This window comes from Pseudomonas sp. GM50 (assembly GCF_000282375.1).
GTDB lineage: Bacteria > Pseudomonadota > Gammaproteobacteria > Pseudomonadales > Pseudomonadaceae > Aquipseudomonas.
Genome location: NZ_AKJK01000021.1, coordinates 1 through 57,671, shown reverse-complemented (window position 1 = coordinate 57,671; position 57,671 = coordinate 1). Strand labels below are relative to the sequence as shown.

The 57,671-nt window shown below is 60.9% G+C and carries 40 protein-coding genes and 1 tRNA gene (1 of these 41 running past the window's edge); 24 read left to right on the top strand and 17 right to left on the bottom strand.

What is annotated here, in order from left to right; genetic code table 11:
- From PMI30_RS24665 to PMI30_RS24685, 5 genes are all read right to left on the bottom strand, one after another.
- On the bottom strand, positions 1-8,823 hold part of the coding region annotated (locus tag PMI30_RS24665) for a non-ribosomal peptide synthetase (RefSeq protein WP_008006589.1) (this coding region is incomplete at its 3' end). Its footprint begins 2,074 nt before the window's first position; 8,823 of 10,897 annotated nt are visible.
- A 58-nt stretch (positions 8,824-8,881) separates the two neighbouring features.
- Positions 8,882-11,944 (bottom strand): non-ribosomal peptide synthetase, encoded by a 3,063-nt coding sequence (locus PMI30_RS24670; RefSeq protein ID WP_008006588.1) that lies wholly within the window; start codon positions 11,942-11,944, stop codon positions 8,882-8,884.
- Between the two features lie 110 nt (positions 11,945-12,054).
- Complete coding sequence (locus tag PMI30_RS24675) at positions 12,055-13,101, bottom strand: TauD/TfdA family dioxygenase (protein WP_008006586.1); 1,047 nt, start codon at positions 13,099-13,101, stop codon at positions 12,055-12,057.
- A gap of 17 nt (positions 13,102-13,118) precedes the next feature.
- Complete coding sequence (locus PMI30_RS24680; RefSeq protein WP_008006584.1) at positions 13,119-16,547, bottom strand: condensation domain-containing protein; 3,429 nt, start codon at positions 16,545-16,547, stop codon at positions 13,119-13,121.
- Positions 16,548-16,555: 8 nt separating this feature from the next.
- Positions 16,556-17,533: a TauD/TfdA family dioxygenase gene (locus tag PMI30_RS24685; protein WP_008006582.1), complete on the bottom strand. Its 978-nt coding sequence runs from the start codon at positions 17,531-17,533 to the stop codon at positions 16,556-16,558.
- Between the two features lie 259 nt (positions 17,534-17,792).
- On the opposite strand from PMI30_RS24685, the gene PMI30_RS24690 reads away from it, so the two are divergent.
- The 5 genes from PMI30_RS24690 to PMI30_RS24710 all read left to right on the top strand — a co-directional run bounded on the left by PMI30_RS24690 (position 17,793) and on the right by PMI30_RS24710 (position 26,318).
- Complete coding sequence (locus tag PMI30_RS24690) at positions 17,793-19,853, top strand: TonB-dependent receptor (RefSeq protein ID WP_008006580.1); 2,061 nt, start codon at positions 17,793-17,795, stop codon at positions 19,851-19,853.
- A gap of 117 nt (positions 19,854-19,970) precedes the next feature.
- Complete coding sequence (locus tag PMI30_RS24695; RefSeq protein WP_008006578.1) at positions 19,971-21,392, top strand: diaminobutyrate--2-oxoglutarate transaminase; 1,422 nt, start codon at positions 19,971-19,973, stop codon at positions 21,390-21,392.
- A 69-nt stretch (positions 21,393-21,461) separates the two neighbouring features.
- Positions 21,462-22,616 carry an efflux RND transporter periplasmic adaptor subunit gene (locus PMI30_RS24700; protein WP_008006575.1) on the top strand — a complete coding sequence of 385 codons (1,155 nt, stop codon included), beginning with the start codon at positions 21,462-21,464 and terminating at the stop codon, positions 22,614-22,616.
- A gap of 44 nt (positions 22,617-22,660) precedes the next feature.
- A complete protein-coding gene (locus PMI30_RS24705; RefSeq protein ID WP_008006573.1) occupies positions 22,661-25,801 on the top strand; it encodes a multidrug efflux RND transporter permease subunit in 3,141 nt (1,046 codons plus the stop codon).
- Between the two features lie 145 nt (positions 25,802-25,946).
- Complete coding sequence (locus tag PMI30_RS24710) at positions 25,947-26,318, top strand: hypothetical protein (RefSeq protein ID WP_008006572.1); 372 nt, start codon at positions 25,947-25,949, stop codon at positions 26,316-26,318.
- 376 nt (positions 26,319-26,694) lie between these two features.
- Here the strand turns inward: PMI30_RS24710 and PMI30_RS31655 are convergent, their stop codons facing one another.
- The 5 genes from PMI30_RS31655 to PMI30_RS24735 form a co-directional block, all read right to left on the bottom strand.
- Positions 26,695-26,970, bottom strand: a complete 276-nt coding sequence (locus tag PMI30_RS31655; RefSeq protein WP_238541971.1) for a hypothetical protein — start codon at positions 26,968-26,970, stop codon at positions 26,695-26,697.
- A 236-nt stretch (positions 26,971-27,206) separates the two neighbouring features.
- A complete protein-coding gene (locus PMI30_RS24720; protein ID WP_008006568.1) occupies positions 27,207-27,941 on the bottom strand; it encodes a hypothetical protein in 735 nt (244 codons plus the stop codon).
- A gap of 2 nt (positions 27,942-27,943) precedes the next feature.
- Positions 27,944-28,441 carry a PAAR domain-containing protein gene (locus PMI30_RS24725; protein WP_008006565.1) on the bottom strand — a complete coding sequence of 166 codons (498 nt, stop codon included), beginning with the start codon at positions 28,439-28,441 and terminating at the stop codon, positions 27,944-27,946.
- Positions 28,442-28,462: 21 nt separating this feature from the next.
- The gene (locus tag PMI30_RS24730; protein ID WP_081501237.1) at positions 28,463-29,125 is read right to left on the bottom strand and encodes a hypothetical protein; all 663 of its coding nucleotides are present in this window, start codon (positions 29,123-29,125) and stop codon (positions 28,463-28,465) included.
- A gap of 384 nt (positions 29,126-29,509) precedes the next feature.
- Positions 29,510-29,597: transfer RNA gene (locus tag PMI30_RS24735), tRNA-Ser, on the bottom strand.
- Positions 29,598-29,721: 124 nt separating this feature from the next.
- Between PMI30_RS24735 and PMI30_RS24740 the strand changes: the two genes are divergently transcribed.
- Entirely contained in the window at positions 29,722-30,393 is a 672-nt protein-coding gene (locus PMI30_RS24740; protein WP_008006561.1) for a Bax inhibitor-1/YccA family protein, read from the top strand.
- An 87-nt stretch (positions 30,394-30,480) separates the two neighbouring features.
- On the opposite strand, the gene PMI30_RS24745 is transcribed toward PMI30_RS24740, so the two are convergent.
- Complete coding sequence (locus PMI30_RS24745) at positions 30,481-30,918, bottom strand: Lrp/AsnC family transcriptional regulator (RefSeq protein WP_008006559.1); 438 nt, start codon at positions 30,916-30,918, stop codon at positions 30,481-30,483.
- Positions 30,919-31,053: 135 nt separating this feature from the next.
- On the opposite strand from PMI30_RS24745, the gene PMI30_RS24750 reads away from it, so the two are divergent.
- Entirely contained in the window at positions 31,054-31,947 is an 894-nt protein-coding gene (locus tag PMI30_RS24750; protein WP_008006557.1) for a DMT family transporter, read from the top strand.
- A gap of 8 nt (positions 31,948-31,955) precedes the next feature.
- Here PMI30_RS24750 and PMI30_RS24755 read toward each other — a convergent pair whose 3' ends face one another.
- On the bottom strand, positions 31,956-32,999 hold the full coding sequence (locus tag PMI30_RS24755) for an FUSC family protein (protein WP_032834906.1): 1,044 nt from the start codon (positions 32,997-32,999) through the stop codon (positions 31,956-31,958).
- A 44-nt stretch (positions 33,000-33,043) separates the two neighbouring features.
- Complete coding sequence (locus tag PMI30_RS24760; RefSeq protein WP_008006555.1) at positions 33,044-34,669, bottom strand: NADP-dependent glyceraldehyde-3-phosphate dehydrogenase; 1,626 nt, start codon at positions 34,667-34,669, stop codon at positions 33,044-33,046.
- Between the two features lie 203 nt (positions 34,670-34,872).
- Between PMI30_RS24760 and PMI30_RS24765 the strand changes: the two genes are divergently transcribed.
- The 15 genes from PMI30_RS24765 (at position 34,873) to PMI30_RS24835 (ending at position 52,619) form a co-directional block, all read left to right on the top strand.
- Entirely contained in the window at positions 34,873-35,760 is an 888-nt protein-coding gene (locus PMI30_RS24765; RefSeq protein WP_008006553.1) for a Dyp-type peroxidase, read from the top strand.
- A gap of 16 nt (positions 35,761-35,776) precedes the next feature.
- A complete protein-coding gene (locus PMI30_RS24770; protein ID WP_008006551.1) occupies positions 35,777-36,745 on the top strand; it encodes a Gfo/Idh/MocA family protein in 969 nt (322 codons plus the stop codon).
- A 332-nt stretch (positions 36,746-37,077) separates the two neighbouring features.
- The gene (locus PMI30_RS24775; protein ID WP_007898187.1) at positions 37,078-37,830 is read left to right on the top strand and encodes a GntR family transcriptional regulator; all 753 of its coding nucleotides are present in this window, start codon (positions 37,078-37,080) and stop codon (positions 37,828-37,830) included.
- The gene (locus PMI30_RS24780; protein ID WP_008006549.1) at positions 37,827-39,578 is read left to right on the top strand and encodes a fumarate reductase/succinate dehydrogenase flavoprotein subunit; all 1,752 of its coding nucleotides are present in this window, start codon (positions 37,827-37,829) and stop codon (positions 39,576-39,578) included. Before PMI30_RS24775 ends, PMI30_RS24780 begins: the two co-directional genes overlap by 4 nt.
- Positions 39,579-39,603: 25 nt before the next feature.
- The gene (locus PMI30_RS24785; RefSeq protein WP_008006547.1) at positions 39,604-39,849 is read left to right on the top strand and encodes a 4Fe-4S dicluster domain-containing protein; all 246 of its coding nucleotides are present in this window, start codon (positions 39,604-39,606) and stop codon (positions 39,847-39,849) included.
- A 236-nt stretch (positions 39,850-40,085) separates the two neighbouring features.
- On the top strand, positions 40,086-41,489 hold the full coding sequence (locus PMI30_RS24790; protein ID WP_008006546.1) for an ABC transporter substrate-binding protein: 1,404 nt from the start codon (positions 40,086-40,088) through the stop codon (positions 41,487-41,489).
- Positions 41,490-41,671: 182 nt separating this feature from the next.
- Positions 41,672-42,454, top strand: a complete 783-nt coding sequence (locus PMI30_RS24795) for an ABC transporter permease (protein WP_008006544.1) — start codon at positions 41,672-41,674, stop codon at positions 42,452-42,454.
- The gene (locus tag PMI30_RS24800; RefSeq protein WP_008006542.1) at positions 42,454-43,302 is read left to right on the top strand and encodes an ABC transporter ATP-binding protein; all 849 of its coding nucleotides are present in this window, start codon (positions 42,454-42,456) and stop codon (positions 43,300-43,302) included. The genes PMI30_RS24795 and PMI30_RS24800 overlap by 1 nt, the downstream gene beginning before the upstream one ends.
- Positions 43,299-44,261 (top strand): HEAT repeat domain-containing protein, encoded by a 963-nt coding sequence (locus PMI30_RS24805; protein WP_008006539.1) that lies wholly within the window; start codon positions 43,299-43,301, stop codon positions 44,259-44,261. The genes PMI30_RS24800 and PMI30_RS24805 overlap by 4 nt, the downstream gene beginning before the upstream one ends.
- Entirely contained in the window at positions 44,258-44,542 is a 285-nt protein-coding gene (locus PMI30_RS24810; protein ID WP_008006536.1) for a DUF971 domain-containing protein, read from the top strand. Before PMI30_RS24805 ends, PMI30_RS24810 begins: the two co-directional genes overlap by 4 nt.
- 101 nt (positions 44,543-44,643) lie before the next feature.
- Complete coding sequence (lexA, locus tag PMI30_RS24815; RefSeq protein ID WP_008006533.1) at positions 44,644-45,261, top strand: transcriptional repressor LexA; 618 nt, start codon at positions 44,644-44,646, stop codon at positions 45,259-45,261.
- Positions 45,261-45,878: a translesion DNA synthesis-associated protein ImuA gene (imuA, locus tag PMI30_RS24820; protein WP_008006531.1), complete on the top strand. Its 618-nt coding sequence runs from the start codon at positions 45,261-45,263 to the stop codon at positions 45,876-45,878. Before lexA ends, imuA begins: the two co-directional genes overlap by 1 nt.
- Positions 45,879-45,885: 7 nt before the next feature.
- The gene (locus PMI30_RS24825; protein ID WP_008006529.1) at positions 45,886-47,301 is read left to right on the top strand and encodes a Y-family DNA polymerase; all 1,416 of its coding nucleotides are present in this window, start codon (positions 45,886-45,888) and stop codon (positions 47,299-47,301) included.
- Positions 47,277-50,375, top strand: coding sequence for an error-prone DNA polymerase (locus PMI30_RS24830; RefSeq protein ID WP_443216283.1), 3,099 nt, complete (start codon positions 47,277-47,279; stop codon positions 50,373-50,375). The genes PMI30_RS24825 and PMI30_RS24830 overlap by 25 nt, the downstream gene beginning before the upstream one ends.
- A gap of 132 nt (positions 50,376-50,507) precedes the next feature.
- Positions 50,508-52,619, top strand: coding sequence for a hybrid sensor histidine kinase/response regulator (locus PMI30_RS24835; RefSeq protein WP_032834901.1), 2,112 nt, complete (start codon positions 50,508-50,510; stop codon positions 52,617-52,619).
- A 185-nt stretch (positions 52,620-52,804) separates the two neighbouring features.
- On the opposite strand, the gene PMI30_RS24840 is transcribed toward PMI30_RS24835, so the two are convergent.
- A complete protein-coding gene (locus tag PMI30_RS24840; protein WP_008006523.1) occupies positions 52,805-53,326 on the bottom strand; it encodes a DUF4142 domain-containing protein in 522 nt (173 codons plus the stop codon).
- 218 nt (positions 53,327-53,544) lie between these two features.
- Between PMI30_RS24840 and PMI30_RS24845 the strand changes: the two genes are divergently transcribed.
- Together PMI30_RS24845 and PMI30_RS24850 are read left to right on the top strand one after the other, a co-directional pair.
- Positions 53,545-53,787 (top strand): hypothetical protein, encoded by a 243-nt coding sequence (locus PMI30_RS24845; RefSeq protein WP_008006522.1) that lies wholly within the window; start codon positions 53,545-53,547, stop codon positions 53,785-53,787.
- A 109-nt stretch (positions 53,788-53,896) separates the two neighbouring features.
- Positions 53,897-54,157 carry a hypothetical protein gene (locus PMI30_RS24850; RefSeq protein ID WP_008006520.1) on the top strand — a complete coding sequence of 87 codons (261 nt, stop codon included), beginning with the start codon at positions 53,897-53,899 and terminating at the stop codon, positions 54,155-54,157.
- A 146-nt stretch (positions 54,158-54,303) separates the two neighbouring features.
- Here PMI30_RS24850 and PMI30_RS24855 read toward each other — a convergent pair whose 3' ends face one another.
- The 3 genes from PMI30_RS24855 to PMI30_RS24865 form a co-directional block, all read right to left on the bottom strand.
- Positions 54,304-55,392 (bottom strand): SMP-30/gluconolactonase/LRE family protein, encoded by a 1,089-nt coding sequence (locus PMI30_RS24855; protein ID WP_008006518.1) that lies wholly within the window; start codon positions 55,390-55,392, stop codon positions 54,304-54,306.
- Entirely contained in the window at positions 55,389-56,531 is a 1,143-nt protein-coding gene (locus PMI30_RS24860; protein WP_008006515.1) for a sterol desaturase/SRPBCC family protein, read from the bottom strand. Before PMI30_RS24860 ends, PMI30_RS24855 begins: the two co-directional genes overlap by 4 nt.
- A gap of 110 nt (positions 56,532-56,641) precedes the next feature.
- Entirely contained in the window at positions 56,642-57,505 is an 864-nt protein-coding gene (locus tag PMI30_RS24865) for a LysR family transcriptional regulator (RefSeq protein ID WP_007898206.1), read from the bottom strand.
- Positions 57,506-57,671: the final 166 nt, after the last annotated feature.

The following is a 57,671-nucleotide window of genomic DNA, read 5'->3' as shown; positions in this document are numbered from 1 at the left end:
GATGTACAACTCGCCGATGCTGCCGATGGGCAATGGCTGCATGGCTTCGTCGAGGATGTACAGGCGCAGGTTGGCGATCGGTTTACCGATCGGCACGATCAGATCGTCCACCGAGCAACGCCATACCGAGACATCAATCGCCGCTTCGGTCGGGCCATAGAGGTTGACCAGTGCCGCCGGGTGCTGGCTCATGAAGCGCCGCACCAGATCCACCGGCAGCGCTTCACCGCTGGCAAACACCTGGCGCAGGCTGCGGCAGTCGACCAGGCTTGGCTCTTCGACAAACGCGCGCAGCATCGACGGCACGAAGTGCAGGGTGGTGACCTGCTCTTGCTGGATCAATTGGCTGAGATAGGCCGGGTCGCGATGGCCGTCCGGGCGAGCGACCACCAGCGTGGCGCCGGTGATCAGCGGCCAGAAGAATTCCCACACCGACACGTCGAAGCTGTACGGGGTTTTTTGCAACACGCGGTCATTCGGGCCAATCGGGAAGGCGTCCTGCATCCAGTGCAGACGGTTCATCAAGGCGCCGTGTTCGTTCATCACGCCTTTCGGTTGGCCGGTGGAACCGGAGGTGTAGAGCACGTAGGCCAGGTCGCTCGGGCTGACGCTGATCGGTTCACCGCTTTCTGCTTTTGGCAACGCATCCAGCGTCCAGGCGTTGTGCCCGGTCGGCAAACGCGCCAGCCACTGCGCTTGAGTCAGGGTGACCTGGGCGTCAGCGTCTTCAATCAGAAACGCCAAACGCGCCGCCGGCAGTTCCGGATCCAGCGGCAACCACGCCGCGCCGGCATGCACGATACCGAGCAAGGCCACGACCATTTCCACGGAGCGCTCCATGCACACCGGGACGATGGCGCCGCTGCCAATACCGGCCGCACGCAAGGCGCGGGCGACGGTTTGCGCACGCTGATCCAGTTCGGCATAACTCAGGCGCTGGCCTTCGAACACCAGTGCCGGGGCGTTGGGGCTGAGGGCCGCTTGTTGAGTCAGGGCCGTGTGCAGATTGGTCGGGCCGCTGTAATGACGTTCGGTCGCGTTCCACTCGACCAATTGGCGTTGACGCTCCGGCACCGTCAACGGTGACCAGTCGCCAAGGCGGGCCTGGGGAGCATCGAGCATGGTTTCGAGCAATTGTTGCCATTGCGCCAACCAACGGCGGGCCGTGGTTTCGCTGAACAGCGCGCTACGGTATTCGAGCAACACCGACAGCACCTCGCCGTCATGCACTTCCCAGTTCAGATCGAACTTGGTCGCCTGAGCGGTTACCGCTCGTTCGCGGACCTGCAATTGCGGCCAGTGACTGGCTGAAGTGTCGGCGTTCTGCATCACGAACAACACCTGGAACAACGGTGTCTGAGCGAGGCTGCGTTCCGGCGCCAGGTGTTCGACGACCTGATCGAACGGCACGTCCTGATGCTGCTGGGCGTCCAGCACGTTATTGCGCACCTGGCTCAGCAGGCTTTCGAAACTCAGCGCTGGGTCGAGGTCTGCGCGCATCACCAGTGTGTTAACGAAGCAACCGATCAGTGGCTGCAGTTCGGCCAGCGGACGCTGGGCAACCGGGCTGCCAAATCGCACGTCGCGCTGGTTGGCATAACGTCCCAACAACAGCTGCGCCGCACTGAGCATCAGCATGTACAGGGTGGCGCCGCGTTGCTGGGCGAACTGCCGCAAGCGTCCTGCCAGTTCTGGCGGCAGTTGCAGTTGTACCGCGCCGGCAACCGGGTCGAGCTGGTTTGGCCGTCCCTGTTCGGTGGGCAGGTCCAACAGGTAATTGCCGTCTTCCAGTTGCGAGCGCCAGTACTCCAGTTGACTGCGGAACAACGCCTGCTGCCCTGATTCACGCTGCCACAGCGCATAATCCGGGTATTGCAACGTCAGGTTCGGCAGTGTGGCGACGGAGCCTTGGCATTGCGCGGCGTAGAACTGCGCGAGTTCATCCAGCAGGTTCTGGCTGGAGGCATCGTCGGTGGCGCAGTGATGCACGGTCAGCAACAGCAACGCTTGGGCGCGGCCGCTGCGTTGAATCAGCGTGGCGCGGATCGGCGCTTGGCTGGCAAGGTCGAAACGCTGCCCGGTTTCGGCGTGGATGGCCTCATCGGTCAGCTGTTGCCAGCTGTCGTCGGTGGCCGCGTCCAGTGCCGTCACGTGCAAGGTGAGGTTGACCTGCGGTTCGATGATCAGCGCCAACTCGCCATCGGTCTCACGCACAATGCGGCTGCGCAGGATTTCGTGGCGTTGAACCACGCTGTTCAAGGCGGATTGCAAGGCGTGGGTGTTCAGCTCGCCGTCGAACTGCACGGCGCTGACCACGTTGTATTCGCCACCGCCGGCGCTCAATTGTTCGAGGAACCACAAGCGTTGCTGTTCGAACGACAACGGCAAACGGGCCGGACGCGCCCCCGGGACGAAGGTCGCCTCGGGGGCTTGCAGCGGCTCACCCAACAGGGCCGCCAGCGCGTCGAGCGTCGAGTGTTCGAACACTGCACGCAGCGGTGGAACCGTGGCGAACTGTTGACGCAAACGAGCAAACAGCACCGCCGCCAGCAGCGAATGACCGCCGAGGTAGAAGAAGTGACTGTCACGACCGATCTGGGTCAGCGGCACGTTCAGCAGCTCGGACCACAGGGCGGCGAGTTGCTGTTCGGCGAGGGTGCGCGGTGGATCCTGGGCATCGGGTTCAGCCTGGATATCCGGGGCAGGCAGGGCCTTGCGGTTGAGTTTGCCGTTGTCGGTCAGCGGCAACTCATCGAGCAGCACAAACGCTGACGGCACCATGTAGTCGGGCAGGGCGGCGCCGATGGTTTTGCGCCAGGCGTTGATGTCGGCCTGCTGGTCGCAGGTGACGTAAGCCACCAGACGCTTGTCGCCGGGCACGTCTTCACGGGCCAGCACGACCGCCTGACGCACACCCGGTTGGGCGCCGATCAAGGCCTCGATTTCACCCAGCTCGACGCGGAAACCACGGATCTTCACCTGATGGTCCATGCGCCCCAGGTATTCGAGTTGGCCGTCAGGGAGCCAGCGCACCAGGTCGCCGGATTTGTACATCCGTGCACCTGCCAGCAGCGAGAACGGGTCTTCGATGAACACCTTCGCGGTCTGTTCGGCTCGGTTGAGGTAGCCTTGGGTCACGCCGGCACCGCCGATGTGCAGTTCCCCCGGCACGCCGACCGGCATCGGATTGAGGAAGGCATCGAGTACGTACGTGCGCACGTTGGCGATTGGCCGCCCGATGATCGGACGCTGCGGGAAGTCATCGACGGCGCAACCGGTCGCATCCACCGTGCATTCGGTCGGGCCGTACGTGTTGAAGAAGCGGCTGCCGGCAATCGACGGCAGGCGCTGCCAAAGCTGCGCATCCACCGCATCGCCACCAAACAGCACAAAGCGCGGCAAATACACTTCGCCGCGGCGCACGCCGTCACTTTCGAGCAGGGCCTTGAGCTGCGCCGGGGTGCATTCGAAAGCATCCAGGCGGGTTTCACGGAAAAACTGCGCCAGGGCCTCAGGGGCGTAGCGCACGTCTTCCGGCGTCAGGTACAGGCTGTGACCGTCGAGCAGCAAGATGAGCTCGGCCACTGAACTGTCGAAAGCAAACGAATAGTTGAAACTGGTGCGCATCGGCTGATCGGTATAGCGGCGATACAAGCCATGGATGCGCGCCCACGCCAGGTTGACCACCGAGCCGTTGGTCACCAGCGTGCCCTTGGGCTTACCGGTCGAGCCGGAGGTGTACATGATGTAGGCCAGGTCATCGGGACCGGCCAGTGGCGTGAGGTTGTTATCCGGCTGATCGGCGAACAAGGCCGCGTCACTGTCCAGCCGCAGGCGCGGCAGTTCGGCGCCCAACTGTTCCAGCAAGCCTTGCTGGCCGAGGAACAACGCCGGTTGCGCGTCTTCGAGCATGTACGCCAGACGATCCACCGGGTAGGTCGGGTCCAGCGGCACATAGGCGCCACCTGCTTTGAGGATGCCGAGCAATCCGATCAACAACTCCAGCGAACGCTCGACACACAGCGCCACCGGACGATTGGCGACCACACCGCGACTGCGCAGGTAATGCGCCACCTGGTTGGCCCGGCGGTTCAGTTCGGCGTAGCTCAGGCTGCGACCTTCGAAACACAGCGCGTCGCGCTCCGGGGTGCGCTCGGCCTGCTGTTCAAACAGTTGGGCGAAGGTCAGGTGCTGTGGCACCTCCATTTCGGTGCGGTTCCACTCAACCACGGTACGCTGCCATTCCGCGGCCATCAGCAGTGGCAGGGCAGCCACCGGGCGTTGCGGCTCGGCGAGCATTTGTTCGAGCAAGTGCTCCAGGCGAGCGAGGGTCTGGCGGGCGCTGTCGGCGGCGAACAGGTCCAGGGCGAACATCAACTCCAGTTGAATCGGCGCATTGGCCGGGCACAGCACATGCAAATCCAGATCGCATTCGGAATGCTTGAGCGGTGTGTCGAGGGCTTCGAACTCCAGCCCCGGGAAGCGCAAGCGCGATTCCATGGCCAATTGCTGCGCGACCATCACTTGATACAGCGGCGCATGGCTGAGGCTGCGTGGCAGTTGCAGGCTGTCGACCAATTGCTCGAATGGCAGGTCTTGATGCTGCAAGCCTTCGCGCAAACGCTTGGCCACCTGACCCACCAGCGCGGTGAAATCGGCTTGCGGTTCAAAGTCGGCGCGGATCGCCAGGTTGTTCAGCAAAATGCCGAGCAGGCCTTCGGTGCCCGGTTGTTCACGGTGGGTGACCGGGGTGCCGATCAGCACCGTGGCATCGCCACTCAAACGGTGCATCAACACCGCGAAACCGGCGAACAACACGGTGAACGGTGTGGTGCCCAGGCGACTGGCGAAGGCTTGCACCCGGCCACTGAGGTCGGCACTGAGTTCTCGCTGTACGATCCCGGCACGGTAAGTTTGCATCGACGGCCGTGGATGGTCGGTCGGCAGTGCCAGCAACGGGCTGCCTTCGCTGTTGCGACGATCCAGCGTGGTGGTCCAGTAATCGAGCTGGCGCTTGAGCTCGGCACCTTGCAGGTGTTCGCGCTGCCACAGCGCGAAGTCAGCGTATTGCACCGGCAAGGCCGGCAGTTGGGCGGGGCCGCCGTTGCAACGGGCTTCGTAACCCAGGGCCAGTTCGCGCAGGGCGATGGTCGCCGACCACGCGTCAGAGACCAGGTGATGCAGGGCGATACCCAGCACGTGTTCACCCGGCGCCACACGTAGCAGACGCGCCCGCAGCAGCGGCGGTGAAGTCAGGTCGAACGGTTGCTCAAAGGTTTCTTGCAGGGCATTGAACTGCGCACCTTCACGAGCCGTCGCGCCCAGGCCTGACAAATCATCGAACGGCAATGCAATGTTCAGCGAATCACTGATGTGCTGGCTGGGCACGCCGTCGGTGCTGCGGATGCCGGTACGCAGGATTTCATGACGCACCAGCAAGTCATTCAAACTCGCATGCAGCGCTGCGACGTTGAGTTCACCTTTGAGGTGCAGGGCGAAGGGGATGTTGAACAGCGTCGTGCCCGGCGTCAGTTGCTCGATGAACCACAGGCGCTGTTGCGAGAACGACAACGGTAGCAGCGCTGGACGGACCTGGGCCTTTGGCACGCTGATCGCGGTGGCTTGTGGTGCGGCGGCGTCAGCCTGGCGCGCGGCGATGGCGACGGCCAGCAGCGCTACTGTCGGTTGTTCGAACAGCACCCGCAACGGCAGGTCGAGTTTGAAATGGCCGCGCAGGCGCGCAACGATTTGAGTGGCCAGCAACGAGTGACCGCCAAGGGTAAAGAAGTTGTCTTCCACGCCAACGGTATCGCGACCCAGCACCTCAGCCCAGATTTTCGCCACGGCGGCTTCCAGCTCGTTGCGTGGCGCGATGCTTTCCTGAGTGTCGGCTTGCCAGCTCAATTCCTGGGCGGCCAGGGCCTTGCGATCGACCTTGCCGTTGTTGTTCAGCGGCAAGCGCTCCAGGCACACGAACGCGGCCGGCACCATGTACGGCGGCAATTGTGCGCGCAGGTGTTCGGTTAGCCCGTCGTTGCCCAAAGTCTCGTCATGGGCCGACCAGTAGGCCACCAGCCAGGCTTCGCCCACGTTGTTTTCGCGCAGCAGCACGGCGGCTTCGCGCACGTTCGGGTGCTGGGCCAGACGGTGTTCGATTTCCGTCAGTTCGATCCGGTGGCCACGCAATTTCACCTGCTGGTCGCGGCGGCCGAGGTATTCGATCACGCCATCGGCACGCCAGCGCCCGAGGTCGCCGGTGCGGTACAGGCGACCTTCCAGCTGAGGATGGTCGATGAACGCATCAGCTGTGCGCTGCGGATCGTGCAGGTAGCCGCGGCCGACACCGACGCCCCCTACACAGATTTCCCCAGCCACACCAATTGGCACCGGCCGCAGGGCTTCATCCAGCACGTACAAGCGGTTGTTGGCGGTCGGCTGGCCGATGGGCATATGGTTGACGTTAGCGTCCGGTGCTTCGAAGATCGGCTGGAAGGCCACGTCGTCGGCGCATTCGGCCGGGCCGTAGGCGTTCATCAGTGCGATGTCGGGGAAGCGTGCAAACCAGTCCCGGGCCACGGTCGGCGGCAGCGCTTCACCCGTGGGCAGCACCCAGCGCAGGTCGGGCAGTTGCAGATCGCACGGGCACAGCGCAAGCAGTGTGCGCATCAGGCTGGGGACGATTTCCAGCACACTGAGGCGTTCGCTGGCGATCACTTGCAGCAGGCGTTGTGGGTCATGCGCCACATCGTCCGGCAGGATATGCACCGTGGCGCCCAGTACGGGCGCGGCGAGGAATTGCCAGACGCAAATGTCGAACGCCACCGAAGCGGTCTGTGGAATCCGGTCTTCGGCGCTCAAGCCCAGCGCCGGCACTTTGCCGAAGATGTTGTTGAGCATGCCCCGTTGTTCGATCATCACGCCTTTGGGCGTCCCGGTCGAACCCGAGGTGAACAGCACGTAGGCCAGGCTGTCCGGGCTGCCCGCCAATGGTAGCGGCGTATCGTTGCCACCGGTCCAGCAGGCTTCGGCGAACAAGGCCTTCGGCGCCTGATCGAGGTCGCTGAGCAACTGATCGAGCAGCGCGCTGCACCCTTCACTGGCCACCAGCAACGGTGCGCGGGACAGGCTGAGGATTTCCCGCAGGCGTTCCGGCGGATGATTGACTTCAAGCGGCAGCATCGCGGCGCCGGCCTTGAACACGGCAATCATCATGGTCAACAGCGTCAGGCCACGCGGGGCCACCAGCGCAACCAGTTGATCTTCACCGGCACCGGCTTCGCGCAAGGCGTGGGCCAGGCGAGTGGACCGCTGATCCAGTTCGGCATAGGTCAGCGACTCACCGTCGCAGATCGCGGCAATCTGCCCGCCGCGTTGGGCGACCTGGGCGGCAAACAGTTCGGCGTAACTGTGATCCAGCGGAAAGTCGTAGGGATTGACCGCCCACTCACCGAGCAGTTGCTGACGCTCATCGGCAGCCAGCAGTTCGAAACTGCCCAGCAACGCCTCCGGTGCGGCAAGCATGCTGCGCACCAGGCTGGCAATGTGGCCAAGCAAGCGCTGCACGGTCGGTGCCTCGAAGCGCTCGCGGTCGTAAGACACCCGAATGCCTAGCTGCTCGCCGGGCAGGATCACCACGGTCAAGCCGTAGTGGGTGTGCACGCTATGGTCCATGCCTTCGAGGCTGAACTGGAAACCGCCTTCCAGAATCTGCTCGTCGATCGGGGCGTTTTCGAACACCAGAATGCTGTCGAACAGGGTTTCGCCCCGGGGGAAATCGCTCCAGCCTTGAATGTCAGTCAGGGGCGTGTGCTCGAAGTCGCGCATGTCGACGTTCAGCCCTTGCAGCGCACTCAGCCAACTGCCCAACGGTGCTTGCGGGTCCACTGACACCCGCAGCGGCAAGGTGTTGATGAACAAGCCGATCATCTCCGCCACCCCGGTCAGCTCTGCCGGACGACCGGCGACGGTGACGCCGAACAGCACGTCCCGTTGACCGCTATAACGTGACAACAACAGCGACCAGACACCCTGGAAGAAGGTGTTCGGCGTGATCCGGCGGCTACGGCAGAATGCTGCCAGAGCCTGGGTTTCTGGCTCGGTCAGCTGAATCAACTGATCGTCCACCAGCACCGCGTCGGTGTAGCGGTCGCGGGCCACGCCGTTGTCCACGGTCAGTGGCGTCGGTGCATTCAGCCCTTGCAGCTGACCGCGCCAGAACTGCTCGGCCTTGCCGGCGTCCTGGCGTTGCAGCCACTGGATGTAATCGCGGAACGGGCGCGGGCTCTTGAGCGCAGGCGTGCGGTCGTTGCACAGCGCCTCGTAGACTTTGAGGAAGTCCACGGTCACCAGGGAAATGCACCAGGCGTCCATCAGGATGTGGTGGAAGCTGCGAATGAATTCGTAGGACTCATCGGCCAATCGCACCAGGCGAAAGCGAATCAGCGGCGGCTTCGACAGGTTGAAACCGACTTTCTGCTCGTCTTCCAGCAACGTGCGGATCCGCGCTTCCTGTTCGTGTGGGGCGAGCCCGCGCAGGTCAAGGGTGTCCAGCGGCACCTTGACCTCGCGATGGATCACTTGCACCGGTTGCTTCTGGGTTTTCCACTGGAAACTGGCGCGCAGGGAAGGGTGCAGCGCCACCACCTGGCGCCAGGATTCAAGGAACGCCACTTCATCAATGGCACCGCCGATGCGGTAGCGATCCTGCATCAGGTACACGCCGGAATCTTCGTGCAGCAGGGAGTGGAACAGCATCCCTTGCTGCAACGGCGACAGCGGGTAGATATCTTCAATCGGATTGGCGGTGGTTTTTTCGGTGGTCATTGAAAGCGTCCTGCAAAAAAAGGGGCAACGGCGATGGCGCGGCGGCGAGGGAAACCGGTCACAGGTCGGCTTCGTTCAGTTCAGCCATCAGCGCTTGCATTTCGTCATCGGACATACCCGAGGCGCTGAACTCGGTGCTGTCGGCTTGCGGCTCAACGGCAATGGCGGCCAGCGGCTGGGCAACTTCAGCCATGGCTGCGATGGTCTGGCGCTCGAACACATGTTTGGCGGAGAGCGCGATGCCTTGTTCGTGGGCCTGGGCCACCACTTGCAGGCTCAGGATCGAGTCGCCGCCGATGGCAAAGAAGTTCTCGGTGACGCTCACGGTCGACAGCTTCAAGACCTTGGCGACGATCGCTTGCAGGGTGGTTTCCAGCGCATTGCGCGGTTCTACGTGGGCGCCTTCGTCGAACTGGTCCGGGTCGGGCAATTGGCGAGTGTCGAGCTTGCCGTTGGGCGTGCGCGGGAAGGTCGACAGGGTCAGCACCCGGGCCGGCACCATGTACGACGGCAGGCGTTCACCGAGAAAGCGCTTGATCGCTTCCGAGTCCGGCGCGTAGCCATGCGCCGCCAGAATGTAGGCCAGCAGACGCTTGCCGGCGGCGTGCTCCTGCACGATCACTGCGGCTTCGCGCACATCGCTATGGCTGCACAGTTGACGCTCGATTTCCCCGAGTTCGATGCGGTAGCCGCGTAACTTGACCTGATGGTCCTTGCGGCCCAGGAACGCCAGGCGTCCGTCCGCCAGCCAGCAGGCCAGGTCGCCGGTGCGGTAGGCGCGGGTGCCATCGACCAGGGTGACGAAAGCCTTGGCGGTTTCTTCGGGTTTGTTGCGATAACCCCGCGCCAGCGTTGGGCCGGCGAGGACGATTTCGCCCGGTTCGCCGATGCCGCTGGTGACGCCGTGTTCGTTCAGTACGCGCAGGTCCATCCCGGCAATCGGCCGGCCAATGGTCAATGTCCGGCTCGGGTCCAGCACTTCATAAGTGGCCCAGACCGTGGCTTCGGTGGGGCCGTATTCATTCACCAGTCGCACGTGGGGCAAGGTCTTGCTGTGCTGGGCAATCAACGATGGCGGGCAGGCTTCACCGGCGACAATCCAGCACTCAAGGCTGTCGGCCGCCCCGGCGCGCTGCAGTTGGTCGAGCAGTGCTTGATAGAGCGACGGCAGCGACAGACCGTGGCTGACCCGATGCTGGGCAATCAACTGCGCCAGACGGGCCATCTCCAGCTCTTCGCCTGTCGCCGGCAATACCAGGCGCCCGCCCTGGGCCAGGGTCCAGAAAATCCCGGCGACCGAGCTGTCAAAAGCAAATGAAGACAACAGCAAATAAGCGCGTACAGGCACTTCATAAGCGGCCATGCGCACTTGGGTCGAGAAACTCAGTGCACCGTGGCTGACTTCCACGGCTTTCGGTGCGCCGGTGGAACCGGAGGTGTAAATCAGATACGCCAAGTCGTCTGCACCGGGCATCGGCAGAGGCGACAGGTCGTTGGTGTTGGAGATCGTCAGGTTATCCAGCACGAAGCGTTGCAGGCTGGCGGGCACGCTGTCGGCCAGCTCGGCGCTGACCACGATGTGTGCAATGGCACTGTCGGCGAGCATGTAGGCGCGACGATCCGCCGGGTAGGTCGGATCCACCGGCACATAAGCGCCACCGGCCTTCAATACCGCAAGCATGGCGACGATGGCGGCGTTGCTACGGGCGAACAGAATGCCGACGGGCACGCCCGGACCGATTCCGGCCGCCACCAGTTGATGGGCCAGGCAAGTCGCGCAGGCATCGAGCTGGGCGTAGCTCAGGTCGCCGTCCTTGTCGCTGAGGGCGATAGCGTTCGGCTGCTGCTGAACCTGACGGGCAATCAGCTCGACCAGGGTCACCGGTTCAATCGACGGCACGCTCGGTTGGGCACCGATAATCTGTACCTGAAGCGGTCCGTTCAGTGGCAGATGAGCCCAGGCTTGTTGCGGTTCGGCCAGCGCGCCCAACAGCAGTTGCAGCCATTGTTCGGCGAGACAGGCTGCCGCTTCGTTGCTTAACGTGTGGCGGTCGTAAACCACTTGAACGCGCAGGCTATCGGGCAATTGACGGACGTCCAGGCAAGCCTTTGCCGGGCTCATTACTGCGCTGGCATGACGCTCTTGGATATCACCCGAGCGCCAGGCAAAGGCATAACCACCCGTCAGATCCTGGGTGTAGTAGTCCTGCCAGCCAGCCGTGCGTACGATCATCGCGCCGACACGCTGACTTTGTTCCAGCAGGGTCGTCTGAGCATCCAGATCGATGCGCACCGGCAGGCACTGCTCGAACAAACCCAAAGCGTTTTCCAGTTCCGGGCCACGGCTTTCGTGGATCAATGTGATCGGGACCTGCTGCTGGCCGGCGAGTCGTCCGAGTACTGCGGCCCAGGCTGTCAGCATCAGGTTCGAGGTCAGGGACGGATGACGGGCGAGATCGCTGGGCACTGCGATCGCTATATGTGCCGGCGAAAATCCACTACCGATGGTGGATTCAAGCGACAGCTGCAAGGTCGGCTGTTCGGTTTCGCTCAATGGTTTCCAGAAGTTCACGCCCGGATGGTCCGGCTCGTCTTCCGTCAGGCTCCAGCGCCACTCGGCGTAATCGGCGTATTGCAGCGCTTCGGACAGGTCGGGGTGGGTGTCTTGCAGCAATACGCCCGCCAGCAGTTTCAGGCTGGCGAGGTCGAAGTGGCTGCTGGCGGCGGCCAGGTCTAGCACCGATTGTTCGTTCGACAGTTGCACCAGTGTCACGGCGAGCGGATTGGTCCAGTCGCGGGCCTGCGTGGCAAGGCGGGTCAGCTCGATTTCCTGTTCGGCGCAGCTGTGCTGACGCAAGTCCTGAACGGTCACGGCCAGTGCGCAGTTGTCGTGAATCACTTGCACCGGGTGGCGCAGGCCCGGCACCGGCATCAGGCGCGTGCGCAGGATTTCACTGTCGGCCATCAATGCCAGTAGACGGCTGTTCAGCGCGTCGACATCCACCGGCCGGGATAACGACCACTGTAAATGGCAACTGAACGGATGTTCGACCGCGTCGTTGATGTGCGGGTACACCGATGCTTGTTGCGGCGAAATACGAAAACCTTGAAGTCCGCTCATGTTCAACTCGACTAAAAATGGGGCTTGAAACCGGGCCGCGACCGCGGCGCCGAGGCTCGCCGGACAGATGTCAGGCAAGCCTGGCGAGCAATGGGTGCGCCCGCTGAAAGTCAGACGGCGACGTCACTCTGCAGCAGGGCTTCGGCCATGCCAGTCATGATTGCGCGCTTGCCGGTGAAGGGTTCACGACCGTGTACCGCGAGCATGTTGTCGATGAACAACACGTCGCCCTGCTGCCAACTGAACCGCACCAGCGAGTCGAGGTAGGCTGCTCGCAGGGACTCCAGTACTTGCGGTTCGATCGGTTCGCCGTCGCCATAAAAGGTGTTGGTGGGCAGGTCGAGGTCGTTGAAGTTGCTTTGCAGCGAATCGCGGATCGCCGGGGGCAGGGTGCTGATGTGGAAGAAGGTCGCGTGGTTGAACCAGACTTCTTCACCGGTACGCGGGTGACGTACCACCGCCGGCCCGCGCTGGCGGGTGCGCAAGCGGTTGTTTTCTTTCCATTCCACTTCGATGCCAACGCTGGCGCAGTAGGTTTCCACTTCACTGCGGTCTTCGGACTGGAACACGGTCTGCCACGGCAGGCCAAAACCGTCGCCATAGTTGCGCACGTACAGCACGCCTTTTTCACGGAAACGTGCTTCGATCTCGGGGCTGATGCTCGCCTTCACGGCACGCGTCGAGCCGATCGGCGTTTCGCCGCCGGTTTCGGAAGGGATATGGCAATAGAAGAACAAACGCAGCGGAAAGCGTGGCGAATAGGAGTGTTCGTTGTGCGGGAAAATCATCTGGTCGGCCGGGTAATCGGTCGAGGTGTAGATGTTGCCGCCAACCCGGGTACGCGGCGAGGCGCGGAACATGTATTCCAGCGCGCCGGGGGAGAGGGCGGCGATCACCTGATCGAATTGCTCCACGGACAATACGGAGAAACCGCGAAACAGCAGGGCGCCGTATTGCAGCAGTTTCTTCTCCAGGCTTTCACGTTCCCGGGTTGCCCAGGCAACCAGATCGACGCCGCTTACCGCCGGTTCGATCACCAGCGGCAAGGCGTGGTCAGGGCTGAGTAAACGCTCGCTGACCAGTTGCTGTTCCGAGACGTTCATGGCTTTGCGGCGCACAGCGCCGAGGGCGCGAGACGATGGGGGCACGATAGACATAAAGGCATCCAACTCGGTTAAAGGGTCAAGGAGCGACGTTTGGTTTGCATCAGCTGGCTGCGCCCGGCCAGGGCCTGGGACTGTTGGCGTTCGCGCTGGAACGTTTGGTCCCATGCGTCGAGGCGTTCGGTCAGTGCCGGCAGCGGTTCGTCCAGCAGGTTTTGGATTTCGCCCAACAGCCGTGTCCACAGGTGTTGCAGGCGCAGGGCACGATCCGGATCGAAGCAGTCGCCGCGGTATTTGAGGGTTGCGTCGATGCCTTCGGTGCCATGCACCAGATCGAGCACCAGGTGGAAATCGCCCGGTGCCTGCGCCACGTCCAGCGCGGTCATGTGCGCACCGGCGATATCGGTCGGTGTTACACGCGACGGTTGATAGTTGAGCTTGACCTGGAACAGCGGCGAGTGACCGGGGCGGCGCTCCGGTGCCAGTGCCGACACCACCAGATCGAAAGGCAGGCCCTGATGGGCATAGGCCAGTCGTGCTTCATCGCGGACCCGCTCAAGAAGGCCGGCCAGGGTCGGCTCACCGCGCAGGTCGCAGCGCAGGGTCAATTGGTTGACGAAGAAACCGATGACGTCGTTGTGTTCCGCCAACGGACGGCCGCTGACATCGGTGCCCAGCAGAAATTGCTCCTGGCCACCCAATTGCTTGAGCACCAGTTGATAGCTGGACAGCAACAGCATGAACAGCGTCATGCCTTGCTCGCGGGCCATGGCTGCGAGGTGTTCGCAGGTGGCCTGAGGCACGCTGAAGTTCAGGCTGTGCTCGCCTTGAGTCTGGCCGCTGCCACCCAGGTCGAGGGTTTGCGCTACATGCGCCAGATGCTCACGCCAGAAGTCCTGTTCGGCGGCAATACGTTGTGCGCTCCAGTGTTCGGCTTCCCAGTGGGCGAAATCCAGGTACTGCACGGGTTGGTCGGTGTCGGTGACACCGGCCAGTTCCGCCAGCAACACTTGCGCCGAGCGGCCGTCGAAAGCGATGTGATGCAGGGTCAGCAGCAGGTCGTGTCGCTCGTCGTCGCGGCTGAGCAGTTGCGCGCGCAGCAGCGGGCCGGTTTCCAGTTCGACCGGCGTGGCGTGTTCATTGGCCAGACAATCGTGGAGTGCTTGCTGTTGCTGCGGCTCGCTTTGATCACGCAGGTCGTGCCAGGTCAGTGGCACGACGCTGGCGGGTATCACCTGTTGCTGTGGGCCATTGACTCCGTCGCGATATACCGTACGCAATATGCTGTGACGGTTAACCAGTGTGTTCAGCCGTAGCGCCAGGGTTTCGACGTTGAGCGGACCTTGCAGACTCAGGCGCAACACCAGGTTGTGCCGGGTGTCGTCCGGGTTCAGCTGGCGCAAGAACCACAGGCGGCTTTGGGCGAAGGATTGGCGACTTTGGCTGACGTTTGCACGGGTGCTCGAGACGCTGGGCGCCGGGGCTGACTCGCTCAGGTATACCTGCAAGGCCAGCGCCCATTCGGCCAGGGTTTGTTCGCCGAACAGGCTTTGGGTGTCGAGGTTCCAGCCCAGATCCTTGTGCAGGCGGGCGGCGAAGTCGGCCACGCTGATGGAGTCGAGGCCCAGGCCGATCAGGCTGAGTTTGAAGTCTGCCGTGAGGTGCGGATTGACCTCGTATAGCGTTTGCTCCAGCCACTGGCGGCACGCGGTTTGCGCCAGATGCGGAGCATTGTCGAGCTGATGCTTTAGCTGAATGAGGTCGATGGTGTTGTTGCTTGAGGCGACCTGCCCACCGCTCTGGGCGATGATGCTCAAGGTACCGGCGGCCAGTTGTTTGCGCGCGCCTTGACGGGCGATCTTGCCGCTGGTGGTCATCGGGATGGTGCCGGCTTCCACCAGTACAATCTGATCAATGCCGCAGTCGGCGGCATCGCGTACGGCGTTTTGCATCGACGCAAACAGCGCCGGGTGATGCGCCGGGTCGACGAACTTGCGTTGTGGCTCGGCGACGATCACCAGTTTCTCGCGGCCCAGCAGCGGGTCCATTTCCGAAAACGCGGCGATACGCCCGGTACGAATGCCCGGCTCGGAATCGGTAATGGCGAATTCGATGTCGTGGGGGTACAGGTTGCGCCCGTTGAGAATCAGCAAGTCCTTGAGACGCCCGCAGATCACCACCTGACCTTCGTGCATGAAGCCCAGGTCGCCGGAACGCAGGTAATGGCCAGGCTCGCCGACAATCTGCGCCTCAAAGGCTTCGCGGCTGGCTTCAGGGTTTTTCCAATAGGCTTCGGCGTTGCTCGGGCCCCTCAGCCAGACTTCGCCGATGCGGTCGTCGGCGCAGCGTTCGTGACTCTGAGGATCGGCAATGGCAATGCTGTGCAAGGCCTGCGGGTAACCGCAGGCGACGAATTCCACGGCGGCGGCATCGGTGGCCGCCAGAGCGACACGACCGGTTTCCAGCACTGCTTTATCCAGGCGAAGCACCACCGGCAGCGCGTCGGCTGGCGTGGCGCTGACGCACAGCGTGGCCTCGGCCTGGCCATAACCGGGACTGATCGCCAATGGGTTGAGGCCGCAAGCGGCAAAGCGCTGGGCAAAGGCTTCGAGGGTGCCGGGGTGGATCGGCTCGGCGCCGTTGATTGCGTGTTGCCAGGCGCTCAAATCGAGCTGGGCAATCAGGTTATCGCTGACTACCCGATTGCACAGGGCATAGGCGAAATTGGGGGCAAAACTGGCGGTGGCGCGGTAGCGGCTCAGCGCCTGAAGCCAGGTCGAGGGCGCATTGACGAAAGTCTGCGACGCCATCAGGTAGCAAGGCATGCCGCTGTATAGCGGGGCCAGCATGCCACCGATCAAACCCATGTCGTGGTACAGCGGCAACCAATTGACCATGCCGCCATGCTCATCGAAACCGTATGCCTGGCGCATCAGTTCGACGTTGGCGATCAGGTTGCGTTGACGCACTTCAACGCCTTTGGGCGTGCCGGTGGAGCCCGAGGTGTATTGCAGAAAAGCCACGGTTGCCCCGTCGACATCCGGGCGTTTCCATTCACTGGCCGGTGGCAGGCCGAGGTCCTGGACGGTCGACACGTCGACCTTGCCTTCCACCAGCTCCATCAAACCCGGGCAATGATCCGCTGGTGCCAGAATCAACGCCGGCTGCGCATCCACCACCACGTTGCGCACGCGATCCAGGTGGCGCGGTTTGCGCGACGGAGGCGGGAACAACGGCACCGCGATCATTCCGGCATATAAACAGGCACAAAATGCACGGGCGTAGTCGAGGCTGCTGGGCAACATCAACAACACCCGATTACCCGGCGCATAGCGCGCTTGCAGTGCCGCCGCCAGCGACTGGCTCTGTTCGTGCAATTGGGCAAAGGTCAGGGTTTCGCCGATCTCGACGCCGTCCGGCAAAAAGTGCAGGGCAGCACGCTGCGGGAAGTGCAGGGCGTTGGCCTCCAGCACTTCGATCCAGTGATTGAATGAGAACATGGTGGTATTCACGCCATGGCAACGATGACTTTGCGGTCACCGGTGTAAGGATTGCGGCCGTGTGCGACCAGTCGATTGTCGAGCATCAGGATGTCGCCGGGTTGCCAGGGAAAGCTGATGGCGGTCTGGCGATAGACCTCGCGCACGGTGTCGAGCACCTCATCGGGAATCGCCGAACCGTCGCCGAAGTAAACATGGCGGGGCAGGTTTTCTTCACCCACCGCGGCGAGCAGGCTGGCGCGCACGCCCGGCTCGATGGCCGATACGTGAAACAGGTGCGCCTGATTGAACCAGACCCACTCGCCGGTATCGGGATGCTGCAAAACGGCCGCACAACGCTGGCGGGTGCGCAGGTCGCCGTCGGCTTTCCATTCCCACTCGATGTCGTTGTCCCGGCAGTAGCGTTCAACCTGGGCGCGGTCCTCGGTGTTGAACACTTTCTGCCACGGCAGATCCAGCGCGCCGCTGTAGTTACGTACATAGAGCAACTCGCGACTGGCGAACAGTTCGCGGATCTCGGCGGGCATGCGCTGGTAGATCAGGCGACTGTCGGCAATCGGCGTTTCGCCACCGGTTTCACTGGCCTTGATGCAGTGGAACCAGATGCGCGAAGGCCATGGCCGGGTGTAGGCCTGCTCGTTGTGCAAGGGAATGAATTGATGGGCCGGGTATTCGGTAGAGCTATAGACCCCGGCGAAGACTTTGCTGCGTGGCGTGGAGCCGAATTCGTAACTGGCCAGCGGTGCGCCGAAACTGGCGGCGAAGCGCTTGAAGTCGATAGGTGTGGCGACAGTGAACCCTCGAAACAGCACGCCGCCAATAGTGGTCAGTGCCTGGGGCAACGTGTCGCGAACCGACGCGTCGAGATCATGAATCGACTGTCCCGGCGTCGCCTGCACCAACACGGGTAACGACTGCTCGTTGCCATCCGCTGGAGCAATGGAGAAAGACTCGGAACGCCCGCTCAGGTGTTCGATTGAGGTCATCCTTGCACATCCTTTTTTATCTTTGTTCGACCAGTCGGGGCGGCTTGGGCAGACCTTGAAAACAGGGCAGAGGTCGCCGGTGCAGAGTTCGACTGGAATGTATTCGCTCTGATACACGGCGGCATATTAGTTGTTAATGAGATGGATTATCAATCTTATTCCTTTAATTTTTTTTTTGAATTAGACTCCGCTCCGCTGGCCCGAATGAGCATTTGACCGGCCGGAAAAACAACAAATATCTGTCGCATGGGAGCGGGGCGTGAATTTCAAAAAGAACACAATTGCGTTGGCTGTGGGGTCGGCGGTGTGCCTGGCTAACAGCGCATGGGCGGCTGAGCAGTCGAACACAATGGAGATCGCTCCGATCACGGTGACGGGTGAAAAAATCAACCGCTCCCTGGAGAAAACCCAGTCGAGTGTCGTTGTGGTGACCGGCAAGCAACTGCGCGAGAAAGAGGACCACGACCTGGTTGATGTGTTCGCCCGTACGCCGGGTGTCTACAACCAGTCCGGCAACGAAAACTGGGGTATTCGAGGCGTGCCGGTATCCGGTTTCGAAGACCAGGGCCCGGCCACGCTCAACGGTGCGGTTTCGGTGTTTGTCGACGGCGCCGTGCAACCGAACCGCGCACTGACCCTCAGCCCTATGCCGCTGTGGGACGTCGAGCAGGTCGAAGTGTTCCTCGGTCCGCAGTCCACTACCCAGGGTCGCAACTCGCTGGCCGGTGCGGTCGTCATCCAGACCAAGAACCCGACTTTCGAACCGAGCCTTTCATTGCAGGGCAACATGGGCAACTACGGTGAGAGCGGAGGGGCGCTTGCCGGTGGTGGCGCGATCGTCGATGACAAGATCGCCGGTCGTATCGCCGTGGATTACCAGGACGGTGACGGTTACATCGACAACATCGCACTCGATAATGATGCCAACCCGACCCGCACCTACAATGCCCGTGGCAAGCTGCTGATCCTGCCGAACGACGATCTGGATGTGCTGCTGACTTACGCCCATGGTGAAAGCCGCAAGGGCGACAACTCGGTCATGCGCGAAAACGGCAAGGTCCGCTATTACGACGTGTCGTCCGACACCAAGGCTTTCGACAAACTCGAACAGGACACCGTCAGCGCCAAGGTGGATTACCGCCTGGACGACAACTGGTCCATTACCAGCCTCACCGCCAATACCCGTTCGGACTATGACTCCCGCCTGGACTTCGACCAGACAGCCGATGCCAACCAGTTCGTTCTGCGCAAGCAGGATGGTGACCTGTTCAGTCAGGAGCTGCGCCTGAACTACACCGGTGACACGGTGAAGAGCTTCATGGGTGTCTACTACGGCCACAACACCAACAACTTCCACGACCGGTTGTTGTTTGACAACGAACTTGTCGGCACCCTCAAGGGCGATACGAAGATAGAAAACAAGGCGGTGTTCGGTGAAATCAACTGGACGTTCGCCCCGCGCTGGACACTGATCACCGGGCTGCGCTACGACCACGAGACGAACGACACCGATATCGAACAGGACGACTTCTCCACCTCGGGAAAAACCAGCAAGTCGTTCGATGCTGTATTGCCGAAGCTGGGTATCGACTATGAACTGGCTGCCAATCAGTACGTAGGCTTTATGGTGCAGAAAGGCTATCGCGGCGGTGGCGTCAATGTTCGTACCGGTACCGGTCACCAAGCTTACGATCCGGAATACACCACCAACTACGAGCTGTCCTACCGCGGCTCGTTCTTCGACCAGACCCTGCGTACCCGCGCCAACCTGTACTACACCGACTGGAAAGACCAGCAGGTCAGTGTGCTGGACACGAACACCGAATTCGTTCACGTGTTCAACGCCGGTCGCAGTGACATCAAGGGCCTGGAAGTCTCCGTCGAGAAGGACTTCACCGAACAGCTGACCCTGATGGCCGGTGCCTCCGTTACCGATGGCAAGTACAAGGACTTCGTCACAGGCGATGGCAGGGACATGAGTGGCGAGGCCTTCCTCTATTCGCCCAAGTACAAGATGTCGCTGGGCGGTACCTATCGCTGGAATGACCGGTTGACCCTGAACACCGACGTCATTTACCAGAGCACCTCGCCGTCGGAGTACGAGTTCGATGACGCGGGTCAAGTCACTGATGAGCGCAAGAGCGACGCTTACTGGCTGGCCAACTTCAACGCCGAGTACAAGCTCACCAAGAACGTCGCCGTATCCGGTTACGTGAAAAATGCCTTCGACAAGGAATACATCACCAACAACCGCGGCGGCGACATCATCGACGTCGGCGCGCCGCGCACGGTGGGTCTGGTTCTGCGTTACGACATGTAAACCCAAGGGCGCGGGGAAGCAGGTTCCTCGCGTCCGGTTTCACGGCTGTCGTTGCCTGATGCGTTCGTTTTCAGGCAGCCCTGTTCCCTTCCAAACACAGCCTCCATGGAGGAAATCATGAGTGCTTTTTCGAATGTCACGTCGGGTGGCGCGCAACAGCTACGCCTGTTGCACACCGGTCTGTCGAGCCCTTACTGCCTGGATCCGACGCCAATGCTGGAACGCCAGCAACAGCAGGAATCCAATGCCCGCAGTTACCCGCGGCGTATTCCGCTGGTACTCGAACGAGCTTATGGCATTTACGTGCAGGACAGTCGTGGGCAGGTGTTTGTCGATTGCCTGGCCGGTGCCGGTACGCTGGCGCTGGGTCACAACCACCCGGTGATTATCGAAGCGATCACTCAGGTCATGGCTATGGGTGTGCCGATGCACACGCTGGACCTCATGACGCCGGTGAAGGACGCCTTTGTACAAGAAATATTTGGCTGTTTACCCACAGAATTCGCCCGTAATGCACGCATCCAGTTTTGCGGCCCAAGCGGGGCTGATGCGGTTGAAGCGGCGCTCAAACTGACTCGCACCGCCACCGGACGGCACTCGGTGCTGGCGTTTGAAGGGGCATACCACGGCATGACGCTGGGGACGCTGGCGATCAGCGGTAATCTGTCGCCGAAGAATGCCCTTGGTGCGTTGATGCCAGGTGTACAACGCCTGCCATTCCCCCACGATTACCGTTGCCCGTTCGGTGTGGCCGGTGATCAGGGGGTGACGCTGAACGTGCGTTACCTCGAACATTTGCTCAACGACCCGGAAAGCGGTGTCACCGCACCGGCGGCAATGATTCTGGAGCCGATCCAGGGCGAGGGCGGGGTAATTGCCGCGCCGGACCGCTGGCTACAGGAGCTGCGCCGTTTGACCACGGCCCACGGCATTCCGTTGATCGTCGACGAGATCCAGTGCGGCATCGCCCGCAGCGGCCGGATGTTCGGCTTCGAGCAGTCGGGTATCACGCCTGACGTCATTACCCTGTCCAAAGCCATCGGTGGCGGTCTGCCGCTGTCGGTGATGGTCTACAACGATTCGCTGGATGTCTGGCAGCCGGGAGCCCACGCCGGCACGTTCCGTGGCAATCAACTGGCAATGGCCGCGGGCACCGCGACCTTGCGTTTCATTCGCGATCAAGGCTTGGTGGCACACGCCGAAACCGCTGGCGCGCATCTGCGTAAGCAATTACAGATGCTGCAAAGCGAATTCGCCTGGGTTGGCGATGTTCGCGGTCGTGGTTTGATGCTCGGCATGGAAATCGTCGACCCGCAAGGCGCCCTCGACGTCCAGGGTCACCCGCCGGTAGACGCGGTCCGGGCCAAGGCTTTCCAGCAGGCTTGCCTGAAGCACGGTTTGATCGTAGAGCTCGGCGGCCGCCACGGTGCGACCGTACGCTTCTTGCCGCCGCTGATCATCACCGAACAGGAAATCGATTTCGTCGCACAAATCCTGTTCCAGGCAGCGAGCTCGATCAATGAGCGCTCCACGCGTTAATGATCCGCCGATGCACAGGGCTTACCGACATGGAACGGCAAGCCCGTTTTTTTTGAACAGGGACTGATAATGCGCAAGGCTGTAGCGACGATGAAACCGGCGTGGGTGCTGGCAACCGTATTGGCATTGAACGGCTGTGGAGCACAGGATCAGCCCGCTGAACACAGTACGTCGCCGCCGCAGGTCAAGACGCTCACCGTGCAACCCCGACCGTTTGCCATGACCTCAGACCTGCCTGGCCGAATCGAACCGGTGCGCATTGCCGAGGTGCGCGCACGAATTGCCGGTGTTGTGTTGACCCGCCATTTTGAAGAGGGCAGCGACGTCAAGGCTGGCCAACTCCTTTTCAGCATCGACCCGGCGCCGCTCAAGGCCGCCTTGATGCGGGTCGAAGGCGCCTTGGCCAAAACCGAGGCGGATGTCTATCGCGCCAACGCTCACGTGCAGCGCTACCAACAACTGGTGGAAATCAACGCCGTCAGCCCGCAGGTATTCGACGACGCGGTCTCTGATCTCAAGAGTGCCAAGGCCAACCGCCTGGCTGCTCAAGCCGATGTGGCGACTGCCCGACTCAACCTCGATTACTGTCAGGTGCGAGCACCGATCAGTGGGCGAATCGGTCGCGCCCTGGTCAGCGAGGGCGCACTGGTAGGCCAGGACGAAGCCACGCAAATGGCGCGGATTCAACAACTGGACCCGATTTATGCTGACTTCACCCAGTCCGTCGATCAAGTCGTAGCCTTGCAGCAAGCCGTGGCCAGTGGTCGCTTGACCCTGACCGGTACGGGGGCAGCCGAGGTCACGGTGAAGGTCGGTAGTGCGGCGCAAACCCGACAAGGCAAGTTGATGTTCTCCGATATCTCCGTGGATCGAAGCACTGGGCAAGTCACCTTGCGCGGCGAGTTTCCTAACCCGGACAACGTACTGCTGCCAGGCATGTACGTGCGGGTCGTGGCGCCGGCGGGGATCGATCCGCAAGCGTTGTTCGTGCCGCAGCAAGCGGTGCAACGCGGTGCAGACGGTCAGGCCCGGTTGATGCTGGTGGATGTCCAGGGTGTGGTGCGCGAACGGGTAGTCATCACCGGCGCGATGCTCGGTTCCGACTGGCAGATCACCCAGGGACTGGCGGCCGGCGAGCAAGTGGTGGTCGAGCGCGCCGACAAACTCAGTGCCGGCACCAAGGTCAACATCATCACCTTGGCCGAACAACAGGCCCGTAACTGAGGGCGTGACGCGTTTACCCACGGTTGTCAGCCAGGATCTTACCGATGCCCGATTTCTTTATTGATCGTCCGAACTTCGCCTGGGTCATCGCGTTGTTCATTGCGCTGGCGGGCGCGCTGATCCTGGGCACCTTGCCGGTCAGCCAATACCCGGACGTCGCGCCGCCGCAAATCAGTGTCAGCGCCAGCTACCCCGGTGCCTCGGCGCAGATCATCAATCAGAACATCACCAGTCTGATCGAGGAGGAGCTCAACGGCCTCAAGGATTTGTTGTATTACGAGTCCAGCAGTGCCAATGGCAGCGCCGAAACCACCATCACCTTCAAGCCGGGCATCGATCCCGACATGGCGCAGGTCGACGTCCAGAACCGCTTGCAACGGGTCGTCGGGCGCTTGCCCCAAGCGGTGGTCGAGCAAGGCCTGAAAGTGGAACAGGTACGTGCCAACTTTCTGATGATCTATGCCTTGTCCTACACCGATGGGCAGCAGGATTCGATCGGGCTGGCGGATTACGCCGCGCGGGGCATCAATAACGAGATTCGTCGCGTGGCCGGGGTAGGGCGGGTGCAGATGTACACCGCCGAACGGGCCATGCGTATCTGGGTCGATCCTGCCCGGCTTGTGGGTTACAACCTGTCGATGGCCGATGTCAGTAAAGCCATCGCCGGGCAGAACGTGCAAGTGCCCGCCGGCAGCATGGGCGAACGTCCGGGGCCCGCCGAGCAGCACATTACCGCCACCGTCATGGTGCAGGGGCAGCTCGAATCCGTGGAGGCGTTCGGCAACATTGTGCTGCGGGCCAATGACGATGGCTCCAGTGTCAGGATTCACGATGTGGCCCGAGTCGAACTGGGTCGTCAGGACTACCGCTTCGACGCTCGCCTGAACGGCAAGCCTGCGGCGGCCATGTCGGTGCAATTGGCGCCCGGTGCCAACGCGCTGCAAACGGCGGCGGCGATCAAGGCCCGGCTGGATCAACTGTCGAGCACGCTGCCAGCGAACATGACGCTGAGCGTGCCTTATGACACCTCATACTTTGTCGATGTAGCGATCAAGCAAGTCATCTACACCTTGATCGAAGCCATGGTGCTGGTGTTCCTGGTGATGCTGCTGTTTTTGCAGAACCTGCGTTACACGCTGATTCCGGCCATCGTGGTGCCGGTCTGCCTGCTGGGCACCCTTGCGGTGATGGCGCCGCTAGGGTTTTCGATCAACATGATGACCCTGTTCGGCATGGTGCTGGCCATTGGCATTCTGGTGGACGACGCCATTGTCGTGGTAGAGAACGTCGAGCGCTTGATCACTCAGGAGCGCCTGTCGCCCAAAGACGCGACCCGCAAAGCGATGCAGCAGATCAGCGGGGCGATTGTCGGCATCACCCTGGTGCTGGCGGCGGTATTCCTGCCGTTGGCGTTCATGGGCGGTTCGGTGGGGGTGATCTACCAGCAGTTTTCCATGGCGCTGTCAGTGTCGATTCTGTTCTCCGGGTTCCTGGCGTTGACCCTGACGCCGGCCCTGTGTGCCACCTTGCTAAAACCCTTCGACCCGGCGCAAGAGCGACGACCCAACCGCTGGGCGAACGGCTTCAATCGACGCTTCGATGCCTTGGCCCGGCGCTACGAGCGGTTCAGTTCGAGCTGGGTCCGGCGCAGCACTCGCAGCATGGGCCTGTACCTTATATTGTTGCTGGTACTCGGTTTTGCCTATCACCGATTGCCATCCTCATTCATGCCGTCCGAGGATCAGGGCTACATCATCACGGATATCCAGCTACCACCTGCGGCTTCGGCTTCGCGCACGGATGTGACGGTGCAAGCGTGGGAGCACTATGCCCTGGCGCAACCCGCCACGGATCAGGTGCTGGCCATCATGGGGTTCAGTTTTTCCGGGGTCGGGGCTAACGCGGCGTTGTCGTTTACCAGCCTCAAGGACTGGTCGGTTCGCGACGATGGCCAGGCCAGCGACGCGGTGGCCCGGCGCGCGAATGAGGCTTTTGAGAACGCTGCTGACGGCACGTTGTTCAGCGTGGTGCCGCCGCCGGTGGACGGCCTCGGCACCTCGAACGGTTTCGAGTTACGGTTGCAGGATCTGGCAGGGCAGGGGCACGAAGCGCTGCTGAAGGCCCGAACCCAACTGCTGGAGGCGGCCAAGGCGTCGCCGGTGATCGATTACCTGATGGAGGATGGCCTCTCGGATGCGCCGCAGATCAATGTCAGCATCGACCGCGAAAAAGCCGAAGCCCTCGGTGTGAGTTTTGATGTGATCAGCTCAGCGTTGTCCTCGGCGCTGGGCTCGGAACAAATCAATGAGTTTGCCAATCAGGGGCGGATGCAGCGGGTGATCGTTCAGGCGGACGGCATCAGCCGCCAGACGCCTGAAGCGCTGCTGCGCCTGCAAGTGCTCAACCGACAGAACCGATTGGTGCCACTGGAAGCCTTCAGTCGTTTCGAGTGGCAGGTCGGGCCACTGCAGATCGCGCGCTACAACGGCTCGGCGTCGCTGCGTTTTTCCGGTGATGCCGCGCCGGGTTACAGCACCGGCCAAGCCATGGAAGAACTGCAGAAAATCGCCCGTCAGTTACCGCCCGGTTTCAGCCTTGAATGGGCCGGGCTGTCACTTCAGGAGCAACAAGCCAGCGATCAGGTGCCGCTGCTGGTGGGGTTGTCGTTGATCGTGGTGCTGCTGGTCCTGGTGGCGCTGTATGAAAGCTGGACGATTCCCTTTGCCGTGTTGTTGATCGTGCCTGTTGGCATGCTCGGTTCGGTAGCCGCGGTGACGGTCATGGGCCTGCCCAATGATGTCTATTTCAAGGTGGGGCTGATCACGATCATTGGACTGGCGGCGAAGAATGCAATTCTCATCGTCGAGTTTGCCAAGGCACTTCACGTTCAGGGCGCGAGCCTTGCGCAAGCGGCGGCTCAGGCCGCGCGTCTGCGTTTTCGGCCGATTGTCATGACGTCCCTGGCCTTCATTCTCGGCGTGGTGCCTCTGGCGATCGCCACCGGTGCAGGTGCCGCCAGCCAGCGATCGATCGGCACAGGCGTGATCGGCGGTATGCTGGCGGCGACAGTGCTCGGAGTCTTGTGGGTACCGGTGTTCTTTGTCTGGGTCTTGTCCGTGGCAAATCGGTTGCGTAGTCGCCGTGTCGTCCTCACCGAGCCCATGGCAGACGATGGAACGCGGTAACGTGGATTCAGCTCCCACGTTACATTTTTCGGGCGCCGTTATGCCGGGAAAAAATAGCCAAAACAAAACAGTCTTGCCTCTAAGTCTGGAGACTTGGACTCGACGAATCTTTGCAAACCGTACATTTCTGAAAAGGAGTATTCGCATGTACAACCACTCAGCATCGGCACCCCACGTTAGGCAATTCCAGACAGCGGCAACTCAACGAGCATCCGAGTCAGATCGCGGCACTAATAAACATATTCGTGAGTTGCTGCGTTACTACGGACTGCGCACCAGCTTGATCCGCTTGAAAGTTATCGATGCCTTGCTGGTCGCCGCCAGAGATGGACGCTCCATCAATGCGAGCGACGTGCATGCCTACCTGGAATCATTCGCCGCCGAGTTGTCGTTCATTTGTGTGCGTGAAGTGCTCAAACGCCTGTGTGATGAAGGTGTCATCCTTTTTCAACCGGACAAGAGATACATCTTTACCACCGAAGCCTGCGCAATACTGGAACAGCACTCCGGTCGTTGAAGGGCTGAGGTGCCTTATCAGTGGCTGCTTTTGGCTGTGGATTCAACCGGTCGATGCAGCGGATTGGCTAAACCTTCAGGTCTTTTGTGTTCCGCGTATAACCAAGGAAAGCTACGGGGCAAGGTGTGGGCTGGTGGATTTTTACCAAATTCCAGAAACGACTCTTGCCGGTCCAGTCAGTTGGCGTGATTCGTTGAAGTCGGGTGGGGTCATCCACAGGCAGCGTTCACCTTCATGTTGAGTGGTCTGGAAGAGGTCGAAGGTGTTCTGTACGCGTAGTCATGGTATTGCAGGGAGGTTTGATTTGTTCGGTCAGCAGGACGCAGTTGCGTTGAGCATCGTCAGATGTCGATGCTTGCGCAGCGGAGGCGAGTGCTTATTTACTCATCTGATCCATCATGAGTGTAGATGGGATAAGTAAGGTATTGGTGTAATAGGCTTTGTATCCATATGCTGTTATGCGGACCTTGCAAGGAATTGATGTTTGGGCTGCAATTAGCGGCTTGATTACGTCATAGCTATTTTGATCGAGTTGGGTTCCATCCACATTGGTATGATAAAAAACAAGATCTGCTAGAAAAGTAGAGTTGTTTTTGCTTTCGTTTTTCGAGGTCACTCGTCCCTCTGCTTTTACGTTGATGGAGTGATCCACCGAGAAGTCCAAGTCATGATCTAGAGAACAGGTCAACATAGGCGTTAACTGATTGGCGTTTTCGTAGGTATTGAAGGCGTTCAGTAGATCGATGTTTGACGTGAAAATGATTGTGTAAAGATTATTCGATCCAAGCCCAAAAGACGACACCGTCAGGTCGGCTGGCGGGATACTGGCTGTTTTTGCGCAAGCAGTGCATAGGAGTATCGATGCGTAAATGAAACTGCGATGTCGGATCATTGGCCAAAAATACCATTGATGGAGTCAAATATCAGGTCGCAAGCGGACTTTGTTCCTTGAACGGGTTCTATGAACATCCAGCCTGCCGAGGCGTGATGAATGTCCACTGTTTTGTTCATGGTCGGGCCATCGGTGATTATCCAGTGCTCTCCAAATTTTGCTACGCCATCGGAGGAGTCTGGTTGGCTGGAATTTGCCCGAATATTGATCCAGGTTTCGGCAATAGGTGAGGGCTCAGACTTGTAAATGTCCGATCCCACCCATACCCAAAACCCTTGTCCTACGGGGTCTAGAGTGACCAAAAACTTAACGGTGTAGCCGGCCTCTGACAAGATTCTAGATAGGTGTGCTCCATTCCACCCACCAAGGCTGTGTCCAACTATGTAAACCGGACATGATTTATTGGGTATGTTGGCAATGAAATTAGTTTGGATGTCCCCGGATCCTTTCGCGTCGTTATAGCTTTTTGGCCAGCTTGTATATTTTTTCGACAAAGGCTTAATAGCACTGATTCTTTTGTCGAGAATGTTTCTTGCATCGTCGATGTTATGAAAGGCACCTTGAAAATAGTATTTCTCTTGGTCTGCAGCCCCGCCAATAAAAAATACAATCGCCTTCTTCTCTGCGACAGGCACCGACTTGACCGTCGGATCATTTGCCGCCGTCAACGTATGTGTCGTCGCCAGGCTCGCTGTCTTACCGCTTGGGAGAACAACCTGTTCTGCTGCCATCCTCAGTCCTCCAAAAACAGTTTGATGCTTTCAGGCAAGTGCGAGCTCACAACATGGGTATACCCCATCGCATCGCTGACACCATGTTCCACGCTGCCGTCTGCGCGTTGGATAGCGTAGCCGTGATTGGGCATCGGTTCGCCGGTGGCTTCGTCGACCAGTTTGAGTTTGTCGCTGAAGTGCACTGGCATCGGCAGCAGGCCGCTGAAGGGGGCTGGTACGAAGGTGTCGCCAATAATGACCGTGCCGGATCCACCAATAACCACGTTGCCGTGGCCACCGGTACTGCCTTGAGTAGCGGCATTCAGCCCATTGATGAGCACCGTAGCACTGACGGCACCGGTGATCGGGCTCCCGCATGCGGATTTATCGGTCATACGAGCGGCGGCAAGGCCATCGAAGTTCACATTAGGGGAGCCGCTGGCAATCGGATTCGTGCCATGCCCCGGAAGCGGGCAATTGGTGGGGTCTGTCACTCGGGCAGCAGGTTTGCCACTCATGGGAAGTTCCTTTTCAAGGTTTCAAATGGGGTAACAGTGGTCGATTGGCGAGTCGGAAAAGCGCCAGCACTCATCCATAGGGTTGAACAGTGCTTGGTGGTTTTCGCGCATGGGACGGCAGGCCAGCAACGTCTGCCAGGCGATTTCGACGCAGTTGTCCATGGCCAGCGTGGAATAGTCATCAAGCTGGTTGAGCCGTTGTAATTGGGCATACCAACGCTGCGGTAGGCACTGAGTAATATCTCGGCGACTTTTTCGCCCCAATGGATAAAGCGCCCTGGACTCCAGGGGGCTGTCTGGGCTAAACCAGCCCAAGCTCGGCAAGTCACCATCTGCAAGTCGTAACGTGTCGCGTTGCGAGGAAAAACCACAGGTGATGTGGACGGTCAGCCAACCCTGGTGTTGCTGGATAAATCCAGTGGGGTCGAATTGTGCCAGTGGTACGACACGATAGCCTGAGTCAGGCATTGACCTGGCAACCAACTCAGCGTCCAGCCTTGAAACGAAGGCCCGAATCGCCTTGCCTTCGCCGGACGCCGCGCAAAGAATTTCAACCGGGGTGCTCGCAGGCGTGTCGCTGAATCCGACGATGCGAACCAGTCCATAAAGGCGTAACGAGGTTTTCAGGCCGCTGGGATGATGCGAGGTATCGAGCGTGCAGGCGCAGGGGATAGGCACGTCCATAGGTGAAGAGCGCATCAAATGTTAACGTCCATGTAAATTTGCGTCACGAAGAATGCCCCGGGCAAAAGTCGCGTTCAACAATCTTTACAGTATTTAGGCTGCCAGTCGGTCAATGACTGCCGATGACGTGGGCCATACCGCCTTGGCGTTACAGCCCGGCGTGGAGCCTCTGGCGTGGACGGCCCCTTCGCGACGCAAGCTCATCCGTGGTAGTGCGGGGAGGTGTGATTGTGTTCGGTCGGCAGGACGCCGGAGAGGGAGGAAAGCGGGTTAGTTCTGGAACGCTTCCCGAATAGTTATGGAACACTCGCCGAGCAGCGAGAGCTTCACCAAACCCCAGAAACGACAAAGCCCTGAATAATCAGGGCTTTGTCGGTACAAATATGGCGGAGGCGATGGGATTCGAACTCATGGACCTGTTACAGTCGACGGTTTTCAAGACCGTTGCCTTAAACCACTCGGCCACACCTCCGTTTGCGTTGCGGGCGCCATAATACCTGAATGAAACACACTGTCAAACTCTCTGCATGGCTTGTTACAGGGCGTCTGTTATGATCTTTGCGACTGAACGTTTCAAACCCAACAGGAGTGTCGCCATGCGCGAACAGGATTACGCAGTTAATAACAGCGTGCAGGCTGAGCAGCTAGAGGTTAGCCGCGTCCTGCGCAACACTTATGGCTTACTCGCCCTCACCCTCGCATTCAGCGGCGTGATGGCGTTTGTCGCGCAGCAGATGCGTGTCGGCTACCCGAATATCTTCGTGGTGCTGATCGGTTTCTACGGCCTTTTCTTTCTCACCAACAAACTCCGTGACTCGGCGTGGGGCCTGGTTTCTGCGTTCGCGCTGACGGGTTTCATGGGTTTCCTGCTCGGCCCGATCCTCAACCGCTACCTGGGTATGCAGGGCGGCGCGGAAGTTGTCAGTTCGGCCTTCGCGATGACCGCGCTGGTGTTCGGCGGTCTGTCGGCTTATGTGCTGATCACCCGCAAGGACATGAGCTTCCTCGGCGGTTTCATCACAGCCGGTTTCTTTGTGCTGCTGGGCGCGACACTGGCGAGCTTCTTCTTCCAGATCAGCGGTCTGCAACTGGCAATCAGCGCAGGTTTCGTTCTGTTCTCGTCGGTGTGCATTCTGTTCCAGACCAGCGCCATTATTCACGGCGGCGAGCGCAACTACATCATGGCGACCATCAGCCTGTATGTATCGATCTACAACCTGTTCGTCAGCTTGTTGCAACTGTTCGGCATCATGAGCCGCGATGATTGATCGCCAGCCTTGAGTAAAAAACCCGCTTCGGCGGGTTTTTTATTGTCTGCGATTTGGCTCAGTTCGTTGGTTTCAACAAAACAGCACTCACGCCATCGGTGGCAGCCGGCGTTTGACCGGGGTCTTCTTGACGATGGCTGTGTTGGTTTCGGCGTGGCTGTTGAGGCGGTCGAGGAGGGTGTCCAGTTGTTCCATCGAGCGCACATGCAGGCGGGCGATGAAGCAGTCGTCGCCGGTGACTTTGTCGCACTCGGTGAATTCGGGGATGGCCTGAATCTGTCGCTCCACTTCCTGCAATTGGCCCGGCAACGGGCGGATGCGGACGATGGCCTGGAGTTGATAGCCGAAGCATTTGGGGTCGATTTCGACGGTGTAGCCCTTGAGCACGCCACGTTCTTCAAGGCGGCGCAGGCGCTCGGCGACACTGGGCGAGGACAGGCCGCTGATCTGTGCCAGGGCCTTGAGCGAGCGGCGTGAGTCTTCCATCAGCGCGCTGATCAGCACTTGGTCGATGTCATCGGTCATGGCGAATCCCCTGTTAGGCAATCGGCTGAATAAGCCTTGATAAAAAAGGCAGAAGCCGAGTTTAGCCTGCTTTTTGCGCTGGAGAAGCCCCCCGGTGGATTGGCATACTTTGGGCTCAAACACAGGAGGTTGATGATGGACAAAACACTACGTCGCGGCTCATTCGAAATGACCGCCGCCATGCTGATTTCCGGGACCATTGGTTGGTTCGTGCTGGTGTCCGGGCAACCGGTGCTGGACGTGGTGTTCTGGCGCTGCGTGTTCGGTGCCGCCACTTTACTGCTGATTTGCGCGGCGTTCGGCTTTCTGCGCCCTGGCATTTTGACGTCCACCACTTTCCTCCTGGCCGTGCTGAGCGGTGTGGCGATTGTCGGCAACTGGGTGCTGTTGTTCGCGTCTTACTCCCGCGCCTCGATTGCCATTGGCACGGCGGTTTATAACGTCCAGCCGTTCATGCTGGTGGGGCTGGCCGCGCTGTTTCTGGGAGAGAAGATCACCCTGCAAAAACTGTTTTGGCTGGGCATTTCGTTTCTCGGAATGCTGGCGATTGTCAGCGCACATGGTGAGCAGGGCGAGGGCGGCAACGATTACCTGATGGGGATTGGTCTGGCGCTGGGGGCGGCCTTTCTGTACGCGATTGCCGCGTTGATCATCAAGCGCCTGACCGGTACGCCACCGCATCTGATCGCGTTGATCCAGGTCTGCACTGGTGTGCTGTTGCTTGCGCCCTTCGCGCATTTCTCGGCGATACCGCAAACGCCCAGTGCCTGGGCCAGCCTGGTGACCCTGGGCATCGTGCACACCGGTTTGATGTATGTGTTGCTCTACGGCGCGATTCAAAAACTGCCGACAGCGTTGACCGGCGCGCTGTCGTTCATCTACCCGATTGCGGCGATTTTCGTTGACTGGTTCGCCTTCGGCCATCGTCTGGAGCCGCTGCAATGGATCGGTGTCGCCGCGATTCTGTTGGCCGCCGCCGGGATGCAACAGGGTTGGGGCCTGAAGCCTCGGCGGGTGGTGGCGCAATAATCAGCGCCTCAGATGTTCCAGCGCGGTGCGGTTTTCGCCAGGCGCTGGCGCATCTCGCCGATGTTCGCGGTCAATTGTCGGGTCAGTAATCGGTAGCCATCCAGCGGACTGTAGACCGGCGCATCGAGTGTTGAGTCCGATGGCGATTCGGCTGGCCGGCTGAGCCGTTGCGAAGCGCCCGATTTCAATGCCCGAGCCATACCGATCAGTTGCACCCGAATTTGTCGGTGTTCGGCTTTCAATGCCGATTGCAGATGGGCCATTGCCTCGGCGTCATCAGCATTCGGTCGGCTATTGCCGAGGATTTCCAGGATGCTCACGCACATCCGCAGATTGCGCTGAATCGCATCGAGTTCGGTCATGGAAACCCGCACTTCCTTGGACACCGAGGGCATCAGTGAGCGCAGTTGAACCATGACTGCATTCAAGCGATTCATGAGTTTCAGGTGTTCGTCAGCGGTGACGGACTCGCCGTTGATGATGCGGCCGTAGATGGCCGCGCAGTCGCGCAACGCATCGGCCAGGTTGTAGCGCCAGGAGTACACCGCATACAGCGGCAGGGCGAAGGAGAAGGCCAGTGCCAAGGCGATGCCGATCAGAATATCCACCCCGCGCCACAGGCCATCGGTGACCGGGTTGTCACCGTGCCCCGCGACAATAAACACGGTGATCGCCGACAGCAGCGCCGTGTAACCGCCCTTGCCGATGGCGTGGTACGAGAAGAATCCGCACACAACCGACATCGCGAAATAGGTCAGCCACGGCATCCCGAGCCAGGCCTGTTGCGCCACCAGCAACAAGCCGACACCGGCCCCGATCAAGGTGCCGATGGCCCGCTCGGCGGCCTTTTTGCCGATATTGCCGTGGTGTTGCAAGCCACCGATCACCACCAGCATGGTCACCGACGCCCATTCACCGTGGGGCAGGTGGATGCCGGTGGTCAGCAGGATCGTCGCCAGCAACCCCAACGAAACCCGCACCGCATGGATCAGTTTGGCGTGGCGGTAGCGCCGGTACGGGTCCAGCAACGGACGCAGTATCCGGCGCAACAGCGGTGGCAGTCGAAAGCCTCTGATGATGCTCAGGCTCGGTGTCCTCAGAAGATGTAGTCGGTGGTCAGGAAGCTCGAGTTTCGTCCGCTGATGATCTCGCTGAGAAGCTCTTTGCTGCTCTCCTGGAACTTGGTCGCCACCAGGGTCCGAATCGAAAACACTCGCAGCGCATCATGTACCGACAACGTGCCTTCGGCGGAGTTCTTGCGACCGTTGAACGGATAGGTGTCCGGACCGCGTTGGCACTGGGCGTTGAGATTGATCCGGCCGACCTGGTTGGCGAAGGTGTCCACCAGCCTGCCGACCGCCACCGGGTTGGTGCCGAAAATGCTCAGCTGCTGGCCGAAGTCGGATTCCAGGACGTAATCGATCACGGTGTCCAGATGACGGTAGGGCACGATCGGTACGACCGGGCCGAACTGTTCTTCCTGGTAGACGCGCATCTGCGGTGTCACCGGGTACAACACGGCCGGGTAGAAGAACGATGCGCGGGATTCACCGCCATTGGGGTTGACCACGGCAGCACCTTTGCTGACTGCGTCTGCCACCAGCGAATGCAGATAATCGACTTTGCTCGACTCCGGCAAAGGCGTCAGGGCCACGCCGCTGTCCCACGGCATGCCGGGTTTGAGGCTGGCGAGTTTGGCGTTGAATTTCTCGATGAACGCCTCGACCACGTCTTCGTGGACGAAGAGAATTTTCAGCGCAGTGCAGCGTTGACCGTTGAACGACAGGGAGCCGGTGACGGCTTCGTTCACAGCATTGTCCAGATCGACCTCAGGCAGAACGATGCCTGGGTTCTTCGCATCCAGGCCCAGCGCCGCGCGCAGGCGGTGAGGCCTTGGGTGGAGTTTTTTCAGGTCGCTGGCGGCCTTGTTGGTGCCGATGAACGCAAAAATGTCGATCTTGCCGCTGGCCATCAGCGCGCTGACGGTCTCGCGGCCGCTGCCGTAAATGACGTTGATCACCCCGGCGGGGAAGCTGTCGCGAAAGGCTTCGAGCAGCGGGCGAATCAACAGCACGCCGAGCTTGGCCGGTTTGAACACCACGGTGTTGCCCATGATCAGCGCCGGAATCAGCGTGGTGAAGGTTTCGTTCAGCGGGTAGTTGTAAGGTCCCATGCACAATGCCACGCCCAACGGAACGCGGCGGATCTGGCCGAGGGTGTCCTGTTCCAGTTCGAAGCGGCTGGAGCGGCGGTCAAGTTCCTTGAGGGCGTTGATGGTGTCGACGATGTAGTCGCAGGTGCGGTCGAATTCTTTTTCCGAGTCCTTGAGGTTCTTGCCGATCTCCCACATCAACAACTTGACCACCGCCTCGCGCTGTTCGCGCATGCGAGTCAGGAAGGTTTCGACGTGCTGGATACGCTCGGCCACGCGCATGGTCGGCCACAGGCCCTGGCCCCGATCATAGGCGCGGACGGCAGCGTCGAGCGCGGTCAGTGCGGTGTCGGCATCGAGCAGCGGCGTGCTGCCGAGGATTACTTGTTCATCACCATTCGCGCCGCTCAGGTACACCGGGCTACGGACTTGAGCGAGGGGCCCGGACCAGGTTTTCAGTTCGCCATCGACCAGGTATTCGCGCTGTTCGATCTGGCCGTTGAGTCGGTACTTTTCCGGGACGTTGTCGGCGGTGGGAAACAGGTTGCCAAGGATCTGTGCTGTGGTCATATCGCTACCCCGTCTGGATTGGGTGATGCACTGATGAATCGTTTTAGCAGACCTCGGACTCGCTTGTCATGACTCATCTTATGATTTTTTTGGCTCGGCAGCTGCTACAGGGCTACAGGGTTACGGGCTGCGACCTTTTGCCCTGAAAACACACAAGTAACGATCCTGCGGTTAAACTTCGCATTCTTTCTGAAGGAGTTCATATGAGTTACTACCAGCCGGGCATTCTCGCCACCCCTGTACCGCCTCAAGCTCGTCATATGTTCTTCGCCCTTGAATCCATCGAGGCGCTGCCGGCAGCGCTGGATAACCTGATGCGCCTGGTGGACGGAAAGTCGGCGGTGGTCGGTTTCGGTGAATCCCTGGTCAAGGCGCTGCACGCGCAGATCGATGGCTTGCGTGCCTTTCCTGCGCTGGTCGGTGTCGGCGTCGACAACCCGTCGACCCAACACGCGCTTTGGTGCTGGCTGCACGGTGTTGACCGTGGCGAACTGCTCAATCGCAGCAACGCGATCGAAGCCGCGCTGGCCCCGGCCCTGCGTCTGGTGCAAATGAACGAAACCTTCCGCCACATGACCGGCCACGACCTGACCGGTTACGAAGACGGCACCGAAAACCCTCACGACGAAGCCGCTGTAGCGGCCGCATTGTTGAGCGAAGGCGCGGACGGTCTGGTCGGTGGCAGCTTCGCCGCGATCCAGCAGTGGCAGCACGACTTGAAAGGCTTCCATGCGATGCCCTCCCATGAGAAAGACAACATCATGGGTCGGCGCCTGAGCGACAACGAAGAACTCGATGACGCGCCAATCTCTGCCCACGTCAAACGCACCGCCCAGGAAAGCTTCACACCCGAAGCCTTCGTGGTCCGTCGCTCGATGCCGTGGATCGAAGGCGAGCGCGCCGGCCTGATGTTCCTGGCCTTCGGTTTTTCCCTCGACGCGTTCGAATCCCAGCTGCGGCGCATGAGCGGTCTGGAAGACGGTATCACCGACGGTCTGTATCGCATCAGCCGACCGATCACCGGCGGCTACTACTGGTGCCCACCACTCAAGGACGGTCGCCTCGACCTGCGCGCACTGCGCATCGGCTAAACCTCAAGGAGTGTCTATGAGCGTGGTGCGCTGGGGCATGATTGGCTGCGGCAGTGTGGCCGAGCGCAAGAGCGGGCCGGCGTTTTACAAGGCGCCCGGCTCGGCGCTGGTGGCGGTGATGGGGCGGCGTCTGGAGGCGGTGAACGATTACGCCGCGCGCCACGGCATTGCCCGGGTCTACACCGACGCCGACGAGCTGATCAACGACCCCGAGGTGGACGCGGTGTACATCGCCACGCCCCCCGACAGCCATCACGCTTACAGCCTGCAAGTGGCTGCCGCTGGCAAACATTGCTGCGTCGAAAAACCGATGTCGCTGAATGTCGGGCAAAGCCGTGAGATGCAAAAGGTCTTTGCCGAGGCCGGACTGCACCTCTTCGTTGCCTATTATCGACGCTCGTTGCCGCGCTTCCAGCAGGTGCGGCAATGGCTGCAAGAAGGGCGGATCGGCGAAGTCCGACACCTGACCTGGACGCTGACCAAAGCGCCGTCACCCAGCGACCTTGGTGGCACCGATAACTGGCGCACGGACCCGGCGATTGCCGGCGGTGGTTACTTCGCCGACCTCGCCAGCCATGGCTTCGACCTGTTCCAGTACCTGTTGGGTGACATCGTCGAGGTCGCTGGTTTCACCGCGCACCAGGCTGGCCTCTATGCCGCCGAAGACGCCGTCAGCGCCAGTTGGCGGTTTGCGTCCGGGGCGTTGGGCATGGGCTGCTGGAACTTCGTGGCGGACCGTCGCGAGGACCGGGTGGAGGTGATCGGCAGCCAAGGCCGGATCAGCTTTTCGGTGTTCGACGAACACCCGGTACAGCTTGAAGCCGATGAACACCTCAGCCTGCACATCGAACATCACGAACACATCCAGTGGCACCACGTGCTGGGCATGAACGCCCATATCCGTGGCGAGGCTCAGCACCCGGCGATGGCCGAACAGGCGTTGAAGACCGATTGGGTGATGGACCAGATCCTCAAGCGCGGCTGAGCTGGTAGCACCGCGGTTTTGTGACAAGTGATTTTCCCTGTGGCGAGGGGGCTTGTCGGAACGCCGCACCGCCCCGTTGGGCTGCGAAGCGGCCCCAAAATCTGCTATCTCATTCCTTCTGACACACCGTGTTCGCTGGTTTTACGACTGCTGCGCAGCCGAACGGGGCGGTGCGGCGTTCCGACAAGCCCCCTCACCACAGAGGTTTGTGGGGCCATAACAAAGATGTTCGACTGACGCCAAGCTCTAACCTTATGCCCAAACAATATTTCTCAACCCTCGCACGGGCTCTCTAAGATCACGTCATAACTCGTTATAACAAGTGATCTTCCATGACCGATAACGTTCTTTCCCTGAGCAGCATCCCGCTGCACACCCAACTGCGCGATGTGCTGCGCGCCCGGATTCTCGACGGCGAATACCCGCAAGACAGCCAGATGCCCTCCGAAAGCGAGCTCGGCACGTTGTTCAAAGTCAGCCGCATCACCGTGCGCCAGGCCTTGGGCGATCTGCAAAAAGAAGGGCTGATCTTCAAGATTCACGGCAAAGGCACGTTCGTGGCCAAACCGAAAACCTTCCAGAACGTCAGCACCCTGCAAGGTCTGGCCGAGTCCATGACCGGTCGCGGCTACGAGGTGATCAACCGCCTGCGCAGCTTCAAATACATTGCCGCCGACAAGCTCGTCGCCGAACGTTTACAGGTGACTGAAGGCGAGACTGTGGCGCAGATCAAACGCGTGCGGCTGATCAATCGCGAGCCGATCTCGCTGGAAATTACGTATCTGCCAAAAGCCATCGGCGAGCGGCTGGAGAAGGCCGACCTGGTGACGCGCGATATTTTCCTGATCCTGGAAAACGACTGTGGCCTGGCCCTCGGGCACGCCGATCTGGCCATCGACGCAGTGCTGGCCGACAGCGACCTGACCCAGGCGCTGAACGTCGAACCCGGCTCGCCGATCATGCGCATCGAGCGTCTGACCCATAGCGCCGATGGCCAGCCCCTGGACTTTGAACACCTTTACTACCGCGGCGATGCGTTCCAGTACCGCTTGCGGATTGACCGGCAAAAAGGGGATCAGGCATGACCCACAGCTCCAGCTCCGTGATTAGAAAGACGCTCGAACAGGAATACGACATCGTCGTGATCGGCGGTGGCACTGCCGGGCCGATGGCGGCGATCAAGGCCAAGGAGCGCAACCGCGATCTGCGCGTGCTGTTGATCGACAAGGCCAACGTCAAACGCAGCGGCGCGATCAGCATGGGCATGGACGGGTTGAACAACGCGATCATTCCCGGCCACTCGACACCGGAGCAGTACACCAAGGAAATCACCATTGCCAACGACGGCATCGTCAATCAGGCCGCGGTGTATGCCTACGCGACCCACAGCTTCGAAACCATCGAGCAACTGGACCGCTGGGGCGTGAAGTTCGAGAAGGACGAAACCGGCGATTACGCGGTCAAGAAAGTCCACCACATGGGCGCTTACGTGCTGCCGATGCCGGAAGGGCACGACATCAAGAAAGTTCTGTACCGCCAGTTGAAACGGGCAAGGGTGAGCATCACCAATCGGCTGGTCTGCACCCGCTTGTTGACGGACGAAGAGGGCGCGGTCAACGGTGTGATGGGCTTCGATTGCCGCACGGCCGACTTCCATGTGATCAAGGCTAAAGCGGTGATCCTGTGCTGCGGCGCCGCCGGGCGTCTGGGTTTGCCGTCCTCGGGTTACCTGATGGGCACCTACGAAAATCCCACCAATGCCGGCGACGGTTACGCCATGGCTTATCACGCCGGCGCTGAACTGGCGAACCTCGAATGCTTTCAGATCAACCCGCTGATCAAGGATTACAACGGTCCGGCCTGCGCTTACGTCACTGGCCCGCTGGGTGGCTACACCGCCAACAACAAGGGCGAACGCTTCATCGAGTGCGACTACTGGAGCGGGCAGATGATGTGGGAGTTCCACCAGGAGCTCGAAAGCGGCAACGGCCCGGTGTTCCTCAAACTCGATCACCTGGCCGAGGAAACCATCCAGAACATCGAAGAGATCCTGCACAGCAACGAACGCCCGAGTCGCGGTCAGTTTCACGCCAATCGCGGCACCGACTACCGCACGCAGATGGTCGAGATGCACATCTCCGAAATCGGTTTTTGCAGTGGCCATTCGGCGTCCGGCGTGTGGGTCAACGAGAAGGCCGAGACGTCGGTAAAGGGTTTGTACTCGGCGGGTGACATGGCGGCGGTGCCGCACAACTACATGCTCGGCGCGTTCACCTATGGCTGGTTTGCCGGCACCAACGCGGCGGACTTTGTCGCCACGCGCGAGTTTTCAGCGCTGGATGCGGATCAGATCGAAACAGAAAGGGCTCGGGTTTACGCACCGCTGGACCGCGAGCACGGGCTGCCGGCAGCGCAAGTCGAATACAAGCTGCGGCGTTTTGTGAACGACTACCTGCAACCGCCGAAAGTGACCAGGAAGATGCAGATCGGCCTGCAACGCTTCAGCGATATCCAGCGCGATCTGGATCAGATCAAGGCCCACAACGCCCACGAGCTGATGCGCGCCATGGAAGTCAGCATGATCCGCGACTGCGCCGAAATGGCCGCCCGCGCTTCGCTGTTCCGCGCCGAAAGTCGCTGGGGGCTTTACCACTATCGGGTCGACCACCCGCAACGCAACGACAGCGATTGGTTTTGCCATTGCCACCTGAAGAAGGGCGATGACGGCGCGATGACCAGTTTCAAGAAAGCCGTCGAGCCTTACATCATCCCGCTGGACGCCGAAGAAATGCAGGCCTACGACCGGCTGCGGGTCGGTGCCTTTGCTGCCTGAGCATCACCCAAGAGAGAAACCGCCAATGGCCTACCAACCCCAGGAAATCTTCTTCCGCTCCAACGCCCCCGTTACGATCGACGAGGACAAATGCATCGCCCACAAAGGCTGCACCGTATGCGTCGATGTGTGCCCGATGGACCTGCTGGCGATCAACCCGGCCACGCAAAAGGCCTACATGGCGTTCGACGAGTGCTGGTACTGCATGCCGTGTGAAAAGGACTGCCCGACCGGGGCGGTGAAAGTTGAGATCCCGTATCTGCTGCGCTGACTGACAGGACGCCATCGCGAGCAGGCTCGCTCCCACAGTGGATCGAAGCCAGCCGAAAGTCCTGAGTACACCGATAAACCTGTGGGAGCGGGCCTGCTCGCGAAGAGGCCAGCCCAGACAACCACAAAGCCATCCGGTAACCCCCGGACGCTTGCTTCAAAACACCCCTCGTTTCCCACCACGCCCTGATCGTGGCGGAGACGAACATCCTATAAATGATTCGAGGGGATACACCTATGTTGCGTGCAGCATTTGCCGGTCTGGTACTGGCTTCATTCACCTTGTCGGCTCAAGCGGAAACCATCCGCATCGCCATCGGCACCCAGGACACCACCATCAACTGCGCCGCTGGCGGACTGTTGATTCGCGAGCTCGGTCTGCTGGACAAATACCTGCCCCACGACGGCCCCTACAAGGACGCCCAATACGAGGTGCAGTGGAAGAACTTCACCAGCGGCGCGCCGCTGACCAACGAGATGGTCGCCGGCAAACTCGACTTCGGCGCCATGGCCGATTTCCCCGGTTCGTTCAATGGTGTGGCGTTCGAAACCGCCGGCAAGCACAGCCTGTTCATCAGCGTGCTCTCGGGCAGTATCAAGGGCAGCGGTAACGGCATCGTCGTGCCGAGCGCTTCGGGCGTGCAGTCATTGGCCGAACTCAAAGGCAAGACCATTTCCGTGCCGTTCGCGTCCACTGCCCATGGCATGTTGTTGCGCGCCGTCGCGGCTCAAGGCTGGGACCCGCTCAAGGATGTGAACATCATCGCCCAGGCGCCGGAAGTCGCCGGCTCCGCATTGCAGGCCGGCAAGATCGAAGCTCACGCCGACTTTGTGCCGTTCGCCGAACTGTTCACCAGCCGCGGTTTCGCTCGCAAGATTTATGACGGCTCACAGGCCAACACGCCGACCTTCCACGGCGCCTTGGTCGATCAGAGCTATGCGAAAAAATACCCGGAGATCGTCGTCGCCTATCTGCGTGCGAGCATTGAGGCCAATCAATTGCTGGCGGCGGAACCGGAGAAATACAGCGAGCTGATCGCCAAGGTCACCGGCGTCGATGCCGAGGTCAACTACCTGTTCCACGGCCCGCTGGGCGTACAAACCCGGGACCTGAGCTGGAAGCCGGAATACCGTCAGGCGGTGGGCACAGCCATCGATACCCTCAAATTGTTGAAGAAGGCTGATCGTGGGCTCGATCTGAATACCTTCATCGACGACCAATACATCCGCGCCGCGTTCAAGGCCTCGAAACTGGACTACACCGCGCAACTGGCCAACTACGCACAAACACCTCTGAAGGCGGTGGATGCGCTGGACGGCAAGGCCATTACCGATTTCAGCCACGTGGCGGAAATCTGGGTGCGTGGCGAGCCGAAAGTCCGCCAATACGCCTCGGCGGAATCGGCATTTACCGCGTTAGCCAGCCTGAAGCAGGAAGGCAAAAACATCCGCGCGGTGTATGCCCAGGCCAGTGACAGCGGGATCAAATTGCTGGCGGATCAGGCGTGGTTTGCCAGCGATGCGAAAGGACGCCTCAGCGCGTTCCTGCTCAAAGGCCAGGCCCAACAATTCGCCACGGCCCAGGGCGGCAAAGTCTTCGACTTCACCGACGCCACCACCCAGGCGGTAGCCGTCCGCTAACTCCCAAACAACTCGGTCAACTGTGGGAGAGAAGTCGTACGCAAATACTGAGTTCACCACCGATCAACTGTGGGAGCGAGCCTGCTCGCGATGGGGGTGGACCAGCCAACATAAATGCTGAATGCCTGACCGCAATCGCGAGCAGGCTCGCTCCTACAGGATCTCGGGTGAAAGGAAGAATTATGTCTCGATCATTGTCACGCTGGCTCCCCCGAGCCGCTTCATTGCTGCTCTGCCTACTGTTCTGGCAACTCGCCGCGAGTGGCCACTGGAACCTTGGCCTGGTGACCTTCGCCAATGTTCCGACCCCGCTGGCAGTCATCGAAGCAGCCCTGGGCCTCGGCGACTCCGGCAAGCTCGCCCAACACCTGAGCAGCAGCCTCGGCCGGGTCTTCGCCGGTTACCTCGCGGCGCTGATCATCGGCATCGCTTTGGGCCTGGCCATCGGTCGTTCGAAATGGGCCGAAGATTTATTGCTGCCACCCCTGGAAGTCCTGCGCCCGATCCCGGCCGTGGCCTGGATTCCCCTGGCGATCCTGATGTTCCCGTCGTCGGAACTGTCCATGGTTTTCATCACCTTCACCGGCGCGTTGTTCCCGATTCTGCTCAACACCGTGCACGGCGTCGAAGGCGTCGACCCGCGATTGATCGCCTCGGCGAAAAGCCTTGGGGCAGGGCGTCGGGCGATTCTGCTGGAGGTGATTCTGCCGGGCGCCGCGCCGAGCATCATCACCGGTCTCGCCATCGGCATGGGCACCTCGTGGTTCTGCCTGGTGACCGCAGAAATGATCTCCGGCCAGTACGGCATCGGTTACTACACCTGGGAGTCCTACACCATCCAGAACTACGCCGACATCGTGGTCGGCATGTTGCTGATCGGCGTGCTCGGGATGGGCAGCAGTCTGCTGATCAAACGCTTGGGCGGGCTGTTCACGCCCTGGCACCGACCACGAGGAAAAGCCTGATGAGCGTGATGCAAACCCCTGAAGGGCGGATCGACATCCGCCAACTGTCCATCGTTCTCGGTGAAGGCCTGCAGGCGTTCGAAGCCGTGCAAGGCCTCGACTGCCAGATTGAACCGGGGCAATTCGTGTGCATTCTCGGGCCGTCCGGTTGCGGTAAATCGACCTTGCTCGGCGCGCTGGCCGGTCACCTGCAGCCGCGAACCGGCACCCTGAAAGTCGACGGTGCGCAGGTCTCAGGGCCATCGCCGCAGCGTGGCATGGTCTTCCAGCAACACACGCTGTTCCCGTGGCGCACGGTGCGCGACAACGTGGCTTTCGGCCTGAAAATGCGCGGCATCGGCAAAGTCGAACGCCATACAGCGGCTGATGAAATGCTGGCCCTGGTGGGCCTCGAAGGTTTTGCCGAGCGCTGGCCGAATCAGCTGTCGGGCGGCATGCAACAACGGGTGGAAATCGCCCGGGTGCTGATCAATCGTCCGCGCCTGTTGCTGATGGACGAACCCTTTGGCGCTCTCGATGCGCTGACCCGGTTGAACATGCAGGAACTGCTGCTGGACATCTGGACGCGAATTCGCACCACCGTGGTGTTCGTCACCCATGACATCGACGAAGCGCTGTTCCTCGCCGATCGCCTGCTGGTCATGAGCTCGCGCCCGGGGCGGATTATCGAAGACCTGCGCCTCGACTTCCCCCGGCCACGCACCACCGAACTGGTGACGAGCCACGAGTTTTCCCGCTTGAAGCGTCATTGCCTCGAGTTGCTGCGTCACGAAGACGGTCGGCAGTTACCGCGCCTGAACCCTCTCGGACTTCCCCCTGAAAACCCACTGCCGCGATTTGCCCTATGACCTCTCTATTCGATGTAACCGATAACGACGACATCCTGGCCTTACAACCGCGCCTGACCGATGACGACCCTGGCGTGCGCCGCATCGCCCTGATCGAGCTGGCCGACCTCGAAGAACCGGATGGCTTGCTGTGGCTGGTCAATCGACTGGCGCAAGACCCGACCGAAGAGGTGCGCACCGAAGCGGCTCGATTGCTGGAAGCCTGGGAGGATGAACCGGTGGTCGAAGCGCTGTGCCAGGCGCTGACTGACTCATCGCTGGCGGTGCAGTCTGCCGCTGCGCAAAGCCTCAGCCTGCTCAAGAGTGAAGCAGCGGGGCGGGTGATTTTGCCGTGGACCGGGCATGCCGACATCAGCGTGCGCGTCGCGGCTTTCAGGGCCTTGCGCGAGTTGCGTTTTCCCCAGGCGGCTTGCGCGGCATTGTCCGCGTTGGACGATAGGGACGCCAATGTCCGGCGTGAAGCCGTCGGCGTACTCGGCTGGCTCAAGCAGCTCGATGCGTTGCCGGCCCTGGCCCGACTCGCCAGCCACGACCCGGACACCGAAGTCCGCCGCGCCGCCACCGGCGCCCTCGGCCTGGCATCCGATGCGCAAGTGCTGCCAGCGTTGCGTCAGGCGTTGCAGGACCAGGCCTGGCAAGTGCGCGAAGAAGCCGCCACCACATTGGGCAAGGTCGGACACGCCGACGCTGGTTCTGCCTTGGTCGAAGCCTTGAGCGACGATTACTGGCAAGTCCGCCTGCGCGCCACCCGCAGCCTTGGCCGCTTGCGTTACGTTCCGGCCCTCGAAGCGTTGATCGAAACCCTCGGCCACCGCATCAGCAACCTGCGCAAGGAAGCGGCCCTGGCCCTTGGCGAATTGAACGATAAAGGCGCCATCGCCGCATTGCAGGCGGCGCAAGACGACGGTGACCCGGAAGTGCGCAAAGCCGTGCGCATTGCGTTGAGTCAGCTGCAATGAACCCGGTGGCGATTGGTAATTCCCAGGGTAAACAACAACTGCGATTGAGCTGGCCGGATGGGCGCGAGCAGGTACTCGATCACACCGAACTGCGCCGCCAATGTCCCTGCTCACAGTGCCGGGCGTTTCGGTTGCAGGGCCTGACGGTGAAAGTGGATGAGCGCATCCGCGTGATCGAACTCAACGCCCAAGGCTACGGCCTGCAACTGATCTTCAGCGACGGCCACGAACGCGGCATCTACCCATGGCCCTACCTGTCCGGATTAACCCCACCCCTGTAGGAGCGAGGCTTGCCCGCGAAGGCGCTTTACCTGACACACCGCCTTCGCGGGCAAGCCTCGCTCCTACAAGTCCTTGCCAGGAAAAACTCAAAAGAGTACAAATGTACTCCATGACGACTTTAACTCCCCGCCGTACCGCCATCCTGACCTTCATCCGCGATCGAATCGCCGAGCACGGTCAGCCCCCGAGCCTCGCCGAGATCAGCGAGGCCTTTGGTTTCGCCTCCCGTAGCGTGGCGCGCAAGCACGTGCTCGCGCTGACCGAGGCCGGTTTTATCGAGGTCAATGCGCATCAGGCGCGAGGTATCCGGCTGCTGAATCAACCGTCGCGGCCCGAGCTGCTGGATGTTCCGGTACTCGGTCGAGTGGCGGCCGGTGCGCCGATCGGTGCCGATGCCGAGGTCCACAGCCGTTTGCTGCTCGATCCGTCGATCTTCTCGCGGGTGCCGGATTACATGCTGCGGGTGCAAGGCGATTCGATGATCGAGGATGGCATTCTCGACGGTGATCTGGTGGGCGTGCGGCGCAATCCCGAAGCGCTCAACGGCCAGATCGTCGTGGCGCGGCTCGACGGCGAAGTCACTATCAAGCGTTTCGAGCGGGTCGGCGATTCTGTTCGCCTGTTACCGCGTAATCCGGCTTACAAGCCGATCATTGTTCGAGCCGATCAGGATCTGGCCATCGAAGGCGTGTTCTGCGGTCTGGTGAGGCAAGGGTGATGGGCGCCGTCGTTGCGTTGGATACGCTGTTCAATGGCGGCCAGGTCTGGAAGGGCCGGCCTGCGCCACCGGCTGTCAGCCCGCAACCCACGGGGCATGCGGCGCTGGATGCGGCATTGCCCACTGGCGGCTGGCCGGAAGCGGCACTGACTGAAATCCTGTTGGCCGGGCAGGGCGTGGGTGAGTTGCAACTGGTGTGGCCAGCGCTGGCGCGGCTGTCGGCGGCAGGTGAGCGCATCGTGCTGGTGGCGCCGCCTTACGTGCCGTATCCCCAGGCTTGGCAGAACGCCGGGGTCGATCTGCGGCAACTGTCGATCATCCAGGCCAGCGAGCGCGATGCGTTGTGGGCGGCGGAACAATGCCTGCGTTCGGGCAGTTGCGGGGCGGTGTTGTGCTGGCCGCACAAAGCCGACGATCGAGCGTTGCGACGTTTGCAGGTGGCGGCGGAAACCGGTCAGACCCTGGCGTTCGCCTATCGCTCGCTCAGTGAGGCCATCAACCCGTCGCCAGCGGCCCTGCGCATCGCCATCGACGCCAAACCTGCGCAATTGCGGGTGCTCAAGTGCCGGGGCGGGCTGGCCCGTTCGGCGCCGATTGCCTTTGCCGTCGGGCATTGAGGTTGCCATGCGCTGGGTTTGCATTCTCTTCCCGCAATTGGCGCTGGACGCGGTACTGCGTCAGCGCCCCGACCCCGACGAACCGCTGGCGCTGCTGACCGGTCCGGCCCAGCGCCGGGTGCTGCAAGCGGTCAACGGTTCGGCGCGGGCGCTGGGCTTGCGTCCCGGCCAGTCGATGACCGCCGCTCAGGCCCTGAGCAAAGGGTTTGTCACCGCCGAATACGATGCCGCCGAGATCGAACACTGGCAGCAGTTCCTGGCCGCCTGGGCCTATCGGTTCAGTTCCCAGGTCAGCGTGCATTACCCGCGCGCCGTGGTGTTTGAAATCGAATCCAGCCTGGGTTTGTTCGGGCCCTGGCCGCAATTCGAGGCGCGGTTGCGAGCGGAACTCGGCGAGTTGGGGTTTCGTCATCGGATTGTCGCCGCGCCCAACCCGGTGGCGGCGCGGGTGCTGGCCAACGTTTATGACGGTCTGGTGGTGCCGGACAATGAAGCTTTGCAGCACCATCTCGGGCAGTTGCCCGTCGACCGGATCGCCCTGGAGCCAAGCGTTGCCACGGCACTGTCGCGCATGGGGTTGCGCACCTTGAGTCAGGTGCAGGCGCTCCCTCGACATAGCCTGGCCCGGCGTTTCGAGGCCCAGGTGCTCAAGCATCTGGATGCCTTGTTTGGTTTACGCCATCTGGCGCTGGCGTTTTACCTGCCGCCGGACCGTTTCGATGTGCGCATCGAGCTCAACTTCGATGTGCAGTCTCATCAGGCGTTGCTGTTTCCGTTGCGCAGGCTGACCGGTGATCTGGCGGCGTTTCTCTGCGGACGGGACAGCGGTGTGCAGCGTTTCGACCTGCACCTGGAGCACGCCGGGTTGCCAGACACGCTGATCAAGGTCGGCCTGCTCAGCGCCGAGCGTGATCCGGCGATGCTGTTCGAACTGGCCCGGGGGAGGCTGGAGCAGGTTCAGGTCGAGGCGCCGGTGCGCGGTTTTCGTCTGCGCGCCGAAGAGCTACCGGCCTTTGTGCCCCAGTACCAGGAACTGTTCGATGATCGTCCGCAGCAGTCCTTGCCCTGGGAGCAACTGCGCGAACGCTTGCGTGCACGGCTGGGGGATGACGCGGTGCAAGGCTTGCGGTTCCAGGCCGATCACCGGCCCGAATGCGCGTGGCAGACCAGTGTCAACAGCCAGACCTGCGAGGCGTTGCCTGCCGTGCAACGTCCGGGCTGGTTGCTGACGGAGCCGCAGGCAGTACACGAAGGTTCGACGCGCATCCTCATGGGGCCGGAACGAATCGAGTCGGGCTGGTGGGACGGCGACGACGTGCGCCGCGATTATTACCTGATCGAAACCCGTTCCGGCCAGCAGGGCTGGGCCTATCGGGCGGTGGGTGAAGACGGTCCGTTGTGGCTGCAAGGCTGGTTCGCATGAGTGTCGACTATGCCGAACTGCACTGCCTGTCGAACTTCAGTTTCCAGCGTGGTGCTTCCAGTGCACTTGAGCTTTTTCAACGGGCGAAAAAGCAGGGCTATCAGGCGCTGGCGATTACCGACGAATGTACCTTGGCGGGTATCGTCCGCGCCTGGCAGGCGGCCAAGGCCGTGGAATTGCCGCTGATCATCGGCAGTGAAATACGCATCGAAGACGGCCCGAAACTGGTGCTGCTGGTGGAAAGCCTCGAGGGTTACCAAACCCTGTGCCGACTGATTACCCGCGCCAGACGCCGTACGCAGAAAGGCCAGTATCAGGTGCTGCGGGAGGATTTCAGCGAGCCGTTGCCGGGGCTGTTGGCGTTGTGGGTGCCGGACGCCGTCGATGACGTTGAGCAGGGCCACTGGCTGAAGCAGACTTTCGCCGAGCGCCTGTGGCTGAGCGTTCAGTTACATCGCGGGCAGGACGACACCCGACGACTGGCGGCGCTGCTGACCCTGGCGCGGGAATTGCGGATCCCGGCGGTGGCCAGCGGCGATGTGCACATGCACGCCCGTGGCCGTCGCGCCTTGCAGGACACCATGACCGCGATTCGTCATCACTTGCCAGTGGCCGAGTCCGGGTTGCGTCTGCATCCTAATGGCGAACGGCATCTGCGCAGCCTCGACGCCTTGCGCGAGCTCTATCCGCAAGCACTGCTCGACGAAACGCTGAACATCGCCCGGCGCTGCACGTTCGACCTCGGTCAGTTGCGTTATCAATATCCCCGGGAGCTGGTGCCTGAAGGTCATACGGCCACCTCCTGGCTGCGGGAGTTGGCCGAAAAGGGTGTTCGGTGGCGTTGGGAAAAAGGCCCTAAAGCCGAGGTGTTGGCGCAGATCGACAAGGAACTGCAGCTGATTGCCGAGTTGGGGTACGAAAGTTATTTCCTGACGGTTCACGACATTGTGAATTTCGCCCGCAAGCAACACATTCTCTGTCAGGGGCGCGGTTCTGCCGCCAACTCGGCGGTGTGCTACGTGCTGGGCATCACGGAGATCGATCCGGAGCGGAGCACGTTGCTGTTCGAGCGTTTTCTCTCCAAAGAGCGCAATGAGCCGCCGGACATCGACGTGGATTTCGAACACGAGCGGCGTGAAGAAGTCCTGCAGTACGTGTTCCAGCGTTATGGCCGGACCCGTGCGGCGCTGACGGCGGTGGTCAGCACTTACCACGGTGCCGGCGCAGTCCGCGATGTGGCCAAGGCTCTGGGTTTGCCGCCGGATCAGGTCAACGCCCTGGCCGACTGCTGCGGCCACTGGAGTGATCAGGCGCCGCCCGTCGAGCGCCTGCGTGAAGGTGGTTTCGATCCCGACAGCCCGGTGTTGCGCCGGGTGCTGAGCCTGACGGGGCAGTTGATCGGTTTCCCCCGGCACCTGTCCCAGCACCCGGGCGGTTTCGTGATTTCCGAGCAGCCCCTGGACAGCCTGGTGCCGGTGGAGAACGCCGCCATGGCCGAGCGCACCATCATCCAGTGGGACAAGGACGATCTGGATGCGGTCGGGCTGCTCAAGGTCGATATCCTCGCGCTGGGCATGCTCAGTGCGATTCGTCGTTGTTTCGACCTGCTGCGTCGGCACCGTGGCCGCGACCTGAGTCTGGCGACGGTGCCGGCCGAAGATCCGCAAACCTACGAGATGATTGGCCATGCGGACACCATCGGGGTGTTCCAGATCGAATCCCGGGCACAGATGTCGATGTTGCCGAGGCTCAAGCCCAAGAATTTCTACGATCTGGTGATCGAGGTGGCGATCGTTCGTCCGGGGCCGATTCAGGGCGGGATGGTGCATCCCTATCTGCGGCGGCGTAAGGGCGAAGAAGAGGTGATCTACCCGTCGAAAGAACTCGAAGCGGTGCTGGAGCGTACGCTGGGCGTGCCGCTGTTCCAGGAACAGGTGATGCAGATTGCGATTGTCGCCGCCGACTACAGCCCCGGCGAGGCCGATCAATTGCGTCGCTCCATGGCCGCCTGGAAACGCCACGGCGGACTGGAGCCGCACAAGGAACGTTTGGCGGACGGAATGAAAAAAAACGGCTACACGGCGGAGTTCGCCGCGCAGATCTTCGAGCAGATCAAAGGCTTCGGCAATTATGGCTTTCCCGAATCCCACGCCGCCAGTTTCGCCTTGCTGACCTATGCCAGTTGCTGGTTGAAATGCCACGAGCCGGCGGCCTTCGCCTGTGCGCTGATCAACAGCTGGCCCATGGGTTTCTACAGCCCGGACCAGATTCTCCAGGACGCCCGCCGACATGATTTGCAGATTCGTCCGGTGGACGTGCGGGCCAGTGACTGGGATTGCAGCCTGGAACCGATCATCGGCGCGCAGCCAGCCATTCGCATGGGGTTGCGGATGATCAAGGGCTTTCGCGAGGACGATGCCAGGCGCATTGAAGTTGCACGGTCGAAAGGGGCGTTTGCCGACATCGCCGACCTTGGCGAACGGGCGCGACTCGATGCCCGCGCCCAGGAGCAACTGGCCGATGCCGGTGCATTGCGCGGGCTGGCCGGTGATCGGCATCGGGCGCGCTGGGAAGTGGCGGGGGTGCAGAAGCAGCTCGGCTTGTTTGCCGGTTTGCCGAGCCAGGAAGAGCCGGTGGTGTCTCTGCCCAAACCCACCGTGGGCGAGGACCTGCAAGCCGATTACAACAGTGTCGGCACCACCCTCGGCCCGCATCCGCTGGCATTGCTGCGGGGTGAGTTGAAAGCCCGGCGTTGCCGCAGTTCGAAAGAACTGATGGATGTCGAACACGGCCGACCGGTCAGCGTCGCCGGGTTGGTGACCGGTCGGCAACGCCCGGGCACCGCCAGCGGCGTGACCTTCGTGACGCTTGAAGACGAGTTCGGCAACGTCAACGTGGTGGTCTGGCGTGACCTGGCCGAACGGCAACGGCAGGTATTGGTCGGCTCGCAATTGCTCAAGGTCGATGGGCGCTGGGAAAAGGTAGGCGAGGTGCGGCATCTGATTGCCGGGCGCTTGAGCGACCTGAGTTCATTGCTCGACGGTATCCATGTGCGCAGCCGGGATTTCCGCTGAGCCGCCGACATATCAGCTATACCTCAATGAAACCATTGGCGTCGGCGGTGCTCGAAACAAACGGGCACGCACCGTCTCCTCACGCCGTTGCACTGCCTGAAAACATGTCATCCACAGGACATAGGCCAGTCGATGCAGTTTCTAGACAATAGCCACGGATGTACCGGCTGGAGCGGCGAAATGGCCGGACGCATTCGCGCGTTCGACTGGAGCCTGACCGAGCTTGGGAGCATCGATACCTGGCCCGGAAGCCTGTACAGCGCGGTGCAATTATTGCTCGCCTCACCCCTGCCGATGGTGATGCTGTGGGGCCGGCCCGGTTACATGATCTATAACGATGCCTACTCGAGATTTGCCGGTGGGCGCCATCCTTACCTGCTGGGTTCTCCGGTGGAGTTGGGCTGGCCAGAGGTCGCCGAATTCAATCGGCATGTGGTGGATACCTGTCTTGCGGGCGGTACCTTGTCCTATCACAACAAAGCCCTGGTGCTGTTGCGTGATGGCGTACCCGAAGACGTCTGGATGGATCTTTACTACAGCCCCGTCGCCGATGATGACGGGCACCCGGCCGGGGTCATGGCAATGGTGGTCGACACCACTGATCATGTGATTTCCGAGCGCCGCCGCCAGGAAGCCGAAAGCGCTTATCGCGCCGACAACGAAAGAGTTCGCCTGGCGCTTAATGCCGGGGCTTTGCTCGGCTCGTTCGTCTGGGACATCAAGGCTAATGTGCTGTCTGCCGACGAACGCTTTGCCCGCACGTTTTCCTATCCGCCTGACCAGGACCTGGCCAACCTGCCACCGCTCATCGCCGAAATGCAGATCCATCCCGACGACCGCAGTTGGGTTCAGGAACGGATCAATCAGTCAGTGGAAACCGGCGTGCCCTATAACGCCGAATACCGGGTTCTGCGCCCCGATGGCAGTTACCTGTGGGTGCTGGCCAGCGGGTGTTGCGAGTTCAATGAGCAAGGCGAGGCGTTCCGCTTTCCCGGGGTATTGATTGATATCCACGAACGCAAGACCGCTGAAGAGTCGTTGCTCAAATTCACCCGTAACCTGGAGCAGCGAGTCGCCAACGAAGTCGAAGCGCGGCTGGCGGCCGAAGAGCAGCTGCGTCAGTCACAGAAACTCGAAGCCATCGGCGGTCTCACCGGCGGCGTGGCCCATGACTTCAACAACCTGTTGCAGGTGATCGCTGGCAACCTGCATTTGCTGGCGCGTCATGAACCGGACAACGCCAACGTGCAACGCCGGGTCAGTGCGTCGATTGCCGCGGTCGAGCGCGGTGCCAAATTGTCGTCGCAATTGCTCGCATTCGCCCGTCGTCAGCCTTTGTCGCCGGCGGTCTGCGATCCACGGCAGATCTTTGAAGGCCTGGGAGAATTGTTGCAGCGGGCGCTGGGGGAAACTATCCAGATCAAGGTGACGGCGCCTGACGATCCATGGCATCTCTACGTGGACCGCAATCAACTGGAAAACGCCATTCTCAACCTCGCGATCAACGCTCGAGACGCCATGAACGGCGAGGGGACCATTGCCCTGAGCGCCGAGAACATTGTCCTCGACCGCAAATTTTGCGCAGGCAAGGGCATCGTCGCCGGCGACTATGTTTGCGTCGCGGTGGCTGATACGGGTGTCGGCATGCCGCCTCAAGTGCTCGCACAGGCCTTCGAACCGTTTTTCACCACCAAGGCCGACGGCCAAGGCACCGGCCTGGGGTTGAGCATGGTGTTCGGTTTCGTCAAACAGAGCGACGGGCATATCGAGATCTCCAGCGTCGTCGGGCAGGGCACTCGGGTGCAGCTGTATTTCCCGCGTAGCTTGCGCCCGTTGCCCGGTGAAACAACTCGCCATGATCCGCAGCACCGTGGCGGGCACGAAACCATTCTGGTGGTCGAGGACAACGAAGCGGTGCGTGGCTCGGCGGTCGACTTGTTGCATGAAGAGGGCTATCAGGTTCTGACCGCGGCCAACGGTGACCTGGCCATGCAGATGTTGCTCGATGGCGCGGCGGTGGACCTGATCTTCACCGATGTGGTCATGCCCGGTCTGATCAAAAGCTCGGACCTGGCCGCCTGGGCCAAGGTGCAGAATCCTCCGGTGGCGGTGCTGTTTACCTCCGGCCACACCCGGGACATTATTTCGCGCAATCACCAACTCAACCCTGACACTTATCTGCTGAGCAAGCCCTATGGCCCTGAAGCGCTGTTGAGCATGATCCGCAGCGTGCTGGGTGGTTGAGACCTGTAAATGCGATCCGCGGCCCTGTAGGAGCGAGGCTTGCCCGCGAAGAACGATGACGCGGGGTCCCTGATACACCGCGGGATCTTGTTCGCGGGCAAGCCTCGCTCCTACAGGGCTAACCGACCGGAATCAAGGCTTACCCGCGATGAGCGATCATCGGGCAAGCCTTGTTCCTGTGGGGGTTATTTGTCAGGATGAGCCGCCTGGAGTTTTTTCGCCATATCCAGGTGTTTTTCCAGCGCCGGCAACATTTTTTGTGCGAAGGCCTTAAGTTCGGTAGCACCTTTGGTCTTGTCGTCCGTCACTGTATTGGCTTCTTTCTTGAACCGTTCAATGGCTTCTTCGTGAGCCTTCACCTGATTGTTGGCATAGGCCGTGTCGAAGGATTCATCGCGCAGGTCGAGAATTTTTTCCTTGGCCTGTTTAACCATCGTCGTCGTGTCCGGCACTTCGATGTCATGCTTTTTCGCCAGTGCCGCCAGTTCATTGTTGGCTTTGGAATGATCGGTGACCATCATATTGGCGAACGCCTTGATGTCGGTCGATGAGCTTTTTTCCAGGGCCAGTTTGCTGGTCTCGACTTCCGCGATGCCGCCCGCGACCGCGTCATCGACGAAGTCGTTGGAATCGGCGGCGAAAGCTGTGCCCATGCCGGTGCTCAAGGCAACGACCAGGGCGAGGTGACGCAGATTGAAGCCGTCCATTGATCATTCTCCACACAGGTTTTTATGGACGATCCGGGTGATCGTTATTCAATGGAGGCGGGCGCTCGGGTAAAGGTTTTATCGCGTTTGCGACAGGACGACGAACGGACACCGCTGGTCTGATAGACGGTCGACAGAACCGGGTAAGCGAGGCCATTCTGATAGCTGGTGAACGCAATCGATCGCGTTTGCTACCGATTAACAAACGGAGGTGTTCCATGCCGGTGACTCATGACCTTTATCAGGATTTGCGCTGCACGAAGGAAGAGATCCAGCAAAAACGCACCAAGGATCCGTTACTGGATTCACTGCTCAACAAGTACTCCCAGACGGACGCGGAAGTGGTGAAAGCCGAGTCCGCACTATCGAATGCACTCAGCGATGACGAACTGAAGAAGCTCAAGGAGAAGCGCGTGGAGTTCAAGAAGAAGATCGTTGAACGACTCCAGACGCCATCCTGACATCCATATCAGATCACCGACGACCGGTGACTGAAAAATTGGAACGGGGATAAATACCGGCACCTCGAACGATCAGAGCCCGACGTTACGGCTCCATGCGAGGTGCCTCATGCCCCATCCAGCCTTTCCCCATAAAGAAAAGTACCCCAGCGAACAACAGGGCGGCTACGACCCGATCCCGACTCATCCCGAACCCCTGAGCCCGGGCCGCACCACCGTCAACCCCGAGGATGAACCGGGCATTGATGAACTGCCGGACAATGAGGACATAACGCCTCTGGAGCGCGATGACGTCACTGGCATCGACCCGGAGCGAGTGCGCGAAGAGACAGACAATTCGGTACGCGATGGTGAGATGGATTCGCGTTGATTCACGAGAGTTGATCGCAAATCTCGCGGCAACCCCGATCAACTGTGGGAGCGGGCTTGCTCGCGAATGAGGCCATGCCAGTCGACATCAATGTTGAATGTCAGTGCGCCTTCGCGAGCAAGCCCGCTCCCACAGGTTGATCACCGTTACGGCTGCAACGCCGTGCTCAACGGCAACCGCGCCATGTGCCGCGCTTTCAGCGATCCCAGATACAACCAGTCCCCATACTCGCGCACGGTGGTGATGGGGGAGTAGTTGCCGCTGCTGGCGTCCTGCAGATTGGCAATTACTTTACCGTCGAGGTCCAGGCCGAGGGCGAAGGCGCGTTTCTCCACCGGTTTGGGCAGGACCGTCAGCGCGCGCACGATCATTTTGCGTACCAGAGGGTAGGGCGCCGTGGCGTCGAGCAGTGCATTGCGCGGTGCATACAGCGCCACCCAGAAACGGTCGCGACCATTGAATGCGAGGTTGTCCGGCAGCCCTGGCAAATTGTCGATGAACAGATCGTGGGTTCCGGCTTTTGGCCCGGTCAGCCAATAGCGGCTGATGCGATAGGCGCCGGTTTCGTTGACCAGCACAAACGCATCGTCAGGCCCCAGGGTCACGCCGTTGGCGAACTCCAGTTTCTCCAGCAGGACCGTCGTTTTGCCGGTCTGGAAGTCATATCGCAGCAATCGGCCGTCACCGCCGTGCTCGATGATCGCCTCGCCATCCTTGCCGTAACCCCAACGGCTGGAAGCATCGCTGAAATAGGCGTAATGCCCGGGCTTGTCGATGACCACGTCATCGGTAAAACCAAAGGGCACGTTGTTGGCCGTGGTGCTCAATGCAATCAACCGGCCCTGAGCATCGAGCGACAGCAAACCCTTGACCCCGTCGGCAATCACCAGCAAACCATTGGGGTGCCGCGCCAGGCCCAATGGCCTGCCGCCGGTATCGGCCAGCACCTTGGTGGTTTTGCCGTCGAGGCTGGTGCGAATCAACCGGCCGTCATGCAGACCGGTGATCAGGACGTCTTCCTCCAGCAGCAACGCCTCCGGGCCGTCGATGTCCGCGGCACCGACACGTTCTACGCCTTTGAGGCGCTGATTGTCGGTGTAGATGCCATCGACGAGGGAGGGCGCCGGTGACGGTGTCCAGGCGATCGGCTGGACTTTGGTGGGTAACAACAACAGGAAGCCGCCAATCACAATGATCAACAGCAACAATAAATGCCGAAACTTGAGGGCTCTCACGCGGTGACTCCTGTCGAGGCCAGATGTTTTTGCGCCATCTGGCGTAATGCCAACATCGATTGCGCCGATTCACGCTCGATGCGCCGCTTGAGCAACAATCGATTGGCGATGCGCATCACCACACCGCTGAAGCAATATTCCAGGGTGCGGACAAACCGCGTGCCGTCGCCAAAAGCCTCGCACTCGTAAGTCACCACCAGCGACAGTCCATGATCGCCCCGGGCCCGAGCGCTCCAGCGGCGACCGGGCAGGTATTCGTCGACCTCCCAGCACAAATGCCCCTCACGCCCGCCGGCTCGAATGTCTTCCTCGAACCGCGCCCCGGCATACAACGGGCCGCCCTGGCCATCGACCTTGAGGGAGGACGGATGCCACTCTGGCCAACGTGTCGCGGTACTGGCGTAGGCGAGCACGGCGACCGGATTTGCTGCGATGTCGATCACGTGCTGCAGGCGGGTGGGCGTTCTCGTCAGGTGCGCAGGCGCCTGTTCCGGTTCCCAATACAGGGTGCCGAACAGGTAGTCCATCAGGGGGAACACGATATTGAAATTGCGCTCCTGCATCAGCTCACGGCGATGGTGCAGTTCGTGCAGACGGCGCATCTGGCGAATCCACGGCAGACGTGTCAGCGGGTTGCCGGGCGGTAGATGTTCGCAGGCATGGAACACTTCATAAGTCAGGTAACCGAGGACCATGCAGCCGCCGAACAACCCCGCGACGTTACTGTTGATCTGAGCCAACAGCCACCAGGCAGGCGCGGTGATGACGAGGGTGTGCAACACGATCAGCCAGGCCGGAAACAGAATCACCCGCCAGTCGCGGGCGCTGTCGTAGGTCATGTGGCCAGGGGTGAAAAAGCTGTGATGATCACCAGCGTGACGGGCGTAGAACATTCGCGCCAAGCGCTTTTTATGGTGCCCCAGATGCCGATGCACGACGTAGACGCCGAAGTTGAAGAACAACAGGGTCAGCGGCACCGCCAGCCATTCCAGGGGGTGTACCTGATGCACGGTGCTCCAGAACGCGCCGATGGCCAGCAACCCGAACAGCAGCACAAACACGCCGTGCAACCAAGGGTTGTAGAGCGGATGAATGTCGGCACGGTAGCGCGCGCGGAATGCTTCGGTGGTCTGCCTCACTGAGTGCACCTGTGGTTATTGTTATAACCAGCAGATTAGCCGATCCCACCGCAGAGGCTGGCTCAACCTTGAGGGCACAAGCGCCATGCTCAGGTGCAAGGCGCCTGGCGTCAGGTCAAGGGGTTCCAGCGCTGGGACCAGTCGTCGTCCGTCTTGATCACTTCGCGCAGCAAATCGAAGGCTCGTTGCAAGGTCGCCGAGTCGCGGTCCCGGGAGTAAACCAGGTAGGTCGGGTAGCTGAACTCCGGAGCTTTGGGCACTGGTTCCAGCACGCCGCTTTCCAGGTAGCTCTGGACCACGCGGGTGCGGAAATAGCCGCTGCCGCCGTTTTCCAGGATGTATTGCAAGGCCAGCGGGCCGAGGTTGAAGCTCAAGGCTGCCTTGGCCTTTTCCGGCAACGCGGCATCGTGTTGACGACGGAAGTCCGGGCCCCAGTCGATATACACGTACGGATCGGGCTGTCCGGCCAGGCGTACCAGGATGAGTTTTTCTTCCAGCACCTGCTCGACTTGCAGGCGTGGCCAGTATTCGGGCTGATAGACCAGCGCGGCATCCAGCACCCCCAGCTCCAGTTGGCGCAGCAGGTTTTCGCCGTCGCGGATTTCCATGCGCAATGCGTGGCTGGGAATCTTCTCGCGCAGCTCGCCGGCCCAGCTGAGCATTAACGGGTTGCACAGGCTGACCTCGCCGCCAATGTGCAGCACGTCGCGGTAGCCCTCGGGCAGCGGCAGGTCACGACGCGCCGCTTCCCATGTCTGCACCAGTTGATTGGCGTACACCACGAAGGCCTCGCCGTTCGGCGTCAGGCGCGCCCCGGCGCGGTTGCGCACGAACAGCGTGCTGCCCAGCTGACTTTCGAGTTTCTGCACGCGGGCGGTGATCGCGGTCTGGGTGACGTGCAGCTTTTCCGCCGCCGCGGCCAGGCTGCCGTGGCGGACGATTTCCAGAAAGGTGCGGGCGAGGTCGATGTCCATGGGCAGGCCGATGCGGGAGGTGCGGGCATTGTAAGAGCAGCATTTGTCTTCCGATACCACTTATGGCGAGGGAGCTTGCTCCCGCTGGGGCGCGAAGCGGCCCCAAGACCCGTCGACGCGTAATGTCAGATAAACGCGTCTATCTGTTTTACGACTGCTGCGCAGC

Bases quoted from the DNA above. Each gene is read 5' to 3' on its own strand.
- PMI30_RS24675 (WP_008006586.1), bottom strand. From the start codon at position 13,101: ATGTCTATCGTGCCCCCATCGTCTCGCGCCCTCGGCGCTGTGCGCCGC.
- PMI30_RS24670 (WP_008006588.1), bottom strand. From the start codon at position 11,944: ATGAGCGGACTTCAAGGTTTTCGTATTTCGCCGCAACAAGCATCGGTG.
- PMI30_RS24845 (WP_008006522.1), top strand. From the start codon at position 53,545: ATGCCGGTGACTCATGACCTTTATCAGGATTTGCGCTGCACGAAGGAA.
- imuA (WP_008006531.1), top strand. From the start codon at position 45,261: ATGGGCGCCGTCGTTGCGTTGGATACGCTGTTCAATGGCGGCCAGGTC.
- PMI30_RS24700 (WP_008006575.1), top strand. From the start codon at position 21,462: ATGCGCAAGGCTGTAGCGACGATGAAACCGGCGTGGGTGCTGGCAACC.
- PMI30_RS24775 (WP_007898187.1), top strand. From the start codon at position 37,078: ATGACCGATAACGTTCTTTCCCTGAGCAGCATCCCGCTGCACACCCAA.
- PMI30_RS24695 (WP_008006578.1), top strand. From the start codon at position 19,971: ATGAGTGCTTTTTCGAATGTCACGTCGGGTGGCGCGCAACAGCTACGC.
- PMI30_RS24800 (WP_008006542.1), top strand. From the start codon at position 42,454: ATGAGCGTGATGCAAACCCCTGAAGGGCGGATCGACATCCGCCAACTG.
- PMI30_RS24795 (WP_008006544.1), top strand. From the start codon at position 41,672: ATGTCTCGATCATTGTCACGCTGGCTCCCCCGAGCCGCTTCATTGCTG.
- PMI30_RS24705 (WP_008006573.1), top strand. From the start codon at position 22,661: ATGCCCGATTTCTTTATTGATCGTCCGAACTTCGCCTGGGTCATCGCG.
- PMI30_RS24790 (WP_008006546.1), top strand. From the start codon at position 40,086: ATGTTGCGTGCAGCATTTGCCGGTCTGGTACTGGCTTCATTCACCTTG.
- lexA (WP_008006533.1), top strand. From the start codon at position 44,644: ATGTACTCCATGACGACTTTAACTCCCCGCCGTACCGCCATCCTGACC.
- PMI30_RS24835 (WP_032834901.1), top strand. From the start codon at position 50,508: ATGCAGTTTCTAGACAATAGCCACGGATGTACCGGCTGGAGCGGCGAA.
- PMI30_RS24850 (WP_008006520.1), top strand. From the start codon at position 53,897: ATGCCCCATCCAGCCTTTCCCCATAAAGAAAAGTACCCCAGCGAACAA.
- PMI30_RS24780 (WP_008006549.1), top strand. From the start codon at position 37,827: ATGACCCACAGCTCCAGCTCCGTGATTAGAAAGACGCTCGAACAGGAA.
- PMI30_RS24685 (WP_008006582.1), bottom strand. From the start codon at position 17,533: ATGACCTCAATCGAACACCTGAGCGGGCGTTCCGAGTCTTTCTCCATT.
- PMI30_RS24710 (WP_008006572.1), top strand. From the start codon at position 25,947: ATGTACAACCACTCAGCATCGGCACCCCACGTTAGGCAATTCCAGACA.
- PMI30_RS24805 (WP_008006539.1), top strand. From the start codon at position 43,299: ATGACCTCTCTATTCGATGTAACCGATAACGACGACATCCTGGCCTTA.
- PMI30_RS24760 (WP_008006555.1), bottom strand. From the start codon at position 34,669: ATGACCACAGCACAGATCCTTGGCAACCTGTTTCCCACCGCCGACAAC.
- PMI30_RS24745 (WP_008006559.1), bottom strand. From the start codon at position 30,918: ATGACCGATGACATCGACCAAGTGCTGATCAGCGCGCTGATGGAAGAC.
- PMI30_RS24740 (WP_008006561.1), top strand. From the start codon at position 29,722: ATGCGCGAACAGGATTACGCAGTTAATAACAGCGTGCAGGCTGAGCAG.
- PMI30_RS24770 (WP_008006551.1), top strand. From the start codon at position 35,777: ATGAGCGTGGTGCGCTGGGGCATGATTGGCTGCGGCAGTGTGGCCGAG.
- PMI30_RS24825 (WP_008006529.1), top strand. From the start codon at position 45,886: ATGCGCTGGGTTTGCATTCTCTTCCCGCAATTGGCGCTGGACGCGGTA.
- PMI30_RS24720 (WP_008006568.1), bottom strand. From the start codon at position 27,941: ATGGCAGCAGAACAGGTTGTTCTCCCAAGCGGTAAGACAGCGAGCCTG.
- PMI30_RS24725 (WP_008006565.1), bottom strand. From the start codon at position 28,441: ATGAGTGGCAAACCTGCTGCCCGAGTGACAGACCCCACCAATTGCCCG.
- PMI30_RS24750 (WP_008006557.1), top strand. From the start codon at position 31,054: ATGGACAAAACACTACGTCGCGGCTCATTCGAAATGACCGCCGCCATG.
- PMI30_RS24730 (WP_081501237.1), bottom strand. From the start codon at position 29,125: ATGGACGTGCCTATCCCCTGCGCCTGCACGCTCGATACCTCGCATCAT.
- PMI30_RS24765 (WP_008006553.1), top strand. From the start codon at position 34,873: ATGAGTTACTACCAGCCGGGCATTCTCGCCACCCCTGTACCGCCTCAA.
- PMI30_RS24680 (WP_008006584.1), bottom strand. From the start codon at position 16,547: ATGTTCTCATTCAATCACTGGATCGAAGTGCTGGAGGCCAACGCCCTG.
- PMI30_RS24785 (WP_008006547.1), top strand. From the start codon at position 39,604: ATGGCCTACCAACCCCAGGAAATCTTCTTCCGCTCCAACGCCCCCGTT.
- PMI30_RS24810 (WP_008006536.1), top strand. From the start codon at position 44,258: ATGAACCCGGTGGCGATTGGTAATTCCCAGGGTAAACAACAACTGCGA.
- PMI30_RS24840 (WP_008006523.1), bottom strand. From the start codon at position 53,326: ATGGACGGCTTCAATCTGCGTCACCTCGCCCTGGTCGTTGCCTTGAGC.
- PMI30_RS24865 (WP_007898206.1), bottom strand. From the start codon at position 57,505: ATGGACATCGACCTCGCCCGCACCTTTCTGGAAATCGTCCGCCACGGC.